Here is a 42,081-nt window from a genome sequence, read left to right on the forward strand (position 1 = left end):
AGACTTTGACATTAAAGTAAATTGCTTACTAATCTGATTGGGTTTGAACCACATAGAAATGCTTATCTCTTGCGTAGGTTCTATTGACGCATGATCAGTAATTGTAACCGCTGGTGAACCGCCTGTCCTGTTAAATTCAAATGCGTTTTTAATTTTACCGGAAATATTTGTGACATCAACAACTACCCCATTATTGCCCGTTCCACTTTTATCATAACCATTGGTATCAAAGTCCCAATAACCAACTAACCCATTACTCAATGCCCGTGTCCCGTTAATGTACCACTCATACACAGTTGCGTTTTCCGGGTCGCCGTCTGCGTCTGTATATGTCCAAGTTCCGCCAACTTCCGATGTTATTGATGTCACAGTTGCAGGAGTTATGTTTACATTAGATGCTACTGGAGCAGAATTTTCTATCCTGATTAAATTGGAAGTTACGGTTGTTCCATCCTGTGTTCCATCATTAGGCGTAACTTCTACTGACCATATATCACCTCTTGAAGTTTCCTGACTAACTATAAGATCAGTTCTATTATTGTATAATGCTTGAATCTGGGCAGATGACAAAGTCCTATTCCAAACTATGACTTCATCAATGCGTCCATCAAAACTCTGTGTTGATGTGGTCCAGTTTGCCCCAATCAAAAACGGTTCTGAACCTGCATCATGAGCTGTAATGCCGGAAACCGAAACAGGACTATCCGGCGCTTCAATACCATTAACATATAACCTCAGCCCAGTAGAACTGCCTTCAAGATAAGTAAAGCAGACATATGTCCATTTTTCCAATGGGCTTGAAAGATTATCCGAAGTAAGCAGCGCACTGCTTGTATCTGCGCTGTCAGCCACAAATATGCCATACACATCAGATTTACCAGTAGCAGTCTGGAAATTTTGTCTGTAAAAAATAATACCATCTGTCTGTGAAGCCGATTTTTTAAAAATTGTGTCATCATTGCTTGATGTGTCATGATACACCCATGCGCAACCACTTAGCTCAGCGGAGGTATCTATATCATCAATATCACCGGCATCGATATAACTGCTAACTCCATCAAAATCATAAGCCCCAAAACCGCTATAACCGCCGGATGAATTCCATGTTGTTCCATTCACCGTGCCGTTATGCAACCCCGTAGAATAATCCCTTGTAAAATAATTTTCATTATGCGTTGTATTTCCACCAGCTTCAAATGGCATATTTAATATTGCAATAGATGAGCCGTTTATGAGCCAGTTAGTTATATTCTTTATTGTATTTCCATTTATATCAGTTGCAGTAAAGTATAATGTCAAATTATCCGAAGTAAGATTATTTGCTGAAGTTGCATTCAAAAGAACGTTTGTAATTGCAGGCGGTTGATTTTCCTCTTCAAGTATGACATAACTAGGTTCAGGCCACATATATTGCCTTGCAGACTTTCTTCCAAATAATACGGATTCATCGTCAGTAGTTGTTTCCCAATTACCCCCTGCAGGAGAAGTGCATTCTACCTTTGCGCCAGCTGCAAAAGTTTGGACATCGGCGCCAGTGCCCAAATCTATCTTGCTCGGCCATGGATAATCATTAGCCTCTCCGGATAAATCACTTCTATTTATGTAATACTGCCTTCCGGAATAAAGAGTGCAATTGGTATTTTTTCCTGTAGCTGACAATGCAACATAGTCGCCATTTTTGTAAAAATAATATTGTTTTTCTAATTCAATTTCAGGAAGCAATGCTGCATTTTCATTGCCGTCACCGTCACCATGCTCATTAGCTCCCAGCGATGTGGCATTTGAGGTAATGTGATATGCTAAACCAGAACCATCTGCCCCATCAGCAGAATAACTAGTATAACCAATGCTCCTTGTACCAGAACGATTGTCTCCTGCGCTGCTTAATTCCTGTATCCATGCATTGTTAACTGCGTTTGCTGTTCTAACGTGAGCTACACCCCAGATATCATTGCTTAATGGATACACAGGGAAATTTGCATTTGTAGTAGATTCTACAAACATCAAGAATGGAGCTGTTGCATTGCAATATATTGAATTACCGCTGGTCCATACTTTAGTGGTTGCAGAACATGCTGCGTTCTTAGTACAACTTGCGCTATCCTGCGAAGTTCCCCATGTTCCAGAATTATTTACTGCCTCATAACAATTAATTGTAATGCTTGCAAAAGGAGCATAGAAATATAAGTCATAAGCCCCCCTTCCATTATCAACCACAAATTCAGTCCCGGCCCAACTAATCGGATTTAATTCTGCTCCGGTTGCCTCATCAGCGTCTCCGCCAATTAAAGCACCGGTTACGTTTAATCTTGAAGCGCCAGTTCCGCCATATTCCGCAGTAGAAAAATTAGTGAACTTGCCCGCATTTAGTGAAATTGTTTTTCCGGGAGCTATTATATTTGTATTTTTATCATATGCCACAACTCTGATATTACCATCATACACATTTTCACCTACTGTATAATAGATAGCCTTTGCAATTTTATATGTAAATACTGAACTAATATTACTTTCAGATGTTGCATTGACATTTCCATAATACATATAAATCGTAGTATTAGAACTTGCAGTCATTACAGGCACTTGCACCCATAGCAAAGTTTCAGTTGTATTACAAGTTAAGCCAGGACCTTCATCAATATAGTAAGGTATATCATTATTAGAAGCATTTGCAAACCGTAAATCCGAACAATCAGAATTAACTTTACCTTCTGCAATTAAAGAATTTTGGTTGGATCTATTGCATATATTTGGGTAAAATTATGTTCCATGAACTTGGTTAAAGGTATGTCATCTATGCCAATCATTCCTGAACGATTAGAGATAAGAATATCATAGAACTCAATTTTTTCTACAATGGTCCTCTCAGGTTCAACACTTAAACTATACACTCCTTCTGTAAGATTAGAATCGGGCTGAGTTATATAATTCTTATTAATTTTCTTTTTTATATCTTTTATTTTTAAATTTAATCTTTGTCCAGAGCTACTCTTAATTATAATTTCATTTTCTTCTTTTGAACTACTAGTGATACTAGGGCTTACAATAACTACAGAATCATTTGCCTCATTTAAATCAATTAATGCCCTCTCAACATCAATTAATACATTATCAACAACCACATAATTGCCATTTGATTTTTTATTTTGATTTCCTGAGACAACCAATTTCAATTCATAAACAACATTATAAATTTTTTGAACATTATATTTTACCTCTTGAGAGTACATGTCAATCGTATCAATTAATACTGAATCAGCATAAACATCCATCATACCAAAGTCATCACGAGTCTGATAAATAACACCAACGTTGCCAGACATATTATAAATCAGTGAAGAGTTTGGCGTATTTGAAAATAATGCTGAACCATCAGTATAATTAAAGTCAGATATTAGGATCCAAACACCGGACTCAATAACTTTACTAGTAATACTTGGTTCAATGTAAACGAACATTGTTAGCATGAAAAATAATATTGCAACTAACAAAATCTGATTCCAATATCCATTTTGACTTAATTTAGTTCTTATCATTGTTTAATTTTTCGCGAGAAGCTTTGGCTTCTGCGCGCAAACCTTCGGTCTTGCGTTTGGCCCTCGAATAAACTGTCCAAATAGTCCTATCACTGCGCCTTAGCAAATCCCCAATTTGTTTGAAAGAATACCCTCCCCTCTCTTTGAGATAAAGAACAACTGCTTCAAGCACAGCAACCTTTCTATCTAAAAATATACTTAATGGCACAGTAACTTCAGAAAAGATTAAATCTGGTTTCGGATATCCTTTTCTTTTTTTACTGGCCCGATTATAAATTGTCCAAATAGTCCTATCGTTCCTATTAGTCAAAACTGCAATTTCGTGATAAGAAAGGTTTTGGGTATCTTTCAAAAACTCTATTAAGACTTCAAAAATGCTTAAAGTTCTATCACAAAACAAAGAAACAGGAATATCAATTGCCAATTTTCGAGAATATGGAATTGCAGAACTAGGAAATTCAATATACGACTCTCTAATTACACCTTTTTTTCTACCCAAAACATTACATTGTAGGTATAATTTAATATTTAAACCTTACTATTATAATAAAATATATAGTTAATACTTACATTGTAAGTATAACTTAATTAGATAATAATTTAAAAAAATAAAATCGGCATATTGCCTAATTAAGGGATTAAAAGTTGGAAGATAATACTGACAATGTAAGTGATAAGATATATATCTTTTGTATTTAATGGACCAGTAATGCCCAATTCATCGCTTAAAGATTAGAAAAAAATACTTACAATGTAAGTGCAGCGAGATATAATATTTTCAATTTAATAAAAAATCTTATTATTAACAGACCAACAGACATTAGCAACCTTGGCGAAATTCATACAATGATTTTATGACCGAAATTATTATATACAGGTATTATATATCTTTATATAATATGAAACAAATTACAATTTTGCATAGCCCAACACTCGAATCTGTAATTATGGTAGAAACAATTGTACAAAAATATAGTCAAGAATATGGAAAATTTCAATTATGGAAGAAACTTCCCAAAAAAATGATGTATCAAACATTTCAAGTTATACTTAACTACTTAGAAGAATCAGGTAAAATTTTCATTGATAAAGAAGGTTGTGTGATATGGACATACAATCCGCAAAGAATAAAGAAACTAATTTCTGAGGATTTAATTGTACGATGAATAACAAACCAATAAATGTTAGCTTTGTATCACAAAAACTCAAATCCCATTTTAATACTTTGAAGTCTGGAAAATTTGAAGATAAGAGACTCTTTGACTTCATAGATCGTGCAATTGATGATTTAAAGAAGAATCCGATATGTGGCACTAAAATCAAAAAGATGTTATGGCCCAAGGAATACAAACAGAAATATAGCATTAACAACCTTTGGAAGTATGATCTCCCAAACGCGTGGAGAATTATTTACACTATTGAAACTGATGAAGTAACAATAGTTAGTATCATTCTTGAATGGTTTTCCCATAAAGAATATGAAAAGAGGTTTAATTATTTATGAGATTTAAATTTATGAATAGTAAAGAAATAAAACAGTTGCATACGTTATTTAAAAAAAACTGGGGTTTTAATAGCAAACTAGAATTTGCTTTTCTTAAAACAGATAAAGAAAAAGTATATGGTATAAACAAAGAGATATGTAAAATTGATTTTATGAAACTTAAAATTGATTCTTTAGGGCTGTATATGGGAGAATTAAAAAAGGGGCAGTTAAGACTATCAATTGAAGGTTCACAATTAATAGGGCCCTATTCAGATAAAAACATAATAAAATTAGATAAAGACGAATTAAAGGAATGGTTAAAAGGCGAAGAGATACCGGTTAATTTTGAAGAAGAAAACTTTGTAATCATAAAACATGAAAAGGATTATTTTGGCAGTGGTAAATTAAAAAATGGTAAAATTTTAAATTATGTGCCAAAAACAAGACGGTTAAATTTTATTGAAACTGAAGAATAACTTTCATCTCTTGCAGAGGATTTTTCATAAGTTCAATCATTCTTCGATTAATATGAATTGCAGCTTTATCTGCATCAATACCCAAAGTTCTTTTAGATATAAATTTTCCAAGCCTGATTACAAGTTCACTTGAATCAAAGAATTCAGAATTAGGAACAAATAGAATTATCTCAGTTAATTTTTCAACTTTAAGAATTAAACTCAGTTTTTTGGATTTCAGAAACGGTTTAATTTTTTCAGGATCAAAATTAGACTTTGTCCCAATTATACAATCTCCATTTAAAGATAAATTATGATCAATAACAATCTCAAAAGTAGTTTTATGCATGCCTTGTATGTTTTGGTTCCCAAAACATGAAAATTCATATTTCATAAATTTAAATGGATAATTGAGTTAATTAATTTTTCGATTTATTAAATGTATAACAAAAATCGGGCTTGACAAAAACATTTAGTCTGCGCATAAGAATGGCTGATTGTGCGCTATTCAGCAGAATTTAACCTAAATAAAAGTTTACTTACTTATTTTAGATTCTTTAGCCATTTTTGCAAGATCTACACCTAATTCTTTTAATGATTTAACATGCGCCTGCATCTGTTGTTCTACAATTGAAAGAATGGCTGATAAACCTTCGCGCTCTTTAGCTAAAGCAGATAATGAACCCTTATGGATTCCAATTTGTTCCGTAAAAGCAAACTCTGCTAAAACTAAAATATGCAGTTGGGATTATGAAAAAAAAGTATTGAAGATTGAAATTAAATCACCCGCTGAAAAAAACAAAGCAAATCTCGAAATTATTAAATTTTTTTCTAGATTATTAAAGAAAAATGTGAAAATAATTTCCGGGTGTACTTCTAAGACTAAAGTATTAAAACTAATTGAAAAATAAAGGAGTAATATAAACTTCAATCAGCGCGGCTACCACCAAAAGGATTAAAGCTATAAAGATTAATTGTGATGTGTCAAACATTATTTTTTCAAATCGTTTAGATTCGATATCACGATTTATTACTGCCACAGAAATAATTCCTCCGGCTAACCCGGCAATGAAATATGCCGCAATCTCTGGCAACCCATGAACAAAATATCTTAATATTCCAAATGAAAAAGATTTCCAATAATTTAAACCCAAAAATGCACCTCCCATTGCAGCAAAATTTGCTTTAATAAAATTACCCATTGCAGTTCCAATCACAGAAGCGTTCCATGTTAAAATAAAAATTGACCCAAAACCATAAACAAACGAAAAAATAATGCAAAATATCAGAACTTTAAAATTATTAAATAATATATCTGAAAATAAAGATAAGGATTCAATTAAATTGCCTGAAACCCGATTATTAATATTGAGAATTGTTTGAGTTTGTATGGAAAAAAGATTGGTCACTAAAGATTGGGGCAATATAGTGTACCAAAAAGCATATGCTATAGTAATCCCTACAAATAAAAACATCAAATAATCTATAGCTTTCCGATGCTGATTTAATAATGTAATTTCATCTTTAATCAAAATATCCATTTTTTCTTCACGTTTTTGTGTTAAATATATTAAAGGAGTACAAGCCAAAACTGTAAAAAATACCATTATAATGCTAGCCTGCTGCGCAAAAACCCACAAAGAGAGTAAAATTGCAACTGATGAATAAAGAAATCCATAAAACAATAAACTCCACGGCCTCTTTTCAGCCAGCTTAGGATTTGTAAATGATTCTATAACCATATTATTCTTTTAGATTTATCTATATATATAAGTTTCGTAACTTTATAAACCTTCATTTTTTGAAAATTTCATAGAGAACAAAAATTATACCTCCTTTTTTTCATAGTAAAAGCTTCAACATAATAAAATAATATTGCCTATTATTTACTTTTTTTGAAAACAGATTTTCGAACTGTATCCCTATCATCAACTAATTTAAGATTTATAAAAAATTTAGAAAATTTAAGGACACCTGATGCAAGAACAATAGAATAAACTATGAATATTAAAGTTAAATCTAAAATCGTTTCCATGCCGGACAGTTGATTCCCTATTAAGGATACTGCAACAACTGCAGTTGCAATCCCTTTTGGAACTACTAAACTCATAAATAATTTTTCTTTAAATGTATAATTATTCTTTAAAAGCGCTACTTCAACTGCAATTAATCTGATTAATAAAAATATTAAAAATAGCACAAATGATTTACTCAAAAAACTGAACGTCATTGGAACATCAATCAATAAACCAATTAAAATAAAAACCACCAATTCAAGGAATATTGAAAAAATTTTGGAAAATTCTTGAATATGCCCTTTATCTTTTAATGCCATATTTCCAAATATAAATCCCATTGCAGTTACTGCAAGGACTCCATTCCCTCCTAAATTCTCAGCTAAAATGTACGTCAATAAGGCGGCTGATATTAACGCCAATGGAGAAAGAACATGCGAATGTTGTTCTCTCAAGATTTTAACTGCAGCTAACCCTATAACTACACCTGCGCCAATTCCTGTAATAAATTGCTGTAAAAACGGAATCAATTGTTCAATAAGTTTTGATATGATTATTGAAGATGAAAGAAAACCAATATTTGATATAAGTTCTAATATTAAAAAAGGTATAATTACAATTAAAGGCGTATTGAATATTGATTCAATCTCTAAAAGCTTGATGACTTCATTTTTTGTTTCTTTTATCATAGACATAACTACGTCCGATGCAGTTCCAGACATCAATGCCGCAAATAATCCTGCCAGGAATATATTCTCTAAACCAAACAATAAGTTTGTTAAAATAGAGAGAATAGCAAAGTTAACTGCAAAAAAAACTATTGTGAGTTTAAGAGCGCTAAGCGAAAAATCATCAAGATCCTTATACTTAAATTTTGAAGTGCTTTCAAATACAATCATTACTAATGCAAGTAATGCTAATATAGCAATAAATAACGGCGGAAAAAATATTAACGGTCCGCTTAAATAAGGGGTATATGATTTAATAAAACCTAACTTTTGGAAAAAGAAAACTCCCCCATTTATTATGTCCCAAAACTTATTTAAAAAAATTCCCGTAAAAATTAATAACAAGATATTAGGTACTGCTATCTTTTTAGAAATCACGCTACAAGCTAAACCTAAAAGAACTACTACCCCTAAATAAGTTAAATAACTTATAGATTCCATTATTACCTCTTTCTATTTGACTTGTAGCATTTTGTAATTATAAAACTTTCTAATATATGGTTCTGTTGTGTTATCTCGTAATTATTTCGCATCTTTAATTTAGTTCTGCCCATTTAAAAACCTCCCTAAAATAATATCTTGTGCTTTGAACCAGAACGCTTAATTTTAAGTATGGTCTATGAATGCGATTTATTCTTTTTTCATAATGTTTAGAAGCATAATAAGAATCAATTCCAGTAGAATCTATTGCATAATGTATTGATTCTTTTAATTTGGTTATAACCAAATTAAGATTTCTAATAATTGTAAGACCAATCCTTTCGAAATGAGAATGAATCGAGCTTTTAGAAGGGATCTCTTTTAGTTTTAACCATTTAGGCCATTTAGATTCATAGAGGGATTTTACAAAATTACGAAGTGATTTGCCAGATTTTGCATACAATATCAGCAAGGCTACAAATTGGTGTTGTGTGTAGATTTTAGGCCCAAACTTAAAATGGTACTGAGAAATCTGCTTTTGATAGCAAACTTTTTTAACTAGTTTCTGCAATTGTTTTAACGTATACTGGATTCCGATTTTATTGTGTTTTGTCATACATTATTATCGCCAGTATACATATTTATTAATTTCTGGACAGCGCCAATTAATACCAATATTTATAAACTGATTTTGTGAAAAGATATTATTATGAAAAAAATAATATTGGATACAAACATCTTGCTCGTACCTGAAAAATATAAAGTAGATATTTTTGAAGAAATTAAAAGAATTTGTGATTTTAAATATGAAATTTGGATTTTAAAGCAAACTATTATTGAATTAGAAAAACTCAAAACTGAAGGTAAAGTTGCAGATAAACGGGCAGCTTCAGTAGGTTTTAGCCTTATAAAATCAAAAGATTTAAAAATCCTCAGCGAAAATGAAGGATATACTGATGATATTGTAGTTAATTTAGCCAAAAAGGGCTTTATCGCAGTAACTCAAGATAAAGAACTAAAAAACCGACTTAAAAAAATTGGCGCGGAATATATTACTTTGAGACAAAAAAAGTATCTAATAATAATAAACAAAAAGGTTAAATAAAATGTTTTACTTAAGTCAAATTAAAGATTATATAAGAGTTGCTCCAAATGATTTTGGATTAGACCAAACACTAGCTATCATAAAAAGCATAAAAAAAGATTATGAAGGTTATATTTCAAAAGAACTGGGAATAGTGATAGATGTTTCAGATGTTCAAGAAATCAAAGATGGAGTAATCATTCCGGGTGATGGTGCTAATTATTATGAAACTATATTTACATTATTAATATATAAACCTGAACTACAAGAAGTTGTAATTGGGAGAATTAAAGATATTGCCGAATTTGGCGCCTTTATGTGCCTTGGTCCTGCTGAAGGAATGATTCATGTATCTCAAACCATGGATGATTTTGTATCATTTTCAAAAGATAAAACTCTAGCAGGTAAAGATTCAAAAAGAATGCTTAAAGTTGGAGATGTTTGCAGAGCGAGAATGATTGCATTGTCTTTTAAGGATATCAGCAACCCTAAATTAGGTTTAACCATGAGACAATCCGGTTTGGGAAAACTGGATTGGATTGCAGAAGAAATTAACTCTGAAAAAGAAAAAGGAGGAAAGAAAAACTAAAGAAAAATATGACTAAACCAATGAGGTTGGTAAATGTCTATGTGTTTTTTCAGTTATTTTTTAAAAGCTAATGACCAAAAAAAAAGCATGTAAAAAATGTAAAATTTTTGTAGAAGGCGACAAGTGCCCTATATGTCAAAATAGTAATTTTAGCAATTCGTGGAATGGTAGAATGTATGTAATTGACTCAAACAAGTCCCACATTTCAAAACAAATGGGATTAACAATGAAAGGAGAATATGCAATTAAAATTAAATAAAAGTGACAACAATGGAAATCAACATAGAACAACAAGAAATGCCATTATTGGCAATGAAGATAATAACGGGTAAAATAAAATTTAATGGTTCAACGCCTTCTTATACAGAGTTAAGGGAAAGCATTGCAAAAAAAATTAATGCTAAAATTAATCTTATAAAAATTGAACATATTTATAATGATTATAGAAGTCAAAGTGCAAAAATAGTAGCGCGCGTGTATAACAATGAAGCAATTTTAGAAAAGTTTCTTAATAAAAAAGAAAAAGCAGAATGCGCTAAATTGGAAAAAGAAACAAAAAAAGTCGCTGAAGAAAAAAAAACAGATGCCCAAGTCTAAAAATCTGTAGCGAAAAATTCATTGAATTTCGGCATATAAACCGAGGGATAATATGGCACAAAAAGCACAACCAAAATCAAAAGATAAAGGATCAGCAAAATCAAAACACAGCAATAAAAGGTATACTTTATACGAAATTTCTGGGAATACCGCAAATAGAAAAAACAAATTTTGTCCTAAATGTGGAATTGGCATTTTCATGGCAAAACACAAAAATAGGGTAAGTTGCGGGAAATGTGGATTTACTGAGTTTACTAAATAAAAATAGTAATCTTATGTTATATATTCATTTATATACTATTTATAATATAATAGAAGCATTTATAAACAAAACTTGATTAACTAAGATATATTTCATTTTTAAATGAACGGGGGAATAAATATGACCAAAAACAAAGAAATTCGGGTTGTTAATATTGTTGTATCAACTTCTTTAGAACATGATGTTCCGCTAGAAAAAATGGCATCAACATTGCCTAATACCGAATATAATCCAGAACAATTTCCGGGTTTAGTATTGAGAATAAAAGATCCTAAAACAACCGCTTTAGTGTTTAGCAGCGGTAAAGTAGTTTGCACTGGCGCAAAAACAATGGATGAAGTAAGTAAATCTATTGGAAGAATTATCAAAACATTAGAAAAAATTGACATTAAAATTAAAATTACCCCTGAAATTAATGTTCAAAACATTGTTGCTTCAGGCAATATAGGCATGGACCTTAATCTTAACGTGCTGGCTATGAAATTGCCTAACACTGAATACGAACCTGAACAGTTCCCCGGTTTAGTTTATAAGCTGGGAGGAAAAACCGGTAGTGATAGGGCAACATTTTTATTATTCAGCAATGGTAAAATTGTTTGTACTGGCACCAAATCAGAAGATGAAGTTGATAATGCTGTAGACAAATTAATAGAAAATTTAAAGAAAGTTAAGAAATAAATTTATTACTATAAAAGGATGCAATTTCAAAGGCTTTCTTATATTAAATTCGTTTAATATACATTATAGACAAGTAATCTATAAATACTTGTTTTCTTTTTCTCTGTTATACTAAGCAAGGGGGAAATAGATTTGGAAGCAGGCGAACAGATAAGAAAATTTCAAGAATTCTTTGAATTATATCATCATGTAGATATTTTAGAAAATATAAGAAAAAACAAATATTTCTTTGCAATTGATTTCAAAGAACTTTCCAAGTTTGATTCAGAGTTATCCGAAAACTTATTGGAAAATCCTAAAGAAGTTATAAGAGCGGCCGAACTTGCGATTGAAAATTTTGAATTGCCAAAATCAATTATAAATTTCAGAGTAAGAATTAAAAATTTACCCGATACACAAAAAATTAAAATAAGAGATATAAGGAGCAAACATCTTGGCGCCTTATTGTGCATTGAAGGAGTTGTAAGGCAAAAAACAGAGGTAAGGCCCCAAGTAACAAATGCAAATTTTGAATGCCCCAGTTGTGGAAATATTATAAACGTTCTACAATTAGAACCTAAATTTAAAGAACCCAGCAGGTGCGGATGCGGAAGAAAAGGCAAATTTAAATTATTATCTAAAGAGTTGATAGATGTGCAAAAAATTAATTTAGAAGAAGCCCCAGATGATCTTGATGGAGGAGAACAACCAAAACGAATGTCTCTTTTTTTGAAAGAAGATTTGGTTTCCCCTCTCACTGAAAAAAAAACAAACCCCGGGAGTAAAATCAAAGTTTCTGGCATAGTCAATGAAATACCGATTCCCTCGAAAAGTGGGGGACAATCTACGCTCTTTGATTTAATGATATTTGCTAATTATATTGAACCAATAAATGAAGATTTTTATGAAATCAAAATAAACGATGAAGATGAAAAAGCTTTTATCGAATTAAGTCAGGATCCAAAAGCAATAAAAAAACTAGTGCAGTGTGTGGCACCTTCTATTTACGGATATGACCAAATCAAACTGGCATTACTTTTACAGGCAGTAGGCGGAGTAGTAAAGATAAGAGGAGATGGGATGAGAACAAGAGGAGACATTCATGTTTTATTAATAGGTGATCCAGGTGCGGGTAAATCACAGCTTTTAAAACGTATGGCTAAAGTTACACCAAAAGCAAGATATGTCTCTGGTAAAGGAGTATCAGGCGCAGGATTAACTGCATCAGTTGTTAAAGATGAATTATTAAATGGCTGGAGTTTGGAGGCCGGAGCATTGCCCTTGTGCAATAATGGGTTTTGCATGATAGATGAAATGGATAAAATGAGTAAAGAAGATACAAGTGCGATGCATGAAGCGCTTGAACAGCAAACTGTTTCTATTTCTAAAGCAAACATTCAAGCTACTTTAAAATGCGCAACAACTGTGCTTGCTGCTGCAAACCCTAAATATGGAAGATTTGATCCTTCCGGATTAATTGCAGCTCAAATAAACTTACCTCCTGCATTGATTACAAGGTTTGATTTAATTTTTCCTATCAAAGATTTACCTAACACTGAAAAAGATAAAATTATGGCAAGACATATGTTGTTATTGCACCAAGCGCCAGACAGCCAAAAAGCAGAACTTGATACTAATTTTATCAAAAAATATATTTCATACGCAAGACAAAATAGACAACCTCAATTAACGGATGCAGCAATAAATGAGATTGAAGAATATTATATCAACATGAGAAATTCAAGCAGCAAAGAAGAAGGCGTACAAGTAGTGCCAATTTCACCCAGGCAGCTTGAAGCATTAATCAGGCTCTCTGAAGCAAGCGCAAAACTGAGGTTGGGCGATAAAGTTACCAAAAAAGATGCAAGAAAGGCTATTGAAGTTTTAGACTTTTGTTTGAGGGGTATCGGGATTGATCCTGAGACTGGAAAAATAGACATCGACAGGATTTCTTCAGGAATTACTGCATCACAAAGAGGAAAAATACATTTAATTAAAGAAATAATTAATGATATTGAAAATACAACTGGTCAAAAAATAATTGCTGTTGAAGAAATAATTAACATGGCAAAAAGTAAAAATATTGAAAAAAGCGAGGTAGATGATGTGCTTACTAAGTTAAAGATTGCAGGAGATATTTTTGAACCAAGGCGGGATTTCATAAGCAAATTGTAAGAAAAAAATGGAACAATCAATAAAACAAAGACAAATCGCATATAAAATTAGTCTTTCAGATATACATACAAATGATTTTATTAAACAAGAAGGGTGGGAACCAAACTACATTATGTGCGGAGATAAAAAGATAAGCAGAGTAAATTTAATAGGCACTGTAATAAGCCCAATTAATTCTGAACAAAACTACCTGGTCATTGATGATGGTAAATCAAATATTGTACTGAGGCAGTTTGAAAATGGATTATGACATAGGCAATGTTATAAATGTGATTGGTAAAATCCGAGAATTTAATAATGAACGTTATATTCTACCTGAAATTATTAAAAGAGTAAGCCCAAAATGGTTATTGGTCAGAAAAAAAGAAATAGAATGTTTATATAATGAAGGATTTTATAAATTGAAAAATGTAAAAGAAGCACTAATTAAACCAACTTCTACTACTGCTGAAAAAATGGAGCATACGAGCCCCAAAGACGGAGAAGAAATTTTGCAAAAAATTCGTGAACTAGATTCGGGAGATGGTGCAAATATTGAAACTATTATTCAGAATTATGGCAGTGATTCAGAAAAAATAATTAAAACTTTACTTGAACAAGGAGATATTTTTACAACTAAGCCGGGCAAAGTTAAAGTTTTAGAATAAACTTATTCTTTTTTCTTATATTTTTCCCACGTATTTCTTATATTATGAACATTATCTTGATATTTTTTAAACTCCGGGTGCTGTTTTACATCCTCAGAAAAATATTCGCCAGTTTCCAGCTTATTTATTAAATCCTGCCTGGTTAAAACTCTAAACAAATTTTTATCAGTTTCCGGTCTTGTAGCGCAAACAATTCTTTTAATCCCTATCTGGACAATCTTTTTTGCGCAGTTGATGCAGGGTAAAGTATCATATATGTCCCCATTTTTGTCAACACCAACAATATAAATGGTTGCGCCTTCTAAACCATGTCTGTCATATGTAAAATCAATAGCATTTTCTTCAGCATGACTGGAAATGCATGCTTCATATCTTGTGCCAGGAGGAATTTCCAGTGTGTCACGGAAACACATTTTTCTTTCAAGACTATCTATGATTCCGCGCTGCGCCCCATTATATCCCGACCCAATTATAATATCTTTCTGGCTTACTAAAACTGCCCCATGCCTTCTCCTTAAACATGTCGCTATCCTTGTATTCGCCCAAGCCTGAACAAGATAAAAATGTTCTTTTTTGTGCCTGTCAAAACCATTTTCACGCTGAAACGAATCAACCCAATTGATAAAATCGCAATTATTTTTTACAATCTTCCTCCCTTCATGAGCAAGCCTAGTCTCACGTTTAGTTTTAATTTGCCCGATATATTCAGAAAGTTTTTGGAATAACAAGAAATCAGTATCATTATTTTCAATGATATGATCATATAACTTATTATCAATTAATCCGTTTAAACCCATTTCTTTGCCATCACGTTCATCACGTTTTTTAAAATCTGACTCTGAAAGTTGAAGCTCTTCTCTAAATTTAAACCGATTTTCAAAAGTTCTATTTATGTATATCAAAGAAAAATCCGGGCCAAACGTATCCCTAAAAAGTGTAACTTCGCCCGGACTGCGAAAACCCGAGACTGCAATATTCTCTTGATATTTTAATTTTTCACAAAGCATTGTTGCAAGAATATGCTGCGTTGAGACTTTTCTTAATGCTACGCCAAGTTTGGACTGATTTTCTTTTGAATTTTCAAGATTGAGTTCTTTCAACATCTCTGAAAGTATGTCTGAAAAAACATATTTTGTAAATCCATAATTTTGGACTAAAAAATCTGCGACAAAATCTTTACCCGCCCGCGCATATCCAGTTAATCCTATTATCATCTTGTCACCACTTTTGAAAAGGTTTTAGTTGATATATATAGATTATCACGATAGGATATATAGATTTTGCGCAAGAAATTGTTATATATTGTTATAAATTTAATTTTACAAAATGAAACAATATTTAGATTTAGTCGATAGAATTCTTAAAGAAGGCGAACTAAAAGAAAATAGAACTGGTGTAAAAACTTATTCTATATCCGGCACAATTTTTGAACATGATATGCATAATGGATTTCCTCTAATCACTACTAAAAAAGTTGCTGTACATGCTATTAAAGTTGAACTTGAAGGATTCATAAAGGGAATAACAGATAAAAAATGGTTTCAAGATAGAAAATGTAACATTTGGAATGAATGGTGCAACCCTGAAAAAGTACCTTATGGACATGATAAAGAAACAAAAATAAAAATGATGGAAGAACGCGATTTAGGACCTATCTATGGCTGGCAATGGAGACATTTTGGAGCAGAATATCAAGGAATTAAAAATGAAGAAGATAATGCAGAGTTGCCTGATGTAAAATGCAGAAGTGATGTTGATTCAAATCAAGTACCACTTAACGCATCATTAGCTAATATGTTTGAAAAAGAAAGTTATAAAAATAAGGGCATTGACCAACTTGAAATTTTAGTAAAGAAACTTAAAGCTAATCCTGATGATAGGAGAATGATTGTTAGTGCTTGGAATCCGGAAGATTTGGATAAGATGGCTCTGCCTCCTTGTCATATGAGTTACCAAGTTACAGTTACAAATGGAAAACTTAATTTAATGTGGAACCAGCGTTCAGTTGATACTATGTTGGGTCTTCCATTTAATATTGCGAGTTATGGTATTTTATTGCATCTATTGGCAAAAGAGGCAAGATTAAAAGAAGGAAGATTAGTGGGATTTTTAGGAGATACGCATATTTATGAGAATCATATTGAAGGAGCTAGGGAACAATTAAATCGAGAACCATATTATTTGCCAATTTTAGAAACTGAAAAGTTTACCTCATTATTTGATTGGACATACCAAGATACTAAATTTGTAAATTACGAGCATCATCCAAAAATAAAATTTGATGTAGTTGTATAATGAAACTTACAATAATAGCCGCAATTTCTGAAAATAATGTGATAGGAATAGGGGATAAACTTCCCTGGAATATTCCTGAAGACTTACAAAGATTCAAAAAATTAACACATGGTTACCCTATTATCATGGGTCGTAAAACATATGAATCAATTGGCAGACCTTTGCCAGAAAGAAGAAATATAATCTTATCAAGAAATCGGGATTATGGGTATAAGGGTATTGAAGTGGTAGGTTCTTTGGAAGAGGCAATAAATCTACTTGAAGATGAATATGATAAAGCCTACGTCATTGGAGGTTCAAAAGTTTATGAAGAATCTTTGCCTTTAGTTGATCGGCTTGAACTTACGAGAGTACACAGAATTGTAAAAGGTGACACATATTTCCCAAAAATTGACTATGAAAACTGGAGAAAGGTCAGAGAATTTAAAATGAAAGATTTTTCATTCTTAACGTATACTAAAAGGTGAGATACAATGAAATACATGATAGAAACCCCGAACAAAAAAAATAATGGAATTGACTATTCAGGATTATTTATTACATTTGAAGGACCAGAAGGTTCAGGTAAAAGTACTCAATCTAAAAGGATATATGATATATTGAATAAAGAATTTGAAACTCTTGCGCCTTTAACAAAAGAACCAGGCGGGCCTGAATCAGATTTACAATCAAAAATTAGACAACTTTACTTTTTTAATGAAGAGGAAAGAAGTCCAGAAGCAGATTTATTTTTAATGCTAACTGATAGAGCCTTACATCAAAGATTTCTATTAAAAAATCTTGTAAATGGTAACATAGTAATCTGTGATAGATATGCAGATTCAACTAGAGCTTACCAAGGCGGTGGCGGAGGACTTGATTTAAACATGATTGACGCTTTCAATGCAATCGCTACAAAAGGACTTGAACCGGATATTACTTTCTTAGTTGATGCAAGTTATGAAACCGCTATGAAAAGGAAAAAAGGTGACAATTTAGATTATTTTGAAAAAAAAGAGAGAGATTTTCATATGAGAGTAAGAGATATGTATCACAAAATTGCAATAGAAAATCCTAACAGATTTATAGTTGTTAATGGAGAACCAAGTATTGAAGTTGTTAGTCAAGAAATTCTAAAAAATGTAATTAATCATTCAGCATATCAAGCCTATCTTAAAAGAAAAATATAAAATTAAAATTTATTCTTCTTTTTTTTCTTCCTTCTTTTTTTTGGAAAACTTGTCTAAGGGTAAACAACCTCTTTGTGCGTTATAACTTATGCTAATCTTAAATCACCTCTTCACTAATTTTTATAATTTAAAGATTTATAAAGAATATTGTCCTGTAAGCCGATACCACCTATGAGGGATAATTAAAAGTTACGAACTCATAATAGCGAATCTTTTGAAAACATCTCTTTTAAAGAAGTTAATTTATGAACCTTAACCCTGCCAGTTTCAGCATCAACCTTTAAATTAACAGAATTAAAATTAAAGCTAATCGCCGTAATATTCCATATAGTTCCAAATTCGGGCAAATTTTGAAGTATCATTATTTTTTTATTTACTACTTCACCAGAATACTCCTTTCTCAAGAAAGAATCAACGATTACAAGAATTTCATTAACTGTAAGTTTAACTTTATTCATTTCAACAGGATTTATCCTTGAACCCGGTTCCTTAAAAACTTCATCAGTTCTATTATCAACTATTTTCTGATTCATTAAACTAAAAGTTGTAATCTTGTCCTCTTCTGGATCATAAAACCCTATCTGCCAATCTTCCATTATTTCTTTATCGAGAGTGGTGAATGCATAAGAAAAAATAGCAACGGGGTGCTTTTTTTTCCAATTAATGAAAGTTTCATCTTCTTCAAGAATGTGCCACGCATTTTTGAACTGCATAAAATTAAGAAAACCCTAACCTTTAAATATCTTTACATGAAAACAAGCCTAGAATGATTATATCGGAAAATAAAAGAAAGGATTTAGAAAAACAAGGCTACCGAATTGTTGGTAATCATAGCGCAATTAAACTTTGCATGTGGTCAAAAAAGGCTATTAAGTGTGAAGATGTATGCTATAAAAATACATTTTACGGCATTGAAACACATAGATGTGTCCAGATGACCCCTGCCTTACCTTATTGCGGGCATAGGTGCGTATTTTGCTGGAGAGATATAGCGTTTACTGAACCTAAATGGAACGGACCTGTAGACGAGCCTAAAGAAATTATCAACGGGTGCATTGAAGCCCAAGTTAAATATTTACAAGGATTTGGAGGCAATGATAAAGCAGATCAAAAAAAGTATAAAGAATCTTTAAACCCCCTGCATTTTGCAATATCATTAAGCGGAGAACCAACTCTTTATCCCAGATTGCCTGAATTGATTGATGAAATAACTAAAAGAGGAATGACTTCTTTTTTAGTAACAAATGGCACAAACCCTGAAATGCTAGAAAAAATAAAGGGACATGAACCTACGCAATTATATTTAACATTGCCTGCCCCGGATAAAGAATCCTACATTAAAACTTGTCACCCTATTATTAAAGATTCATGGGAAAAAATACTGGAATCAATTAAAATATATAATAAAATTAATACACGAAAAACTATTAGACTTACGCTTGTTAAAAATATTAATTTAATCAAACCGGAAAAGTACGCAGAACTTTTCAAAAAGATTGAAGCTAACTTCTTTGAACTAAAAGCGTATGTATGGGTCGGACATTCAAGAAAACGGTTAGCTCAAGAATCAATGCCTATGCACCATGAAATAGTTGAGTTTGCTAAAATGATTATAAAAAATTATCCTGATCTAAAAATAATTGATGAAAAGGCAGAATCAAGAGTCGTTTTACTTGCAAAAAAAGATTTTAATGGAAGAATAATGAGATTCTAACAAAGGTCTAAACTTGCCTTAGCTAGAGTTATCTGGGTCGGCAAGATTTGTTCGTAATGTTCATATGTTTTGCACGTTTTAGTTTTGATTTCAAGACCTTTACTGACATAATCTGCATCTTGCAATTCTAAAATATCAAACTGATAATCAATGCCCCACTCGGCCAAAGTCTGTTCAAGGATAATTCCAATCTGACCTTGTAAATACTCGCAGGAATTTTGAGTTGAACATGAAATAGCTGCGCCGTCAACACAATCAGTAATTAATTCCGATATTTTAAGTTGTTTGCAGGGAGTGGTTGTTTTTAATAAAGTGTTCAAAGTATTGGCTCCTATTTCGGTCCTTGCGACATCAACTACAACAGACCGGGAATTTAAGGGAGGGATTAAATTTATAAAAAAAATTGTGCCTGCCAACAAAACTAATATCACAACTGCAATTCCTAAAATTTCTATCTGCGCTCTCTTTGAATAATGCATATATAATCTAAAATGATTAAATTTTTTTAATTTTTGACATTTAACCATACACGTTCACTTCCAGTATTCCGTAATTATAAATCTTATTAATAGGGTCATATATTGAAATAGGGATTGAAAAAGTATCATTGTTTGAAAATAAGGGTTTTACTTTATTATAGAGTGTTACACCAAACATTTCAGGATAAATTGATTGAGTTTTTATTGTGCTATACCCTAAAATCCTAAAATAATAATCTTCATTAGCTGTATCAGACATTATTAACCTTGCGCTATTCATTCTTAAAATATCTATGCAATGATCTTCCAGTACATTATTTCTTCTGCATTGAAACTCAGGGAGCAATGCGATTTTAGTTGCCAGCTGTACGGCATTTCTGGTCTTGAACTCTGAAACTTGTTCTTCAATTGAACCAGATTGGAATGCCATAAAAAAAATTATTACGATCACTATCAATACTAAAAATATAACTAGTACTCCGATATTCTCGACCATTTTAAGTTGAGCTTTTTTATTCATCTTAATAGATTGGCGGACAAGAGTGCAGTGGCAACTCTTCGTTATTCGCTTTTATTTGATTAATTAAAGTTTTGATATTATTAAGATAAGATAATACATCTTCTTCTTTTTCTTCAATAAATGACGTTGAAGATAAAAAGCTATATAAATTTGCAGCTGCCGGATTATACCTCTGATTACATACAGGAACCAAACTTTTGAGAGAAGATACTCTTTCGCTGATAATGTATGCTAATTGTTCATACCTTTTTATTGCCTTGCTTAACATACATTCATAATATTCTGCATTATCCACCATAATAGAAGCTATCAAAGTAGCATCGTCAAAGAAAACACTGGAAGGATTTAATTTTAATTCAAATTTATTGACCCCTGGCAATTTTTCATAAAAAGAAACAACACCATTAGCATTAATTTTTAGCGCATTAACTCTAAGATTAATAAAAGAAGGGTGTAAGGATTCAGGGTCCATATTAAGAAAAATAAATTTAGTTATAGTTCCTTCTTCCTGTAAACTTGAAGAAGATTTAACAAATTGTTTAGTGATATGTTCCGATAATAATGCTTCAATCTTAAGCTTCAAAGAGTTAGAAGCGCCAGCCTCATCATGCACAAATACATATTTTATATTTGAAGTTGTAATAAATAAAAAATTGGAGATAAAAAAAGGCATGTTCCAGGGCATAGACCACACAATTAAAGGTTGAATATTAAGAGTTGAAGGAGCAAAGGTTAAACGCTCTTCAAAGCCCCCTGTTAAATCTCCTGATGAATATCCTTGGCAATTAAAAAAAAGTTCTGAATTAGGAAGGTTAGGTATTACTGCTGAAGTATCACTGCTCAGGCCCATTCCGGAAAAAATAGAATTTAAGCTAGTAATCAGAGTTGCTGAAGCTTGTTTTTCAACTGTTCCCTGAATCCTATAAATAACAATTGCAAAAAATAATAATATAACTGAACCGGCCATAAGCACAAATATCCAATTTATAGGAGTTTCAACCTGTCCTCTTTTAAACATATTAAATTTTTAAGTTATTATAGTTTATATTATTTATGTATAAAACAAGGTTATCCTAACAAAAAAAGGAAAGATAAATAAGATTAAACTATGGCATGGAAAGAAGCGCAGATTTGCCTTTGCCTGCGATTTGCAGTTTAAAAAAACCAGAAGGAATTTCCACACATAAAGGGGAGGTTTCAAGCGCGATTTTTTCTATTTTTAAATCCTTTTCTTGTAACGGAAATAAAAATACATTAGCAACACCATTATTTACAGAGTCGCATATAAGCGCCTCATCTCCTGCTAATTCAGAAGACAGCGCACACTCCTTATTAAATTGAAAAAAACAAATTTTGTTAAATTTTAAAGGTAAAGTGAATTCAGGGACTCTAATAGTACCAGGTAATGAAGAAATTTCTTCAATTTCTTGCATTAAGCGCTTTTCAAATCTTAAATACATAACAGCTTCTCCCCTGTCAGTTAAAGATTTAATAGCATCATAACCATATATCAGAATTAATGCACCTAATACAAGCGCAAGTAAATATACCATGATATCTGCAGGAGAAAAAGCTTTGCGGTTCATTTTCTTTTTTTCTTTTTGATTGTGCTAGCATTGACAAATTTACCCAGCTCATCAATTGAACTTTTAGAATCTCTCCTAAATGAAGTAATCTTGCTCAATTGTTCAAAAACCTCCTCAGATTTACTACTTTTTGTCTTTCTTAAATTTGTAGCCTTTTCAAGCAAATGAAATAAGTCATGTTCTTCTTTTTTAATGAATCGGCTTAATTTATCAAATATTTTGCCTTTAGTTGTTTCCTCAAGAGATTTAAAAAGCTCGCTGCCTGTTTTTTTAGAGTACTCAATGGGTTTTTTTGGAATAATAATCCGCTTAATTGGTTGTATTCTCTGTTTAGGCATAAAAGTATATGAACCTTGACTTGGCACTAAATATTTTAGATACACAAAATAACTTAAACCCCCTAAAAGCGCTATTACTAAAAATAAGAATAATATTGTATTAAATATATTTGATTCCTCCTCAATAATTAAAGGTATGACTGAAGTATTATTAACAAACCTTGATATTAAAATGCACCCATTATTATCAACAGGTTCGCCAAGTGGAGTATTTGGACATAAATCCAATTGATCCCGCACCTTATCTCCATCCTCATCTAAATATCGCTGAATTTCAGAACAGCCCTCTTTATCAACAACTGCGCCCTCTAAAGTATCTTTACATTGATCAGCTCTGTCAAATATACCATCATTATCAGAGTCTCCAGCCTGCACATCAATTTTTTCTTGCTTAGTTGCGCAATTACCGACCGAATCACAGGCCTTTCCGCAAAAAAATATTGATTCAGATAATTCTATCTGCCCACTATATTGATTAACCGGCGCGCACCCCAGTTCGGACGAAGTACCATATTTTAATGAAGCAGCATCACAACCGGATTCATCATTACATACTAATAGTACATTAACCCCTGCAGAAGAGGGCAGGACTCTAAATACAAGATTAGGGACTTTTCTTTCTTTACATTCGGGGTCAAGACTGGTCTTGATAAAAATAGGACTGCTTTTTTTAGATAAACTTTTTAATCCGGCCCCATTTACTGCTACTGCAATTATTTCGTATTTTTTACTGCCGTTTTTGCTGTTAGTTGAACTTAAATCAATGTTAAACTGCGGGTCATTAGAAGTTTGGTTTGCTAAAATTGTTGTTCCTTTATCGTCAATAACATCAAAGTTATATGATGCAATTTTACTTTCATTGTCATTTGCATTAAAAGAGATGCCTAATTTAGATTTATTTCCAGCAGAGCAACTATAATTTCCTCCTGAAACGGATAATAAATTAGGTTTACTAACATCAATTGTAAATGTATATGTTAATTCAGCAATTTCCGGATTTGATAGTGCCCCTGTTAAACTTGTAATTGTACTGCATTCTAAATCTATTGTATGAGTAACCGGTTCAAGCCTTCCAAGTTTATAGCCATGGGATAAAGAATTACTGCTTATTACTTGCCATCGTCCGGAAACATTTTTGTATTTACAATCTGCAACTTCATTAGTCGTAAAATTTAAATCAATAAATCTTTCTGAAGTATATACAGGAGGACTTTGCACTTCAATATTAAGCACCTGTTCCTCTACTTTAAAATCGATATTTTTTTTACTAGTAAGTTTACCTGATAAATCTTCACATTGCACATAATAGGTTTCTGTTCTCGGCCGGGCATTGAAAGGCAGAGGTTTATAATGAATTTTTTTATATGAATCAGATACGTCTTTGCTTTCACCCGGGAAATAACGCATTTGATCGTAACTAGCGGAAGTTGTGCTAAACTTGCAAATGGTGCTCTGTTCATCTGTTTCAACCTGCAACTTTGAATTAATTCCTTGCTGGCTTACAATGGGCGGATCTGCAACTGCTTTTATGATTTCAGGAAAAGTAGTGTCAACTTTTAAGATAAACGCCTGTTTAACTACGCTTCTGCCATCATCGCATATTATATAAAATGGCTGTTCATTAACCACTGTGAAACTTGACTTTTTATGTTGAAGAACACCAGTAATATCAAAATTCAATAATAATGGAAACTCAAAATTAGTCGGTTCTATAAATGAATACTTACAAGACGCAGGCCATGTTGTCCTAGCTCTTAATTCGATATTTGCCTGTCCGGCCACTCCGTGATGAGGACTCTCTAAAATAATTTGAGTTTCTAAAACATCAATACCAAATCCAATCTCATAATCAAAAAGAGGAATATTATTTAAAGTGTCATTTGCATTTACATATAATCTATAGCAACCATTTGATAATGGTTCAGATACAGTAAATCTAAATGTCCTATCATTTAATCTTGTTACATTCATCTGAATATCAAAATTTCTTAAGCCATACCTAATTAATTCAGTGGGCTCATCATATATTACAACAATTACCGGCAATGGAGTTTTAATTATTGCGCCGTCAGAATTTTCTAATTCATAACTTGAAGGCACTGGTCCTTGTTTATCAATTAAAAATGAAAAAGTTTTTGTATATTGTTTTCCTTCGACATTTGTGCCAATAAAGTATAATGTTGTTTCAAGTTCTGCCCCGTCTAACATTAAAAGTGAAGGGCTAATTTCAAATTTTTGGTTTATAATTGGAACTTCAATTTTTTGTGAACCTATAAAGTACCATAACCTTTCTAAACCAGAAACTGTTCCGTTGATATATATATCTGTATTTTTTAATTGATACACGCTTTTACCATTGAGTATTGAAGAAGAAATGATTGCATCTCTGTTTTTTACTTCTGTTAGAACTATACTTGCGGGAGCGGTTCCAACTGGTTGTTGGCCACTAACTTGAGTATTAATATAAAAGAGGCTTTGTTCATCCAAATTTTCATTAATTCTCCACCCATGCTCTGCCATCGCATCCATTTGAAAAATACCCCTTGTTACCAAATTTGTAAAAGATGAAGGATTTAGATATGTTTGCCAAACGGTTTTGTCAGCAGAATTTGGATAGGGGGTAGGTAATACATGTGTTCCCCCATTTGCTAAAATAAACCCAAATTGGTTAAACTTTTCAATGGGTTTTGAAGAAATAATTTGAATAATATATGGCTCTTGAGAACTCCTAAGTATTGTCCTATCTGGCGCAGGCAATCCGCTCCCCGTATCAATAATTGCAATTGCGACTTGGGGCAAAACCTTGTCAATTTGAATTGTATTTGTCTTTATAGTCTCAGAATTCCCCCCCGAATCAACAGAATAATAACTAACTGGGGTTGTTTGACCAAGTGAAATTGAATTTAAAAAACTTGTAATGGGATTACATCCAGTTCCAGTGCAATAGAAGGTTTGAGCGCAACCAAACTCAGAACTATGTCCTTGCTTTCTCTGCGCAGGGTCCTGACAGTCAAACATTAATTCAAAATCGTTATGCAACCAGTCGGCTGTACAAGTTTGAGATGCGCCCCTTATATTAGTTATTGGGCTTTTTTGATCAATAGTAAACCTTATTTCGTCATTTTCTGAACCAATAATTGCGCCAGTTTCAAGTAGTTCACATTTTACATAGAATTTATGATGAGACTTTAAAGGAGAAACATCAACAGTTGCAGTATGCAATAAATTGTTAGTGGTTTCAAATAAATTTGTCATATGCGCATAACTATTTATACTATCACTGTACTTACAAGTAGCAGCTCTTACGCTAGTTATACTTAATTGAATATTTTCATAATAGTTTAATGTTCCGGTGGGAGATGGATTAATTAAACTCATGTCCCCATGAACATTAATTAAAACATTATCCGTTTTAATATTGCCGGACCTGTCACTGCATTCATAATTAAAAACATGATAACCGTCAGGAATGCCAGTGTAATGAATAGTTTTATCAGAAATTAATTCATCAATGATTTCATCTACCGCATTAAATTTGGTATTACCTTGTAAAAGACTACCTTTGCAGCTTACTAAAGTATCTGCATTGTCTCTCGCCGAAATTGTAATGTCTACCTTAGACGTCCAGTTATCTTCATCATTTTCTTGAGGAGTTGAAACATATGAAACATTTACGCTTGGTTGTTCTCCATCAACATAAAACTTAAAACTTTTAACCTCTTCAAGATTTTTGGATTTATCTACGGAATAATAAGTTAATGTATAAAAATCGCTATCTCCTATTACTTTTGAAAATTTGCTTCCTGAAGCGGGTATAGTTGGATAGGTCCAGTTTTTTTCAATTGCGTAATATGTGATAGTGTCAGTACCAGAATAAAGGTTATCAAAAACTGAAAAACCTATTTCAATATTTTGCGGCGTAACGGGGGTATTAGCAACTATAGTTATAGGTGCCACATTATCAGATTGGCAATCATAATCTGTTTCAGCGCAATCCCTTAATAAATTACCATCTGCATCTTTAATACATCGGCCAATCCATTTACATGTTCCTATTCCGAATATATCCTCGCTTCTGTTCAGTATCCTGTTAGTTGCTGAATCAAGTTGTATGCCGACAAATTTTGAACCGGTGCAATCTTCTTGCGTTTTATAATCAGCGCACCCTATCTGAGTACTATCAATACATGCATTTGGCGAGTCTATCCTATTTGTATAACGGCACTCTTCTCCGACTAAATCACATATATTAACACTGCATCCTCCCAATAAGGCATTTGATGGAGATATACACTTACTGCAGTCTTGATATTCTGCCTGAGAAGGACGGCACACCCCTATTCCTAATTCATCTTGTTCAGATGTTTGCCATTCACAATCGGATACCCCGCAGGTATTTTGTCCGCAAGAACTTTGACTTTTATAATCATAACAAGAGGTTATTTGCATACATTCATTATATGTATCAACACTAAATCGCGAATAGTCTAAATAACATGACGCATACGAACATTGCGGCAGGAAAAATAAACCAAAAGGCGTTGCGCATTCGCCGCAATTTCCCCGAGGATTGCATGAACCAGATATGCAGACGGCATTGGTTTGAAGGTCACAATTAAAAACTCTCACAATTTGATTTTGAAGATTGCATCTTGCTTCATAATTCTCATCGCAAAATTGATTAGTGATTGAAGCAGAATTTAATCTAACGCATAACTTATCCATTGCGCCAACAGTCAGAACATTAGAATACTTATTCACAGCGTTATTTGTTGAATCATAATAAAAAGCTCTAACCCTATAAGAATATGCATTATTATATGCAATAGCCGAATCAATATGGCTTCCATTGGTTATACCGGACTTTATAGGATACCAATCACATAACAATGGATCCTCAGAATTACACCTTTCAAGAATAACATTAGTAGGCTGGCAGTTTGTTACTGGAAATGACCATATTAAACGTATTGCTTTTTGTCCGGAAATTGCTTGTGCCACCTGCAAATTTGCAGAAACCGGATTTTGACTGCAGCTTATTGGACAACGGCATGCATTAACTGTACCAGATGCTCCGCAATTTCCCGCGCAATCAGATAAAGCCCCTTCTGCCTTTGTATCTAAAGTGCCGTCACAAATTTCATAAAAATCAATTTGGTTATTTCCACATAAAGTTTGATAAAATAGGGGCGTTGGTTGGGGAGGAAGCAATATTGTTAAATTATTCAGAGTTTGATTAAGGATTGTTAGATTTGTTGGAGTCGTCGCGCCTGTATCTACAGTTAAATTAGGTTCTTGTTCAATAATGCCACATATTTCGTCGCACTCGGTTTCACCGGGATAAAAATTAACTTGAGAACATTGATTACGTACCACGCTTAATATACTTTGCCCGGGGTCACAACAACAGCCAGTATCGCAAAGATCGGTCTCAACAGCCGAACATGCCTGGTTTGGATAAAAAAAAAAATTTCCTATATCTGTACATTCCTCTCCAAGCGTAAATTGACATCCATTAGGACTAACGCAACAGCCTTCTACTGCTAAAACTGAATCTAAATTTACTAAAAATGTAAACATTAATACAAAAAATAATATAATCATTCCCTTTTTTTTCATCTATTTACCCGGTCCATATTATTATAAATATATAACAAAATTATTCTTTATATAACTATCGCTTTTATTATTTCAATTTATCAAAATAAAATACACTCATTTTTCGCCAGTATATAACTAATAATGTCAGTGAGCTTTTGACATCTCACCAGAAGCAAAGTTACGAGATATGTCTATCAAAACCAGACGCCCCTATAATCTAAAAAATCGAATTTAAATTTCAAATTCCACTCTCTTCCTTGCTCTAAGTCCATAAGGATCTTTAATTGTAATTGTAACCTCGTGCCTTCCTGGACCAACTAAAATAGGTTGCATATAAAAAGTGCCATCTAGTTCATTAAAAGCAGAATTATCAATTGTAATCTCTAATGCATCTTCATCAGGGTCAAATATAAAAGGAGTGATTTCAACTCTATTGGGAAAAACAATTACCGCAATATCAAAAAAAACCGGCGGCCTATTTTCTCTCACAAATTTAAAACTATAGGCGTGACCATCAATAACAGATTTAAAATCAGTAATCTCAATTAAATCCCCATCGATTTCTGTAGAAGCAATATCATTAATTACTTTTACATAAAAACCCTCATAATATTCTTGTAATTCATTGTAATTATTTAATATATCAAAATTAGAATAGGAAACCTCTGATTTGGTCAATGCTTTAATAAACTCATGAAACTTTTCTAATCGGATATTAAATTCTTGATTAAATACTTTTAATTCAAAAATCTGATTATCTATGGTATAATTAATTGGAAAATATAAATTAAATAAAATATTTGAATTTCCAATGATTGTTTCAGCAATCGGTAATTGGTATTCCACGCCTTCAAAAAGAGTATCAAGTTTACTGCACTCTATTATTTTTTGTTCTATATATGCATCCAATTGTTTTTGTATTGAACCTGTTCTTGCATAAGATAAACATGGTTGAAAGTTTTCGTTCCTCGCATTTAAACCTTCTGAATTACAAAGGTTGGGAATTTTGTCTCTTCCAAAAAAAGGAAATAATGTCGATTCTTGTCTAAAAGGAAATGGAATAACCTTTCCCGAAGGAAGCGGCTGATTAGATATACCCACTAAAATCCTATTTCCAAGATAATTAATTTTTTTATCTTCTTCTGTTAAAAAAATCTTGCCTCCTTGATTTCCGATTAAAGCCAGTCCATCAGTTGCAGTCCGTTGTAAACATTTGGTTACATATGACGTTAATAATGTATTTTTTAATGCTGACTGTGTTGAGGTAACTAAACTATTATTTTCCTGAATAAAAGTTGTAAGAACATAAAGAAATAAAAAAATCATAAGAATAACTGCGCCTAATATAATAAATACCGTTATTTGTGACTTTTTTTGGAACATTTTCCTTAATTTTTGGTAACAATAACTTGAGCTAAGTTAAATTGGCCATGTTGATTAACTGCAATCAGTGAAATAGTTTTAATGCCCGGTGTTTTAAATAATAAATAAGCAGGACCTTCATACTGCACCCCTTTAAATTCCCCATTTATAATTTCGGAAGAATCAGTATCCCAATAATAAGTTACACCATCCTCTGGATTCGCAACCCTCAAAATAATATTATCATTATAAAAATATCCTGTTCCAGATAAAGGCAATTCTATCTCGGCGTCAGGAGGACTAAAACTTGTAAATGTTTTTGAATTTAACCTTAGCGCAGAAGTTGCATACTGCCATATTTCTTCAAATGAATCAATATTAGTATTAAATGAAAATAGTTTATAATTTGCATAACTTGAATCCGGATCTGAAATAATAGGTTGGCAAAAAACATTTATTTTATTTACTAATTTGCAGACATCTGTTTTAAATCCATTATAGTCAACAGACATAAACAAATGTTCAGGGTCTGGCTGTTCAAGCACCCCTAAAACCTCTTTACTCCCTAATTTTGAAAAATAGAGTCTATTAAAATCCCTAACCCCTGTAAAAAACTCAGCGCCTTGAATTTCGCCCCTTATCCCTCTTAAAATCGGCCTAATTACCGATAAAATTAATTCAATCGCTACATCTAATGGATCTTTTATGAAAGAAATAAAAAGTTGATCACCAAATATGCTATCTATATAAACATTATTTTTTGAATAAATGACAGTGTTATATTCCTCATTATACCAAAGTTTGTTGTTACCATTAACACATCTCCCATAAACATCTCCTTCTGCTTCAAAATCATTACAATTTAAATCAACTAACCCGGCAAATTCTTCTAATTTATTTGCATTTAAAGACGTTCCAAGTATAACCTTACTGGATGTTTTTAATACACAAAAATTATTTGCGCCTCCTTCTGATAAAAATGTTGCAAGAGTAGGATCATCCAAATAAGGCAAAGTATTTTCAGGAGTATCGCAATATAAACTAAATTCATTAGAAGATTCTTTTTCGGCCTGTTGCAATAATTTAGTTGCTAAAATTTTTGTTCTGGTGCTCCAGGTACCATCCTTACAATAAAAGTCCCCGGCTGATTCTTCTTCAAATACACATCTTTCACCATTCCAGCACGTAGTTTGTTCAGGACAATAAGCTGAAGACGAACCGTCCCATTTTTCAGCCAAATATACGTCTGTCCAAATGCCGGAACTGTCCCTATCTAAAACACACGCTTGCAAAACTGGATCTCCAAAATTTCCTCCTGCAAGTAAATCAAGAGAAGTTGTTTCTTGTATTCCTGAACTTGCATCAATACATGCTCTGCCTGTCCAACACTGAGAATCTGCACAACAAACGCTTTCAATATTATCAGGAGTTGATTTTATTGTGTCTCTAGCTACAACATTATAAAGACCATATAATTTTTTAGACCATTTGCCATTTGGAGAACATACATACCCTTCAACAATATTACAGGAACTCAAACCAACAGGATTTACTATTTTACTAAAATCTCCGTGAACAACTGAGGTTTTTGAATCTGAACACGAAAGTAACCCATTTGAACTGTACAATATATCGGCATCTTCTGAATTCGGATCAAAATCTGCAACCGCAGTTCCTTCTTCTAATAAATTTCCATTCCAACAATAATTATTACCATCTTGATAGTATTCATTAATATCATCACCGCAACATTGCGTACCAGACCATAAATTTCCAGGAATAGAGTTACATGCACTTTCATCTGAATCAAGATCATTTATCCATAAGTTTGGCCTCGTAGCTGAATTATATGACTCCCCACTGCAAACGAAATCAGTCCCTTCTTTTACTAAATGCATTTTATCTATAAAAATTAAATTATGATAATTAACTGAACCTATTGAGAAATCAGAACCATCCTCTGCAGATGCTTGTTTATTTACTCTTAATTCGATAATATTAACCTCATTATTGCTTATAATCTCATTTACAGGGATTCTAATTTTTATCCATTTTTGTAACCCTTGGCCATTTGAAGAGTATTGAGAATTTAAAATTGGCTGATTAAACAATGTTTGATAATGAGAGCCTTCATTACCATTTGTGTTTTGTAATTTTTGACCGCCAATATATAACTCCAGATTTAAATCATCTACGGCATATACAAAAAATTCAATATAATCAAAACTTGACCAGTCATTTAATTTTGAATCTGCTAAAAAGCTCCCAACAGGATTTTTATCATTAAGAAATATAGATAAACTATACACGTCTTCTAAATAGCTTGTTCTTAAACCCCAGCCATACGGCCCGGGCTGACCTGCTGAAGATGTAAATTCTTTGATCGTATTTAAAAATGAACCCGGCAGTCTAAACTCATTATTATCTTTATTAACACAAAGTAAAGCATCTGGACAACATTCTATAAATCTTGAATCTATATCTTCTTTGGCGCAAATAAATCTTGCAGCAATCTCTCTATTGTCAATCGTAGTAGTTTGCCCTACCGACGTATGAGGAACTCCTGTTCCTGTCGCGGAAGCCTGAATTGAAGGAGAAATTCCGCTTTGCAAATACTCCTCCCAGTCTAAGCTTGTAGCAGTTGATGTATCTGAAGAAGGACCAATACCGGGAGAGGATACAGTCAACTCTCGAGGAGCAGGATTTTGTAGCCGCCCTCCTTCGGGCAATTGTATTCCATTCTTCGTGTCTGGAACTAAAGAATTTGCATCACATGTATGCCAATAATCTCCGTTAGATAACATTTCATATTCAAATGTTTGCATATTATTATCAATATTTTCCGCAGTAAATATTTTAAAAACTTGGCCGGATAATAATTCCTCTCTTGTATCCATCCATTGTCCTCCATAGCAGGCTATAGTATTTAATGATACAATTCGCCCTGTATCTTCTTGACCATCATCACCGCAACAAGATTCAGCAGATAATTCCGGATTCCACGAATTTGTGCCGCATCTGTTACATTCGGCTTCATTTTGATCTCCGTCATTTTGCCAGTCTTGTGACAAATCTAAATCATTAAAATAAAATTTAGAACCTTCTTCTCTTAATCTGCACCCGTCGTCAATCCTGATTACATTAACTGGAACTGGTTCTTCTTTTCCATACAATTGGCTTTCATAACACACTAAACGACCATTACTAGTATCTGATTGCATGGTTACCCCGTCATAACAACACCGACCATCTGGATCCCCTGCGCTATTCAATGCTCCTCTTATATCTGCGCAACAAACCCCCTGTTCTGAAAAATATGTTGCAGAATCACAACTTCCTAAAGTTCCGCATTGCACGTTGCCATTAACTTTTAAATATGCTGCAAAAGAGGGAGGAGTATAAGAGTAAGGCGCAGGAGAAGAAATAGGATAATTACAAAAAGGCAAAGAAGTAGGGAAAAGATCTGTAATATGTAGAGAGGAGGGTTCAAATTTAGTTTCGATATTTATCGTGCCAGTACTCCCTTCCGGAATATGCTGAGCATATTGGGGCTGCTTAATACGACACCACAAATCTAATTGCGCTGCGCGATTATTTTGCAATGAATCGTACTCTGCTTGAGAAAGGCACCTGCCCCCAACTAAATTATTTGAAGAAGAACAAGCTCCTTGAACCCAATATGGATCTAAACATTGGTTATGACTTAAATGATTAAAATAAGTTACAGGCGCGCCTATTGCAGACCAAACAGAATATGTTTCTGCAGAAACTAAAGAAGATAAAAGGGAACCAAATAATAAAAATATTAAAATTATTTTACAATTTTTCAAGTATCTATCAAACCCCTTTTTAATGTCTTATAATATTTATAAGATTATAATATTTAAAGGTTTGCATTAATAATTCCAAAAAACTAATAAGAGTAGAATGTAAGGAATTATATTTGAATAAATCACTCTCAAGATTAATCTTATTCCTCAAAAATAAGCCCGTTAAATCATTAATTAAATAACCAATATAAATCTATTTTGATATGCTTATTATAAATAAAAAGAGATATTTTAAAATTGTTTTAATGATTGTTTCGCCTCTTTAGGATGCATGCCTAAAGTAATTCCAAATGCGATTAAATCGTGCGCTGCGCGCATTTCATAAGGAAATCTTGCGAAAGAAGCAATTAACATTTTTAGGCTATATTTTCTACAAATTTGAATATTTTGTGACATCCTCCCTAAAAAATTAACTCTTAATCCTTTGTTTGATTTTAACAATAAATTAAAATTGAATCCTACAACTTTTTTTTTCTTTTCAATAATTTTTGCAAGCACCTGGTTTAACCCAGACCTTTTTGAGTGAGTTAAATCCTTTTTTGAGTCTGTCTCTAAATTAAAAATAATCTCAAACTGCCCTTTTTCTATTACATGTCTGTTGTTTTCTGAAGATTCAACTAATATTATTTTTGAAAGTTGCCGGGCTTTTTGAATTTCACAGGATTTGCACAAGATTGCAGAATATGTCCCTTCTAACTTTAAATCTTGAAATTCTTTTAATGAATAAATAAAACATAATTTGTTAAAGCCTAATTGTTCAGACATATATATAAATTCTTTTTCATTTTTATTTGGAAATACAAAGTCAATCATTTTTCAAATTATAAATTATTTGGCAGGTTTTACAAATATTTTGTGATGTGGGCTCTCCACATTTTTTACAAGTTTCTATATCCTTCTCTATTTTATAAACTTTTTTAAGAACCGGCAAAATTCTTAGAAAAGAATCAATTATATTTTCTCTAACTTGAGGGTTAATTATTTCCAGACTAGATAATACTTCTTTCATGCTCCTTCTTAAAGAATCATAGCTGCAGGGGCATTCTCCATATTTTACAGGAAATTTTTGAATTTTGGAATATTTTTCAATGTCCGTTTCTCTTATAAAATATAAAGGTTTGACCCTTTGAACAAATTTTTCACTCTGAACAACGCCAGTTATGGGTCCAAGTCTTGCGCTAACAGAAAAATCCCCCCTAAGTAGATTCATCATAAATACCTGGGCCTCATCATCAAGATTATGCCCCAAAACTAATTTGTTTGCGCCAAGTTTCCGAGAATATTTATTTAATAGATATCTCCTCAATACCCCGCAAATAGTGCATGATTTAAGATTTATTCCTTTTGATTTTAAAATAGATCTAATATAACATAATGAATAACCAAATTCGTCCCTTAAAGAAATATGGTGCAATTTAATGTCCATTTCTTCACAAAAACTAACAAGGTTTTCTAAACTTTGTTTGCTATAATTCCCTATGAATGAATTGATAGTTATGGCTTCAAAATCATATCCTAATTTCTTTAACACATAAAGCATAACAGTAGAATCTTTTCCGCCGGATGCAGCTACTAAAATCTTGTCTTTTTTATTAAATAAAATATATTTGTCAATTGTTTTTTTAATTTTTTTTTCTATTTTATTAGTAAATTTTAATTCTGTTTTAGTTAATTTTTGCATTTTTTTGTTTATAATCTTTTAATGCTGATTTTAATGCTTCTTCGCCAAGGACTGAACAATGAACCTTTAATGCCGGAACTTCGCCAACATAATTTAAGATGTCTTGATTTGTCAACTTTTCTGCTTCTTCAATAGATTTATCTTTAGCAATTCGGCATAATGCTTCAGATGAAGCAATAGCAGCTACGCAACCAAATGTTAAAAATTTAATCTCTTTTATTTTATCATTTTCTATTTTTAAACTTACTTTCATTACGTCGCCACATTTCATGTTGCCGACTTCGCCGATTCCTGAAGCGTTCTCTACTTCTCCAGTATGTTGCGGGTTTCTAAAAAGTTCAATTAGTTTTTCATTGTAGTTCAACATTTTAATCACCTTAAAGGTATTTGTAATTTGTAAATTAATTTATTCCGCCTGAACAGGACTCATTTTTCTTAATTTTTCAATAACTTCTTTAACTGAATATATCACATAATCTACTTCTTCTTCAGTTGTATTTTTACTTAATGTAAATCTTATGGCGCCATGCGCAATTTCATGTTTTAAACCTATTGCAAGTAAAACATGGCTTGGTTCTAAAGAATGTGAAGAACATGCAGAACCTGTTGAAACCGCAATGCCTTTTTGATCTAAACTAAATAATATCCCTTCTCCCTCTACAAATTTAAATGAAATGTTAACATTATTTGCTAACCTTTTTTGAGGGTGTCCATTAAGTTTAGTATGGGGTATTTTTAATAGTTCAGCTGTTAATTTATTGCTTAATCTTCTAATGTTAGTTATTTGATTGTCAAGTTTAGCTGCTTCTGCAAACCCTAATATTCCGGGAATATTTTCAGTGCCTGCCCTTATTCTTCTTTCTTGGACTCCTCCTTGTATTTGTGAAACTAAAGGAGTTCCTAATCTTACATAAAGTGCGCCAACCCCTTTTGGACCGTGAATTTTATGCGCGCTTAGACTAATCATATCAACATTTATTTTTAAAACATTAATGGGTTCTTTTGTAAATGTTTGTACCGCGTCTGTATGAAATAAAATGTTGTGTTTATCTGCGATTTTTCCTATCTCTGCAATCGGCTGTATTGTGCCAATTTCATTGTTAGCATGCATTATTGTAATTAATATAGTCTCTTTTTTGATAGATTCTTCAAGTTTTCTTAAATCTACTAATCCGTATTCATCAACTTCAAGATATGTAACAGTAAATCCTTTTTTTTCTAATTCCTTACACGTATTAAGAACCGCCGGATGTTCAATTTTTGAAGTAATTATATGCCCTTTTCCTTTTGCATCTGCAACTCCTTTAATTGCTAAATTGTCTGATTCTGTCCCTCCAGAAGTAAATATAATTTCTTCAGGCTTAGCATTTAATTTTTCAGCAATTGTTTTTCTTGCATTTTGTAAAGATTTATAGGCATCTTGCCCAAATCGATGTAAGGATGAAGCATTGCCATAGTTTTCTAAAAAGTAATTTTTTATAGTTTTTGCTACATTTAAATCTACTTGTGTAGATGCTCCATTATCCATGTAAACTATTTTTTTCATTTTAATAACCTTTATTCATTTGAAACAAACTTCACAGCACTCTTCCCTTAAATGATTACATTTATGAATATTACACAAAATTTTGGTTTGTTTTGCTATTTTACATATTCGCTGTATTTGTTCAACAAGCAACTCTGGTTTTTTTGATATAATTTTTGCGCTATTTGTTATTTCTTTTAAAGTAACGTTATTAAATTCTAATTCACTTGCTCTTTTTAACTTCAAATATTGTGTTATTGCCGCCCTTGAAGTACCTAATATCCTTGAAATTTCGCTTTGTTTTAACTCTAGTTTTAATAAGGATTTAGCCAGCTCTCTCCTAATTGCAGGCAGTAAATACCATACTTCTAATTCTTGGGGCATAATTATGGCCATTTTTAAATCTCATCATGATAGTTGTGTTTTGTTAACTATAGTTAACACTTATTTATAAATCTTTTGATTTTTCCCAAGAATTTTTAAACATTTCAGAAACAGATTTAACAAGAAAACTGGAATCTACCCATATTCCCGTATCATAAGCAGGATGAATTTCATTATCAGATTGAAGCATCATTAAAATTTGTTTATTATCAACCATAGTAAACCTATGTAAATAAGAAGATTTTTTTATATTTGCAACTTCTTTATATTTTTCAATTTTTGAATTTTCAAGTTCTCCAAAAACAAAAATATTTGTATTAATATTTCTTATTTTTGCTTCTTTTAAAGAATTAAATATATTTTTGTATGTATTAAAAAGTTCTTCAGCTGAACAACTAATAACAATTTCAGATTTTGCATTATTAACCATATTGTTTATATGATGGTATAATGAAAGTCTAGACTTGATATATCCGGAAATATCAGTAAAATCTAATGTTTCGATACCTTGAGAATGAAGTAAGCTTAATTCTTCAATGAATTCGCCAGTTTTAATATCATCAAGAGATTTTATTTCCTTTTCAGCCATATCTTTTACATTTCTTTTAACTCTTTCAATAACTTCATTTGGTGAAACAGCTAAATATTTGAAAGGTTTCCCTAATTTTGTTATAATAAATCCTTTTTTTTCAAGAGATTCTAGAACATCATATGCTCTTGATCTCGGTACAGTTGCAATATCACTTAATTCTCCGGCGGTTGAAACTCCTTTTGATAATAAAGCACACCATATTTTAGATTCATAGGAGTTAAGACCAAACTCTTTTATTTTGTTTAAAAAATCTATTTTTACTATCATATTCTTTTAATTTTTATTTGCTTTTTAAGGATTTCTATATATTTGTCCCATCAAGGTAACAAAAAGAAATATTCTAATGTAATGATTTAATTATAGAGGAGAGACACCTTAATTTCATATAGAAAAAATTTTTTAAATGAATAACCCCTCCGCAAGCGAAAGGGAATTCTCTAGTTAAACTCCTAACCTTAATAAATTATGAGATATTTTTGAAATTCGTGTATTTAATTAATTATTGTAATCTACAGATACTATAAAATTTTTGATTTTATATACAAAAATAGTCAGATTATTTTTGTATTAAACTATTGAAATAATAAAAATAACCTACATTTTTAATAAAAATAAAAAATTATATCTAATATATATTTATAATTTTATTATTATTTGACTATTATTTATTTGATTTTAAAAAAAAAGTAATAAATATGTTTTATTATTTATTTATATTTTTAATTATTTATTGATTAAAAATTAAATGATTTTTTATTATTGTAGAGTTATAATAGTTTTTAGTTAATTAAATTCGTATTTTATTATTAAACCTTAATTTGTTATATTTTTAAATATATATAATAGAGTATGTTATTGTTAAATGTTTATTATTATTATTATTTTCTATATGGAAAATAATAATATATAAATAAAATTAAACTATAAAATCTAAAATAAATTAAAAATAAATGAATTAATTATAAAATAACTATAATAAAAAATAATAATTAGATATAAAATAATACAAAAATAAAAGTAAATATAGTTTCCAAACGAAATGAAGGGGTATAGGGCAGACAATTGTTAAAAACGAAAACAACAATATTTATATACCTTGAGTTCTTATGGAAAATATGGAAAAGATTAAAAAAATGTTTAATAAACAAAGGAGGAAAATATAATTGACAGAAAAACCATTAGATGATTTTTTTGAAAAATTTTTAAATAAAGAAAGTGTATTTAGCAATAAAAGAATTTTAGAATCAAAATATACTCCTGAAACAGTACCTCATAGAGATGAACAGATTAAACAAATTGCCAATATACTTGCTCCATGTTTAAAATTAGATAAGCCTTCTAATCTTTTTATTTATGGCAAAACAGGAACCGGAAAAACACTCTCTGTGAAATGCACAACCAACAAAATTAAAGAAATGGCCGATTTAAGAGGAATACCTGTTTGTATTATTTATATAAATTGTAAATTAAAAAGAATCGCCGATACAGAGTATAGATTAATTGCAGAGTTTGCAAAAAATTTAGGTAAAGAAATACCTGCAACAGGTTTACCTACTCAAGAAGTTTATAATTTATTTTATAAAGAATTAGACTCAAAAGAACAATTAGTTATTTTAGTTTTAGATGAAATTGATCAAATTAAAAAAGCCGGAAACCTCATTTTATATAATTTAACAAGAATTAATCAAGGGCTACAAAAATCTCAAGTAAGTATAATAGGGATTTCAAACGATTTAACGTTTGCTGACAATCTTGATGCAAGAGTGAAAAGCTCCTTATCTGAAGAAGAGTTAATATTTCCTTCATATAATGCAATACAATTACAAGAAATTTTAAGAGATCGCGCGGATCAGGCATTTAGAAAAGAATCTATTGAAGTCGGAGTAATAGAAAAATGCGCAGCATATGCCGCACGAGAGCATGGTGATGCAAGAAGAGCTTTAGAACTTTTAAGGGTGGCAGGAGACATTGCTGATAGAGGGGGAGGCAACAGAGTAAAGATAGAGCATATTGATGAAGCGGAATTTAAAATTGAAAAAGATAGAGTATTAGATATAGTTTCATCCCAACCTAAACAATTTCAAGCCACTCTTTTTTCAATAATTTCAATATATTCACAAAGAAAAGGAATGATATTTACAGGAGAGGTTTATGAATTATATAAAGGGATTTGTTCAAAAATAGGGATTATCCCTTTAACACAAAGAAGATTATCGGACATTATTGCAGAATTAGATATGCTGGGAATTATTACTGCTAAAGTTATTTCAAAAGGGAGATATGGAAGGACCAGAGAAATAGATTTGGCAATTCCGCATGGAACAATTGGAAAAATAAATAATATTTTATTAAAAGCATTAGAGCTTAAAGAAGGAGACTAATTATCTCTTTTTTATTTTTTTGGGGGTATAACATGGATGAAAAAAAGATAGTTTCACATTTCTTAAATAGAGGAATTTTGATGAGTCCGGATGTTTTGATTAATAAGGAATCTTTTGAAAAATTTATGATAGAGAATAAATTAGAGGAAACAGATTTTGAAGCATTGTCTCTTTTTTTTAAAAATAGTTTTTATAAAATCGACACAAAAACAGAAGAAAAAAACAATCGTTTTATTATGCCTTTTTCTGAAAAAGAGACTAATAAATTAGAAAATAGGGCAATTAAAATAAACTCAGGGCAAACTGAAAAAATCTCCCCTACTCCTCATTTAAATAATTCCTTGGTGAAAATCGTATTTTCATATGAAGAAGAAAGTAAAAAAAGAACCTGTGAAGATTTTATTTCTTATTTTAAAATCAGATTTAAATCAATAAGAAACATTCTTCAAAATAGGCAAGAGTTACAAAATGTTATTTCTATTCAAAGATTAAACATGAAAAAAGAAAAAGAAACCGTTTCTATAATTGGAATGGTTTTGGAGATACAAAAAACAAAAAAGGGCAATTTAATGGTAATATTAGAAGACTTAACAGATAAAATTACCTGTGTTGTATCTAAAGAGAACACTGAATTATTTGAACAGAGTAAAGAAATAGTTTTGGATGAAGTAATTGGACTAAGCGGGTATTTTAATGGCAGCATTATTTATGTAAATACATTTGTTTGGCCGGATGTTCCTTTTAGCAAAGAGCTTAAAAAAGCGCCAAATGAAGCATATGCTGTATTTATATCAGATACGGAATTTGGAAATAAATTTTTTCAAGAAGCAAGCTGGAATAATTTTATTAAATGGATCAGGGGAGAAATAGGCACTGATGAACAAAAACAGATAGTTCATAAAATAAAATATCTTTTTATTGCAGGCGACCTTGTAGATGGAGTAGGGATTTATCCGGGACAAGAAGCAGATTTAACTATTTCTGATATCTATAAACAGTATGAAGTATTTGCAGAGTATTTAAAACAAATTCCAAAAGAAATAACCATTATTACATCTCCTGGAAACCATGATGCGATGAGAATTGCGGAACCTCAGCCACCTTTATACCGTGATTTTGCTGCAAAAGTATGGGAACTGCCAAATGTGATAAATGTTAGCAACCCCGCAATAATAAATATTCACGCATCAGAATCTTTTCCCGGATTTGATGTTTTGATATATCATGGATATTCTTTTACTTATTATGGTGACAACGTTGAATCATTAAGGACTGCAGGCGGAATTAATAGGACAGATTTAATCCTTAAGTTTCTTATGAAAAAAAGACACTTAGCGCCAACACATCAATCTTCTTTATATTTGCCAACTTCAGAAAAAGATTTTTTATTTATAGAAACCGTGCCGGATTTTTTCGTAACAGGGCACGTTCATCAGGTTGCGGCATTAAATTATAGAAATGTTACATTGCTTAATTGTTCATGTTGGCTGAGTCAAACCCCATATCAAGAGAAAATGGGTGTTAATCCTGAAATTTCAAAAGCAATTATTGTTAATTTACAAACCAGAGAAATAAAAATTATGAGGTTTTAAACCTATGATTGAACAAAAACTGTCAAAAACAATGGAAGAATATTTTAAAACGTTTGATGTTGAGATTAAAAAATGTTATGATGTTGCAAATGATGCGCGAATTAAGGGACTGGATCCGGAAAATAAAATAGATATACCGCTTGCGTTAGATATGGCAGAACGTGTTGAAGGACTTATAAGCGCAGTAATGCCTCAAATTTTGAAGTCCGGGGTGGCGGAAAGAATAAGAGAACTTGAAAGAGAATATGGTATTTTAGATTGGAGAGTAGGTTTAATTGTAGCAATTGAAGTAGCCAAACAAAAATTTTGTAAATTTGAAAATGTAAAAGAAGCAATGGAAACAGGGATAAGGGTAGGGCTGTCTTATATTACATTAGGCAT

Annotated in this window: 42 protein-coding genes; 20 read left to right on the forward strand and 22 right to left on the reverse strand. The window is 31.7% G+C overall.

Annotation, left to right across the window (positions count from 1 at the left end):
• From J4418_03410 to J4418_03420, 3 genes are all read right to left on the reverse strand, one after another.
• On the reverse strand, positions 1-2,583 hold a 2,583-nt coding region (locus J4418_03410; GenBank protein ID MBS3113104.1), incomplete at its 3' end, for a hypothetical protein.
• A 134-nt stretch (positions 2,584-2,717) separates the two neighbouring features.
• The gene (locus J4418_03415; GenBank protein MBS3113105.1) at positions 2,718-3,536 is read right to left on the reverse strand and encodes a hypothetical protein; all 819 of its coding nucleotides are present in this window, start codon (positions 3,534-3,536) and stop codon (positions 2,718-2,720) included.
• Positions 3,523-4,035 carry a hypothetical protein gene (locus J4418_03420; protein ID MBS3113106.1) on the reverse strand — a complete coding sequence of 171 codons (513 nt, stop codon included), beginning with the start codon at positions 4,033-4,035 and terminating at the stop codon, positions 3,523-3,525. The genes J4418_03415 and J4418_03420 overlap by 14 nt, the downstream gene beginning before the upstream one ends.
• A gap of 400 nt (positions 4,036-4,435) precedes the next feature.
• Between J4418_03420 and J4418_03425 the strand changes: the two genes are divergently transcribed.
• Genes J4418_03425 through J4418_03435 form a run of 3 tightly spaced genes read left to right on the forward strand, consistent with a single transcriptional unit; the run spans position 4,436 to position 5,498 of the window.
• Entirely contained in the window at positions 4,436-4,702 is a 267-nt protein-coding gene (locus J4418_03425) for a hypothetical protein (protein MBS3113107.1), read from the forward strand.
• Positions 4,699-5,040 carry a type II toxin-antitoxin system RelE/ParE family toxin gene (locus J4418_03430; protein ID MBS3113108.1) on the forward strand — a complete coding sequence of 114 codons (342 nt, stop codon included), beginning with the start codon at positions 4,699-4,701 and terminating at the stop codon, positions 5,038-5,040. Before J4418_03425 ends, J4418_03430 begins: the two co-directional genes overlap by 4 nt.
• An 11-nt stretch (positions 5,041-5,051) precedes the next feature.
• The gene (locus J4418_03435; protein MBS3113109.1) at positions 5,052-5,498 is read left to right on the forward strand and encodes a hypothetical protein; all 447 of its coding nucleotides are present in this window, start codon (positions 5,052-5,054) and stop codon (positions 5,496-5,498) included.
• On the opposite strand, the gene J4418_03440 is transcribed toward J4418_03435, so the two are convergent.
• Positions 5,479-5,871, reverse strand: a complete 393-nt coding sequence (locus J4418_03440; GenBank protein ID MBS3113110.1) for a DUF371 domain-containing protein — start codon at positions 5,869-5,871, stop codon at positions 5,479-5,481. The two genes, J4418_03435 and J4418_03440, sit on opposite strands and share 20 nt — an antisense overlap.
• 244 nt (positions 5,872-6,115) lie before the next feature.
• Here J4418_03440 and J4418_03445 point away from each other — a divergent pair, with 244 nt between their 5' ends.
• A complete protein-coding gene (locus J4418_03445) occupies positions 6,116-6,388 on the forward strand; it encodes a YggU family protein (GenBank protein ID MBS3113111.1) in 273 nt (90 codons plus the stop codon).
• Here the strand turns inward: J4418_03445 and J4418_03450 are convergent.
• From J4418_03450 to J4418_03460, 3 genes are all read right to left on the reverse strand, one after another.
• Positions 6,374-7,219, reverse strand: a complete 846-nt coding sequence (locus J4418_03450) for a stage II sporulation protein M (protein MBS3113112.1) — start codon at positions 7,217-7,219, stop codon at positions 6,374-6,376. The two genes, J4418_03445 and J4418_03450, sit on opposite strands and share 15 nt — an antisense overlap.
• A 140-nt stretch (positions 7,220-7,359) precedes the next feature.
• Positions 7,360-8,661: a cation:proton antiporter gene (locus J4418_03455; protein ID MBS3113113.1), complete on the reverse strand. Its 1,302-nt coding sequence runs from the start codon at positions 8,659-8,661 to the stop codon at positions 7,360-7,362.
• A 94-nt stretch (positions 8,662-8,755) separates the two neighbouring features.
• Positions 8,756-9,256 carry a hypothetical protein gene (locus J4418_03460; GenBank protein MBS3113114.1) on the reverse strand — a complete coding sequence of 167 codons (501 nt, stop codon included), beginning with the start codon at positions 9,254-9,256 and terminating at the stop codon, positions 8,756-8,758.
• 93 nt (positions 9,257-9,349) lie between these two features.
• Here J4418_03460 and J4418_03465 point away from each other — a divergent pair, with 93 nt between their 5' ends.
• The 9 genes from J4418_03465 (at position 9,350) to J4418_03505 (ending at position 14,651) form a co-directional block, all read left to right on the forward strand.
• A complete protein-coding gene (locus J4418_03465; GenBank protein MBS3113115.1) occupies positions 9,350-9,745 on the forward strand; it encodes a hypothetical protein in 396 nt (131 codons plus the stop codon).
• Between the two features lies 1 nt (position 9,746).
• Complete coding sequence (locus J4418_03470; GenBank protein MBS3113116.1) at positions 9,747-10,313, forward strand: DNA-directed RNA polymerase; 567 nt, start codon at positions 9,747-9,749, stop codon at positions 10,311-10,313.
• 70 nt (positions 10,314-10,383) lie between these two features.
• Positions 10,384-10,572: a DNA-directed RNA polymerase subunit E'' gene (locus tag J4418_03475; protein MBS3113117.1), complete on the forward strand. Its 189-nt coding sequence runs from the start codon at positions 10,384-10,386 to the stop codon at positions 10,570-10,572.
• An 11-nt stretch (positions 10,573-10,583) separates the two neighbouring features.
• Positions 10,584-10,910: a hypothetical protein gene (locus J4418_03480; GenBank protein ID MBS3113118.1), complete on the forward strand. Its 327-nt coding sequence runs from the start codon at positions 10,584-10,586 to the stop codon at positions 10,908-10,910.
• A 52-nt stretch (positions 10,911-10,962) separates the two neighbouring features.
• The gene (locus J4418_03485; GenBank protein ID MBS3113119.1) at positions 10,963-11,172 is read left to right on the forward strand and encodes a 30S ribosomal protein S27ae; all 210 of its coding nucleotides are present in this window, start codon (positions 10,963-10,965) and stop codon (positions 11,170-11,172) included.
• Positions 11,173-11,292: 120 nt separating this feature from the next.
• The gene (locus tag J4418_03490) at positions 11,293-11,850 is read left to right on the forward strand and encodes a TATA-box-binding protein (protein ID MBS3113120.1); all 558 of its coding nucleotides are present in this window, start codon (positions 11,293-11,295) and stop codon (positions 11,848-11,850) included.
• 132 nt (positions 11,851-11,982) lie between these two features.
• Entirely contained in the window at positions 11,983-14,004 is a 2,022-nt protein-coding gene (locus J4418_03495) for a minichromosome maintenance protein MCM (protein ID MBS3113121.1), read from the forward strand.
• A 7-nt stretch (positions 14,005-14,011) separates the two neighbouring features.
• Positions 14,012-14,254 carry a hypothetical protein gene (locus J4418_03500; protein ID MBS3113122.1) on the forward strand — a complete coding sequence of 81 codons (243 nt, stop codon included), beginning with the start codon at positions 14,012-14,014 and terminating at the stop codon, positions 14,252-14,254.
• Positions 14,244-14,651, forward strand: coding sequence for a hypothetical protein (locus tag J4418_03505; GenBank protein MBS3113123.1), 408 nt, complete (start codon positions 14,244-14,246; stop codon positions 14,649-14,651). The genes J4418_03500 and J4418_03505 overlap by 11 nt, the downstream gene beginning before the upstream one ends.
• Before the next feature lie 2 nt (positions 14,652-14,653).
• Here the strand turns inward: J4418_03505 and J4418_03510 are convergent, their stop codons facing one another.
• Entirely contained in the window at positions 14,654-15,865 is a 1,212-nt protein-coding gene (locus tag J4418_03510) for a hypothetical protein (protein ID MBS3113124.1), read from the reverse strand.
• A 112-nt stretch (positions 15,866-15,977) separates the two neighbouring features.
• Between J4418_03510 and thyA the strand changes: the two genes are divergently transcribed.
• The 3 genes from thyA to tmk are packed head-to-tail and all read left to right on the forward strand — an operon-like array spanning position 15,978 to position 18,115.
• Complete coding sequence (thyA, locus tag J4418_03515; protein ID MBS3113125.1) at positions 15,978-16,946, forward strand: thymidylate synthase; 969 nt, start codon at positions 15,978-15,980, stop codon at positions 16,944-16,946.
• The gene (locus J4418_03520; protein ID MBS3113126.1) at positions 16,946-17,413 is read left to right on the forward strand and encodes a dihydrofolate reductase; all 468 of its coding nucleotides are present in this window, start codon (positions 16,946-16,948) and stop codon (positions 17,411-17,413) included. Before thyA ends, J4418_03520 begins: the two co-directional genes overlap by 1 nt.
• Before the next feature lie 6 nt (positions 17,414-17,419).
• The gene (tmk, locus tag J4418_03525; protein ID MBS3113127.1) at positions 17,420-18,115 is read left to right on the forward strand and encodes a dTMP kinase; all 696 of its coding nucleotides are present in this window, start codon (positions 17,420-17,422) and stop codon (positions 18,113-18,115) included.
• Positions 18,116-18,312: 197 nt separating this feature from the next.
• On the opposite strand, the gene J4418_03530 is transcribed toward tmk, so the two are convergent.
• Complete coding sequence (locus J4418_03530) at positions 18,313-18,828, reverse strand: hypothetical protein (GenBank protein MBS3113128.1); 516 nt, start codon at positions 18,826-18,828, stop codon at positions 18,313-18,315.
• Positions 18,829-18,881: 53 nt separating this feature from the next.
• Between J4418_03530 and twy1 the strand changes: the two genes are divergently transcribed.
• A complete protein-coding gene (gene twy1, locus J4418_03535) occupies positions 18,882-19,829 on the forward strand; it encodes a 4-demethylwyosine synthase TYW1 (protein MBS3113129.1) in 948 nt (315 codons plus the stop codon).
• Here twy1 and J4418_03540 read toward each other — a convergent pair.
• The 13 genes from J4418_03540 to J4418_03600 form a co-directional block, all read right to left on the reverse strand.
• Positions 19,826-20,356 carry a hypothetical protein gene (locus tag J4418_03540; protein ID MBS3113130.1) on the reverse strand — a complete coding sequence of 177 codons (531 nt, stop codon included), beginning with the start codon at positions 20,354-20,356 and terminating at the stop codon, positions 19,826-19,828. The genes twy1 and J4418_03540 overlap by 4 nt on opposite strands.
• Positions 20,349-20,828, reverse strand: a complete 480-nt coding sequence (locus J4418_03545) for a hypothetical protein (GenBank protein MBS3113131.1) — start codon at positions 20,826-20,828, stop codon at positions 20,349-20,351. Before J4418_03545 ends, J4418_03540 begins: the two co-directional genes overlap by 8 nt.
• Position 20,829: 1 nt before the next feature.
• Entirely contained in the window at positions 20,830-21,846 is a 1,017-nt protein-coding gene (locus J4418_03550; protein ID MBS3113132.1) for a hypothetical protein, read from the reverse strand.
• Between the two features lie 88 nt (positions 21,847-21,934).
• Positions 21,935-22,414, reverse strand: a complete 480-nt coding sequence (locus J4418_03555; GenBank protein ID MBS3113133.1) for a hypothetical protein — start codon at positions 22,412-22,414, stop codon at positions 21,935-21,937.
• Positions 22,411-28,371 (reverse strand): hypothetical protein, encoded by a 5,961-nt coding sequence (locus J4418_03560; protein ID MBS3113134.1) that lies wholly within the window; start codon positions 28,369-28,371, stop codon positions 22,411-22,413. The genes J4418_03555 and J4418_03560 overlap by 4 nt, the downstream gene beginning before the upstream one ends.
• 213 nt (positions 28,372-28,584) lie before the next feature.
• Positions 28,585-29,679 carry a hypothetical protein gene (locus J4418_03565; GenBank protein ID MBS3113135.1) on the reverse strand — a complete coding sequence of 365 codons (1,095 nt, stop codon included), beginning with the start codon at positions 29,677-29,679 and terminating at the stop codon, positions 28,585-28,587.
• A 62-nt stretch (positions 29,680-29,741) separates the two neighbouring features.
• Positions 29,742-33,545 carry a hypothetical protein gene (locus J4418_03570; protein MBS3113136.1) on the reverse strand — a complete coding sequence of 1,268 codons (3,804 nt, stop codon included), beginning with the start codon at positions 33,543-33,545 and terminating at the stop codon, positions 29,742-29,744.
• A 231-nt stretch (positions 33,546-33,776) separates the two neighbouring features.
• Positions 33,777-34,310 carry a hypothetical protein gene (locus tag J4418_03575; GenBank protein MBS3113137.1) on the reverse strand — a complete coding sequence of 178 codons (534 nt, stop codon included), beginning with the start codon at positions 34,308-34,310 and terminating at the stop codon, positions 33,777-33,779.
• A 40-nt stretch (positions 34,311-34,350) separates the two neighbouring features.
• Positions 34,351-35,226, reverse strand: a complete 876-nt coding sequence (locus J4418_03580; GenBank protein MBS3113138.1) for a TIGR00269 family protein — start codon at positions 35,224-35,226, stop codon at positions 34,351-34,353.
• Positions 35,210-35,590, reverse strand: coding sequence for an iron-sulfur cluster assembly scaffold protein (locus tag J4418_03585; GenBank protein MBS3113139.1), 381 nt, complete (start codon positions 35,588-35,590; stop codon positions 35,210-35,212). Before J4418_03585 ends, J4418_03580 begins: the two co-directional genes overlap by 17 nt.
• Positions 35,591-35,632: 42 nt before the next feature.
• Positions 35,633-36,772: an IscS subfamily cysteine desulfurase gene (locus tag J4418_03590; protein MBS3113140.1), complete on the reverse strand. Its 1,140-nt coding sequence runs from the start codon at positions 36,770-36,772 to the stop codon at positions 35,633-35,635.
• A 15-nt stretch (positions 36,773-36,787) separates the two neighbouring features.
• A complete protein-coding gene (locus J4418_03595) occupies positions 36,788-37,147 on the reverse strand; it encodes a transcriptional regulator (GenBank protein MBS3113141.1) in 360 nt (119 codons plus the stop codon).
• Positions 37,148-37,199: 52 nt separating this feature from the next.
• Positions 37,200-37,994, reverse strand: coding sequence for a TrmB family transcriptional regulator (locus tag J4418_03600; protein ID MBS3113142.1), 795 nt, complete (start codon positions 37,992-37,994; stop codon positions 37,200-37,202).
• 896 nt (positions 37,995-38,890) lie between these two features.
• Between J4418_03600 and J4418_03605 the strand changes: the two genes are divergently transcribed.
• The 3 genes from J4418_03605 to J4418_03615 form a co-directional block, all read left to right on the forward strand.
• A complete protein-coding gene (locus J4418_03605; protein ID MBS3113143.1) occupies positions 38,891-40,108 on the forward strand; it encodes an orc1/cdc6 family replication initiation protein in 1,218 nt (405 codons plus the stop codon).
• Positions 40,109-40,140: 32 nt separating this feature from the next.
• Positions 40,141-41,700 (forward strand): metallophosphoesterase, encoded by a 1,560-nt coding sequence (locus J4418_03610; GenBank protein MBS3113144.1) that lies wholly within the window; start codon positions 40,141-40,143, stop codon positions 41,698-41,700.
• 4 nt (positions 41,701-41,704) lie between these two features.
• Positions 41,705-42,081, forward strand: a 377-nt coding sequence (locus J4418_03615; protein MBS3113145.1) for a DNA polymerase II large subunit, incomplete at its 3' end; no start/stop codon positions are given.

The organism is Candidatus Woesearchaeota archaeon (genome assembly GCA_018303425.1).
Taxonomy (GTDB): domain Archaea; phylum Nanobdellota; class Nanobdellia; order Woesearchaeales; family JAGVYF01; genus JAGVYF01.

What these genes read in the sequence shown, in the direction of transcription:
- J4418_03415 (MBS3113105.1), bottom strand. Translation starts at nt 3,536, where the DNA reads ATGATAAGAACTAAATTAAGTCAAAATGGATATTGGAATCAGATTTTG.
- J4418_03425 (MBS3113107.1), top strand. Translation starts at nt 4,436, where the DNA reads ATGAAACAAATTACAATTTTGCATAGCCCAACACTCGAATCTGTAATT.
- J4418_03430 (MBS3113108.1), top strand. Translation starts at nt 4,699, where the DNA reads ATGAATAACAAACCAATAAATGTTAGCTTTGTATCACAAAAACTCAAA.
- J4418_03435 (MBS3113109.1), top strand. Translation starts at nt 5,052, where the DNA reads ATGAATAGTAAAGAAATAAAACAGTTGCATACGTTATTTAAAAAAAAC.
- J4418_03440 (MBS3113110.1), bottom strand. Translation starts at nt 5,871, where the DNA reads ATGAAATATGAATTTTCATGTTTTGGGAACCAAAACATACAAGGCATG.
- J4418_03445 (MBS3113111.1), top strand. Translation starts at nt 6,116, where the DNA reads ATGGCTGATAAACCTTCGCGCTCTTTAGCTAAAGCAGATAATGAACCC.
- J4418_03450 (MBS3113112.1), bottom strand. Translation starts at nt 7,219, where the DNA reads ATGGTTATAGAATCATTTACAAATCCTAAGCTGGCTGAAAAGAGGCCG.
- J4418_03455 (MBS3113113.1), bottom strand. Translation starts at nt 8,661, where the DNA reads ATGGAATCTATAAGTTATTTAACTTATTTAGGGGTAGTAGTTCTTTTA.
- J4418_03460 (MBS3113114.1), bottom strand. Translation starts at nt 9,256, where the DNA reads ATGACAAAACACAATAAAATCGGAATCCAGTATACGTTAAAACAATTG.
- J4418_03465 (MBS3113115.1), top strand. Translation starts at nt 9,350, where the DNA reads ATGAAAAAAATAATATTGGATACAAACATCTTGCTCGTACCTGAAAAA.
- J4418_03470 (MBS3113116.1), top strand. Translation starts at nt 9,747, where the DNA reads ATGTTTTACTTAAGTCAAATTAAAGATTATATAAGAGTTGCTCCAAAT.
- J4418_03475 (MBS3113117.1), top strand. Translation starts at nt 10,384, where the DNA reads ATGACCAAAAAAAAAGCATGTAAAAAATGTAAAATTTTTGTAGAAGGC.
- J4418_03480 (MBS3113118.1), top strand. Translation starts at nt 10,584, where the DNA reads ATGGAAATCAACATAGAACAACAAGAAATGCCATTATTGGCAATGAAG.
- J4418_03485 (MBS3113119.1), top strand. Translation starts at nt 10,963, where the DNA reads ATGGCACAAAAAGCACAACCAAAATCAAAAGATAAAGGATCAGCAAAA.
- J4418_03490 (MBS3113120.1), top strand. Translation starts at nt 11,293, where the DNA reads ATGACCAAAAACAAAGAAATTCGGGTTGTTAATATTGTTGTATCAACT.
- J4418_03500 (MBS3113122.1), top strand. Translation starts at nt 14,012, where the DNA reads ATGGAACAATCAATAAAACAAAGACAAATCGCATATAAAATTAGTCTT.
- J4418_03505 (MBS3113123.1), top strand. Translation starts at nt 14,244, where the DNA reads ATGGATTATGACATAGGCAATGTTATAAATGTGATTGGTAAAATCCGA.
- J4418_03510 (MBS3113124.1), bottom strand. Translation starts at nt 15,865, where the DNA reads ATGATAATAGGATTAACTGGATATGCGCGGGCGGGTAAAGATTTTGTC.
- thyA (MBS3113125.1), top strand. Translation starts at nt 15,978, where the DNA reads ATGAAACAATATTTAGATTTAGTCGATAGAATTCTTAAAGAAGGCGAA.
- J4418_03520 (MBS3113126.1), top strand. Translation starts at nt 16,946, where the DNA reads ATGAAACTTACAATAATAGCCGCAATTTCTGAAAATAATGTGATAGGA.
- tmk (MBS3113127.1), top strand. Translation starts at nt 17,420, where the DNA reads ATGAAATACATGATAGAAACCCCGAACAAAAAAAATAATGGAATTGAC.
- J4418_03530 (MBS3113128.1), bottom strand. Translation starts at nt 18,828, where the DNA reads ATGCAGTTCAAAAATGCGTGGCACATTCTTGAAGAAGATGAAACTTTC.
- twy1 (MBS3113129.1), top strand. Translation starts at nt 18,882, where the DNA reads ATGATTATATCGGAAAATAAAAGAAAGGATTTAGAAAAACAAGGCTAC.
- J4418_03540 (MBS3113130.1), bottom strand. Translation starts at nt 20,356, where the DNA reads ATGGTTAAATGTCAAAAATTAAAAAAATTTAATCATTTTAGATTATAT.
- J4418_03545 (MBS3113131.1), bottom strand. Translation starts at nt 20,828, where the DNA reads ATGAATAAAAAAGCTCAACTTAAAATGGTCGAGAATATCGGAGTACTA.
- J4418_03550 (MBS3113132.1), bottom strand. Translation starts at nt 21,846, where the DNA reads ATGTTTAAAAGAGGACAGGTTGAAACTCCTATAAATTGGATATTTGTG.
- J4418_03555 (MBS3113133.1), bottom strand. Translation starts at nt 22,414, where the DNA reads ATGAACCGCAAAGCTTTTTCTCCTGCAGATATCATGGTATATTTACTT.
- J4418_03560 (MBS3113134.1), bottom strand. Translation starts at nt 28,371, where the DNA reads ATGAAAAAAAAGGGAATGATTATATTATTTTTTGTATTAATGTTTACA.
- J4418_03565 (MBS3113135.1), bottom strand. Translation starts at nt 29,679, where the DNA reads ATGATTTTTTTATTTCTTTATGTTCTTACAACTTTTATTCAGGAAAAT.
- J4418_03575 (MBS3113137.1), bottom strand. Translation starts at nt 34,310, where the DNA reads ATGTCTGAACAATTAGGCTTTAACAAATTATGTTTTATTTATTCATTA.
- J4418_03580 (MBS3113138.1), bottom strand. Translation starts at nt 35,226, where the DNA reads ATGCAAAAATTAACTAAAACAGAATTAAAATTTACTAATAAAATAGAA.
- J4418_03590 (MBS3113140.1), bottom strand. Translation starts at nt 36,772, where the DNA reads ATGAAAAAAATAGTTTACATGGATAATGGAGCATCTACACAAGTAGAT.
- J4418_03595 (MBS3113141.1), bottom strand. Translation starts at nt 37,147, where the DNA reads ATGGCCATAATTATGCCCCAAGAATTAGAAGTATGGTATTTACTGCCT.
- J4418_03600 (MBS3113142.1), bottom strand. Translation starts at nt 37,994, where the DNA reads ATGATAGTAAAAATAGATTTTTTAAACAAAATAAAAGAGTTTGGTCTT.
- J4418_03610 (MBS3113144.1), top strand. Translation starts at nt 40,141, where the DNA reads ATGGATGAAAAAAAGATAGTTTCACATTTCTTAAATAGAGGAATTTTG.